We start from the raw sequence: 56608 nt of genomic DNA on the forward strand, positions 1-56608 counted from the left end.
GGCCCTGGCCCTGGCCGGGTTCGTGCCGAGTGCCTCCGGCACGGCGACCGTGCGGAACGACGACATGACCACCGTCGCGGCCACGGCGAAGTGCAAGAGCCTCACGGCGCTTTCGAACGTCAATGTGCGCAAGTCGGCCAGCACCAAGTCGACCATCCTGCGCCTCTGGTACAAGGGCACCAAGGGCTGTGACATCAAGGGTGTCGACGGCGGCTCGTACAAGAACGCCTGCGGCATCAAGAGCTACCACTACTGGCGCAAGGTCAACTACCGCGGCACCGTGGGCTACGTGCCCAACGTGTGCGTGAAGTACTCCTGACCGACCCAGCGGAACAACGCCTCCTCCGCCGACGCCCGGTCGGCGGGGGACAGGTTCGCGATCTCGATGTTGTGATTGCCTCCCGGGACCCAGAGGACCCGGGAGTCGTGGCCGCCGGGGTCGAAGTACTCGGCCACGGAAGGGTCCTGGGTGCCGTTGACGACCAGCATCCGGCTGCCGCGCCGGCGGGCCCAGCGGTCGATGCCCGGCATGGCCGCCGCGTCGAAGGCCATGGGGATGTCCCGGGGGACGAAGGTGCGCGCCTCGATGCCGCCCGAGTGGCGCAGCAGGTCCGCCAGATGGTCGGTGGGCACATCGCCGTACCCCAGCTGCGTGCCGATCTGGTACCAGTACGGGACGTACCGCCGCCCCGCCGTGTCGGCGTAGAAATGAAGCCCCGCCGTGTCGTCGAGCCAGGTGTACAGCTCGTCGGCCGTCGCCTCCGGGCCGGGGATCGTGGCGACATCGGCCGCGCTGCCCCGCTGCCAGAACATGAACAGCACGCGCAGCACGGCGATCTCGAAGGCCTGGTCGGCGCTGCCGATGATGCGGAAGGTGTCGTTGTTGGCGGCCGCCCAGGCCTCGTAACGGGCGACCATCCCGGCCCGGTCGAGCAACAGCCGCCGCTGCGCGGACTTGACGGCCTCGCGGCCTGCGGGGGTGCCGACCGCCTCGAGGAAGCGCAGGTACGCGGAGTCGTCACGGTCGTCGACGTCGTTCGGGGCCGAGTAGACCACCGTGCCGTCCACGTCCTGGGGGTGGAAGCGGCGGTGGTAGACCGTCGCCGTGCCGCCCTTGCTGCTGCCGGTGGAGACCCACGCGCCGGGGTAGAGCCGGCGGAAGAGGGCGGACGACGCGGTGGTGGTCGTCGGCGGCCTGGCGGATCGTGAGGTGGGCGTAGCCGGTCCCCGCCGGGCGTGACGTGCCGAAGTAGCGGTGTTCCACCTGGAGTTGGTTGGCACCGAGCAGGATCGTCGGTTCGCTCCGCCAGGGCGAGACGACCGCGTGGTAGCCCGTGGTGGCGAGGACCATGGGACGATCGGCGGCGGTGTGCAGCAGGGTGAGGCGCTGCTCGAAGGTGCCGGCCGCGGGGTTCCTGTGGTCGACCGGCCGGCGCAGGCCCAGGACGAAGTGCCGGTAGCCCGGTTCGGCGTCCTGCCGCTCCTCGATCAGCCGCAGACCGGGCAGTGCCCGCAGCGCGTCCGCGATGTCGCCGGTGCCGGGACGGGCCGCTCCGGCCGCCGCCCGGGCGGGCAGGCCGTCGTCGCGGCGAGACCCGCCGCCGAGACGGCCGTCGCCGCCGAAGTGAGCAGTCGTCGTCTCGTCCACACGCGCATGGGGAGTCCTCCCGGGTGTCCGTCGGTCGCGGTGTCACGACCGCGTTCAGTACATCCGCCGGACATCCCGGGAGGATCCCGCGCGCGAGGGGACGGCCTCCCCCGGGCGGGGGAGGCTCACGACGACGCGTCGGTCGTACGGCCCTCCTGTCGTTCCTGCTGCTGCCGCTTCTCCTGGAGCTTGCGCAGCAGCTCCCGTTTCTGGGCCTGCGGGTCGAGGCCGCCGCCGATCCGGCCGCCCCGGCCGCCGCCGCGCAGCGCCTTGCGGCCGAGCTTCTGGCGCGATCCGCCGACACCCAGCAGGTTTCCGGCTCCACCTCGGGTCATGTCGGGCTCCTTCTCTGATCGACCCCCGCGACGAGACGGTTCGTCTCGCGCATGTTCCTCCACTGTCCGCGAGACGTTCCGTCTTGTCAACCTGATAAATTCGACCCATGGCCGCACAGAAGTCCGCCCCGCCCGCCCCCGGCAAGCCCGCCCCCGACGCATCCCGGCGCAGCGAGAAGTCCCGCCGCGCCATCTATGACGCCGCCCTCGCGCTCGTCGTGGAGGCCGGCTATCCGAAGACCACCATCGAGGGCATCGCCGCCCGCGCCGGTGTCGGGAAGCAGACGATCTACCGCTGGTGGTCGTCGAAGGCGGACGTGCTGATGGAGGCGTTCCTCGACCTGAGTGAGCAGTCCCTGCGGGAAGCGGGGCCGGAGCCGTACGCCTTCCCCGACACCGGCGACGTCGCCGCCGACGTCAAGGCCGTCCTGCGCGCCACCGTCGACCAGCTGCGCGACCCGAGGTTCGAGGCGCCGTCCCGCGCGCTGGCCGCCGAGGGCGTCGTCAACGAGCAGCTCGGTCGCGAGCTCGTGGCCAAGCTCATGCAGCCCTCACTCGACCTCTACATCGGCCGGCTGCGCGCCGCACAGGACGCCGGGCAGGTGCGGCCCGACATCGACCCGCGCATCGCCCTGGAATTCTTCATCTCCCCGCTCGCCCAGCGCTGGCTCCAGCACACCGGCCCGATCTCCTACGAGTACACCGACACCCTCGTCGACTACGCCCTTCACGGCCTCGCGCCCCGCTGAGCGGCCCGCGCGAGGCGCCCCGGCGCGTCCGTGATCACCCCGTCGCAGCCCAGCGCCAGCACCCGGTCCCGCTGCGCGTCCGTCACCACGGTGTGCGCCCACACCCGCCGGATCCCCGAGTTCACCGCCCGCACGAGATCCGCGTCACGCGCCTCGTGGTCCACGTCCAGCAGGTCCACGTACGACCGCCAGCGCTCCGGGCGGTCCGTGCGCAGTTGCCACGCCGAGCGCCACAACTGGGCGAGCAGACCCAGGCGATGGGCGCGCCGGGCGACCTCCGGGTCGTTGGAGTTCACGAACACCGAGCGGGTCAGTCCGCGGGCCCGGATCAGGGCCGCCAGCCGGTCGAGACTGCGCGGGTCCTTCGCCTCCAGCATCAGCACGATCCGCCCGCCGAAACGATCCAGCACCTCCGCGACCGTCGGCGGCCGCTCCGACCGCCAGCTGCCGGGCAGCGCGTCCTTCGGGCGCAGCCGGACGCCCTGCCACTCCCGGGCGTCCAGGCCTCGCACCTCGCCGCCCAGGTATGTGGTGCGGTTCAGGGTCTCGTCGTGGAACACGACCGGCGTGCCGTCGCGCAGCAGCCGCGTGTCGAAGTCCAGCACCTGCGCCGTACCGCGCTCGTAGGCGGCCATCAGCCCCGTCATGCTGTTCTCGGGGACCTCGTGGGCGCCGCCGCGGTGGGCGACGTAGGTGATCCGGGGGAGCGCCGCCACGGTCAGGGGGCCGGTGCCCCACTCCAGCGGGCCGGTGCGCCGCTCCAGCGACAGGGCCGGGGCGGCACCGACCGGTCCCGTGAGGGTCAGCGAGACCACGGAAACCGCGGAGGCGAGGCCCGTCAGCGCGATCCTTGTGACCATGGCGACCACGGTAGGACGCCATGTCATGGCAAAGCGTGCAATGACACCCGATCACGGTGCGGAGTGCGCCTCGCCCCACGGGCATATGGCTCGCCCCACCGGTACGTGTCTCGGCCCTCCTGCCCCGGATGTGGGCACTGGCCCCCCGGCGCGCTGGAAGATGGGACCATAGGGCATGCTGTTCCGCACGACAGCGAGGCGAGGGGATAGATGAGCGCGGAGTACGGCGGCCGGACCGGCCTGCAGGGCAAGCTCACCCAGTGGCTGCGCGCCGGGCGCCGGCCGAAGGAGACCGCCGGTGACGGCGGCCGTGAGGCCCTGCTGCTCGCCGCCGCCGGCGCGGGACTACCGCTCGCGCCCGCCGCCCACCCGGTCGGCTATCGCTGCTCCTGCGACCGCGTCGGCTGTCCCACCCCGGCCCGGCATCCGGTGTCCTTCGCCTGGCAGACGCAGTCGACCACCGACCGCGCCCAGATCGAACGCTGGGCCCGCCATCAGCCGCAGGCCAACTTCATCACCGCGACCGGCATGGTGCACGACGTCCTCGACGTGCCCCTCGATGCCGGTCGCAGTGCGTTGGAGCGGCTGCTCGCCGACGGTGTCGAGGTCGGGCCCGTCGCCGAGAGCGACGACGGCCGCATGCTGTTGTTCACCCTCACCCGCGGGACGCCGGAGGACGAGGACGAGTGGTGGCCGTGCGAACTGGACTGCCACCCCGAGACGATGGACGAGCACCCCGGGCTGCGGTGGCACTGCCGTGGCTCCTACGTCCTCATGCCGCCGGCGCGGCTGCCCGGGGAGGACCAGACGGTGCACTGGGTGCGCGGGCCCGAGCATCCGCTGCCGGATCCGCTGACTCTGCTGGAGACCCTGACCGAGGCCTGCGCCCGGTACGTCGGTGAGGACGCCGACCACGCCGGGGCGGCCTGGCCGCTGCGGCACTGAGCCGACCCGGCTCTGTCCTGACCTGACCTGTCCTGGCCTGTCCTGTCCTGGCCTGTCCTTTTCTGCCTCTGTCTACGAGCCTTCCGCCGACGTCATTCCCTGGATCCGGCCGAGGATCGTCACCTGCTGGTTTCCGCTGCCCTTCGGCGGGTCCAGCGCCACCTCGTTGGAGACGAACTCCATCATGAGGGACTGCTTGATCTCGCCGGTCGTCAGCGCGAGAACGTCCTTGTTGGGGACGGGGAACGACGTGCCCGCGTAGGCCGTCTGCTTCTCGTAGTGCCGTGTGGTGAAGAACACCAGTGCGCCGCCGTCCGCCGTGCGCAGGGCGAGGGGCTGGTAGTCGCCGTTCGTCAGCGGTTCGTCGATGTACTGGGTGACCAGGCCCGGCTTCTTGGAGTTCTTCACGCGCAGGGCGCGCCACTGGCTGGTGTGGGAGCCGTCCGCGAAGGTGTCTCCGCCGTTCTTGAGGTAGGCCGTGTAGTCCTGGCTCAGGTCGCCGGGGCCGGCGGCCAGGCCGGTCGAGTTCACGGGGACGGACTCGGCCCAGCCGTCCGCGTCCTTCTTGAACTCCGGGACCTTTCCCGGCGCGACGAGGGTGAGGTACGCGACCTGGAAGGGGTCGTCCAGGCTGCTGCGGGTGAACACGAGCAGCCAGCGGGCCTTGCCGCCCTTGTTGCCCGCCGCGTCGACGAGGAACCAGCGGGGCCAGCCGGCCTTCTTGGGGATCGTGTACTTCGCGTCCGTCAGCTCCAGGGGAGTGTGGCTCGGGTTGCCCTCCGGGCTGTTCGCCTTCCCGGCCTTCAGGCGTGCCGAGTCGATGTCGGCCAGGGCACCGGTGGTGTGGTCGGCGTCCAGGGAGGCGTCGTAGGCCTTGTCGGCCTCGTTGTACGCGGTCGTGAACTCCTGGAGGGCCTTGGCGGCTTCGGCGCGGGTGGTGGACGGGAGGATCTCCCGTTCGCCGTGCACCACGACGCATCCGCTCGCCGTCAACGACAAAGCGGTCACCGAGGCCGCTATGAGGGCGCTCCGGGCGGACCTGCGGAGCGTTCGAGGGTCGCGATCCCTGCTCATCGGGTTCCTTCACCTTCCCCTTTCCGGAGGCGAACCCTACCGGGTGCCTCCGGCGGTCGGGCGGGGGTGGGTGTACCTGGGGAGGTCGGGCTGTCGGGCCTACGCGGTGGTGGTGGTCGGGGCCGCGCCGGGGGTGCCCGTCCCGGAGAAGCGGCACCCCGCCACACCGGGCCGCGGACCCACCCCGCGCCGGCAGCGACGTCGAGTGCCCGTCACGCCCTGTCGCGCACCGGCGTTGTCGTGGTCCGGCCCCGTCCGAAACCCGCCGGTGACAGGAACAGCGCCAGGGTCGGGATCAGGTACAGCAGCCACACCGTGACCTGGAGGACGGTCGGGTCGGGCTGGAAGTTGAAGATGCCCTTCAGGAGGGTGCCGTACCAGCTGGACGGATCGACGGTGTCGCTGATGTCGAAGGCCAGGTCCTTCTCGCCCGGCAGGAAGCGGGCCTCCTGCAAGTCGTGGAAGCCGTACGCCAGTACGCCCGCGGCCACGACGACCAGCATGCCGCCGGTCCAGGTGAAGAACCGGGCGAGGTTGATGCGCAGGGCGCCCCGGTAGAACAGCCAGCCCAGGAGGACCGCCGTCAACAGGCCCAGGGCGACACCGAGAAGGGGACGCGGACTGCCGTCGCTCGCCGCGTGGACCGAGGCCCAGACGAACAGGGCCGTTTCCAGACCCTCCCGGCCCACCGCCAGGAACGCCGTGGCGACCAGCGCGCCCGTGCCCATGGCGAGGGCCGCGTCCAGCTTGCCGTGCAGTTCGGACTTCAGGTGCCGGGCGGTGCGCCGCATCCAGAACACCATCCACGTCACCAGCCCCACCGCGACGATCGACAGGGAGCCGCCGAGCGCCTCCTGCGCCTCGAACGTCAGCTCCTGCGAGCCGAATTCGAGAACGCAGCCGAAGCCGAGCGCGAGGGCGACCGCGATGCCGATGCCGATCCAGATCGGCCGCAGCGCGTCCCTGCGGTCCGTCTTCACCAGGTAGGCGATGAGGATGCAGACGACGAGGCTCGCTTCCAGTCCCTCGCGCAGGCCGATCAGGTAGTTGGAGAACAACGGGCTCAGACCTCCTTGGAGAACAGCGTCCGGCCCCACCAGTCGTCCTTGTCACGGACGCCCGGCGGGATGGCGAAGAGCGCCGAACCCACGTGCTGGATGTACTCGTTGAGCGCGTCCGTGGCCAGGTTGCGCTGGATCGGGATGAAGCCCTCGCGGACGTCCCGCTGGTAGGCCAGGAAGAACAGGCCCGCGTCCAGGCGGCCCAGTCCGTCCGTGCCGTCGGTGAAGGAGTAGCCGCGGCGCAGGATCGTCGACCCGTGGTTGGCGTCGGGGTGCGCGAGCCGGACGTGCGCGTCGGGCTTCATGGCCTTCAGGAACGGCTCGTCGCGCTCCTTCGCCTTGCCGACCGGGGCGCCCTCGCCCTTGTCACGGCCGAAGATGTCCTCCTGCTCCTGGAGCGAGGTGCGGTCCCAGGTCTCGATGTGCATGCGGATGCGGCGGGCGACGAGGTAGGAGCCGTTCGTCATCCAGGACGGGCCGTCCTTCTCGGCCACCCACACGAACTTCTTCAGCCGGTCCGTCTCCGTGCCCGCGATGTTGCGGGTGCCGTCCTTGAAGCCCATCAGGTTGCGTGGCGTCTGTGCCTCGGGCGTCGTCGACGACGTCTTGCCGAAGCCGAGCTGCGACCAGCGGATGACGACCTTGCCGAAGCCGATGCGGGCCAGGTTGCGGATGGCGTGCACGGCGACCTGCGGGTCGTCCGCGCAGGCCTGGACGCACAGGTCGCCTCCGCTGCGGTTCTTGTCCAGGTTGTCGCCCGCGAACTTCGGCAGATCCACCAGGGCGGCCGGTCGTTGTTCCGCCAGGCCGAACTTCTCGAACAGACTCGGGCCGAAGCCGATCGTGAGGGTCAGGCGGGAGGGCTTGAGGTCCAGGGCCTCGCCGGTGTCGTCCGGGGGTGCCTCGGGCAGGCCGCCATAGCCGCCTTCGCCGACAGGGTGCCCGGCCGCCATGCGGCGGGCGGCCTGCGTCCAGTCCTTCAGCAACTGGACGAACTCCGCGCGGTCGTCGGTCGTCACGTCGAACGCGGCGAAGTGCAGCCGGTCCTGGACGGGGGTGGCGATGCCCGCCTGGTGCGGGCCGTGGAAGGCGATCGCGGTTCCGGCCCCCGGCGCGGAGTCGTCGTCGGTGCGGGCCATGGCCACCGCTCCGCCCGCCGCGGCGGCGCCGAGTGCCAGACCCGCGCCGCCCCAGCCGAGCAGGGAGCGCCGGGAGGGAGACGGCGTGCCGATGTCGTTGTCCGTCATGGGCGCGGCCTCTACTTCGCGACTGCGGCAGCGAGCTTCGACAGGGGCTCCGCCAGCGCGTTGACCGCGTCGGAGAGCTCCTTCCGGTCGGCCTTGCCGACCTTGTCGTACGAGGTGAAGTCGTACGACGTCGTGTCCGGGCGGTACTTGTCGAGCAGCGTGTCCAGGGCGGCGAACTGCCTGTCCAGTTCCGTGGTGAGGGCCTTGTCGTTCTCCTGCGCGACCGGCTTGAGCAGCTCGTACGCCTTCTGCGCGCCCTCGACGTTGGCCTTGAAGTCGACCAGGTCGGTGTGCGAGTAGCGCTCCTCCTCGCCGGTGACCTTGCCGGTGGCGACCTCGTCGAGGAGTTCCTTGGCGCCGTTGGCCATCGAGGTCGGGGTGATGTCGGCCTTGCCGACCCGCTCCTGCCAGTCCTTCAGGTCGGTGATGAGCTGGTCGGCGAGCTTCTTCTCCCGGTCGCCGATCTTCTTGTCCTGCCAGAGGGCCTTCTCCAGGCGGTGCCAGCCGGTCCAGTCCGTGGCGGGGTCCTGGCCGTCCTCCAGGCCGTCCTCGCGGACATCGACCTTGGGGTCGATGTCGCCGAAGGACTCGGCGACCGGCTCGGTGCGTTCCCAGCCGATGCGGGAGGGGGCGTACGCCTTCTTCGCGGCTTCCAGGTCGCCGTCCTTGACGGCCCGGGCGAAGGCTTCGGCCTTGGGCAGGGTCTCGTCGGCCTGCTCTTGCGTGTAGGCGCGGTAGGCCGCCACGGCCTCGTCCAGGCGCGGGTCGCGCTTGACCGCCTTGCCGCCGGTGGCCTTGACGGCCTGGCGGATGCCCTTGCCCTTCATGCCGGGCTTGCAGGCGATCTGGTAGTCGCCGGCCTTCACCTCCGCGGTGACCCGCTGCTTGGTTCCGGGGCCTATGTTCTCGCGCTCGGTGACCACGCGGTCGTCGGGGAAGAGCACGTAGACCTCGGTGACCTTGGAACCCTTGTTCTCCACGGCCAGTTCGACGTGCCCGGCAGGGAACTCCTTCTTGGACACCTCGCACTTGTCGTCCGTGGCCGTCACCTGGACCACGTGGTCACCGTCCTTCGCGCTGCTCTTCTCCGTGCAGCCGGTGACGACGGTCAGAACCGCCGCGGCGGCGATCGCGACGGAAACGGGGCTGGCGGGTCGCATGCGGGCTCCAGGAGGACGGGGAAGGTGAGGCTCACCTAAGGTATAGAGGGATTGCCTAAGTGGCTCAAAATCGCCCCCATAAAGCGGTCAAGGGAAGGTCAAAGGTCGCGTCTCGGGGTGATGGGGAGCGCTTCCGTACGCGGGTTTCGGAAGAACCTCCACCGACCGGTCGTAGACCTCGGGGCCTCCGTGACCGCCCGGTCGTCGTCGGCCACTTGGGACGACCTGGCCGCCCGGACGATGTTTGAATGCCCCCGTGACTGACTACGACGTGCTCCGCGTCTTCTGCGGGCCGAACGGCGGATACGGCAACGAACTCGGTGTCGTGCGCGAGGGTTCGGTGCTGCCCGAGCGGAGTGACCGGCAGGCGTTCGCCGCGAAACTCGGGTTCAGTGAGACCGTGTTCGTCGACGACCCCGAGCGCGGTGTGATCGACATCTACACGCCCACCCTGCGCCTGCCCTTCGCCGGGCACCCGTGCGTCGGGACGGCCTGGCTGCTCGACGTGCCAGAGCTGGTCACGCCCGCCGGGGTGGTCGGTGCCCGGCAGGACGGGGAGTTCTGCTGGATCGAGGCGCGGGCGGAGTGGGTGCCGGAGCGCACCCTGCGGCAGTACGGCAGCGCCGCCGAGGTCGACGACCTGGCCGTGCCGCCACCGGGGGAGTGGGTGTACGCCTGGGCGTGGGAGGACGAGCCCGCCGGACGGGTGCGGGCCCGGGCCTTCCCCGGACGCGGCGACGGGATCGACGAGGACGAGGCGACCGGGGCGGCGGCCCTGCTGCTCACCGACCGGCTCGGCCGGGCCCTCAACATCACCCAGGGCGCGGGCTCCCAGATCCTGACCGCGCCCCAGCCGGGCGGATGGACCGAGGTCGGCGGCCGGGTCCGTCTCGAACGCTGACCCGAGCGGTGCGCGTCCCTACGGGTGGACCAGCGCATGTGCGGTACCGAACGGGGACCTCTGGGCGTGACCCCTCACCCTTCGCGAGAGGAGCCCCGGTGCGCATCCGGTCCGCTCTGGCCGCAGCCGCCCCGACCGCCGCCGTCACTGTGTCTCCGGGGCCGCTCACGCCGACAGCGGGAACTCCTCGCCCAGCGCCTGGAACACCGCGTTGTTCAGCGCGTACGCCCGCTTGCACTCGGACACGATCCGCTGCCGCTCCAGTTCGTCACCGGGTACCGCGTCCAGCAGCTCCCAGTAACCCCGCTTGAAGGCGGCCGGGTTGGGGATCTGCTCGAACACGTAGAAACGGACCCCGTCGCCCTTCTTCGGGAAGCCCCACGTCCTCTCGGCCGTATCGCGGATGATCTGCCCGCCGGAGAGGTCGCCGAGGTAGCGGGTGTAGTGGTGGGCGACGTAGCCGGCAGGCCAGGTACGGGCGCAGTCGGAGATCCGCCGCGCGTACTCCTGGGTGGCGGGCAGCGCGCTGACGCCCGATCGCCAGTCGGGGCCGCGCAGGTACTCCAGGTCCTGTTCCAGCGAGGCCATCCGGAACAGTTCCGGGCGGACGAAGGGACCGGCCACCGGGTCCCCGGCCAGGCGCTCGGCGCCGGACTCCAGTGCCCCGTACACGAACCACAGCTGCTCCGTGTAGCGGGCGAACGCGTCGACCCCCAGTTTGTGCCCCAGCAGGTCGCTCATGAACGTCGAGCCCCTGACCTCCTCGTGCTGCTCGCGGGAAGCGGTCCGGATGACGGTCGAGAAGGATTCCATGGGCCCACTTTCTGTTCCCGACGTCGTGTCGGTAAAAACCGTACTCCGGAACCATGGAAAAAGCCCGCCCTCCGAGGAGAGCGGGCCATCAGGGGCGGGGGCGGCGTGCTACGGCAGCGTGAGGACCTCCGCGCCCGACTCCGTCACCACCAGCGTGTGCTCGAACTGGGCCGTCCGCTTCCGGTCCTTTGTCACGACCGTCCAGCCGTCGTCCCACATGTCGTACTCGTGCGTCCCGAGCGTCAGCATCGGCTCGATCGTGAACGTCATCCCGGGCTGGATGACCGTCGTCGCGTGCGGGCTGTCGTAGTGCGGGATGATCAGACCCGAGTGGAACGAGCTGTTGATGCCGTGGCCGGTGAAGTCCCGGACCACCCCGTAGCCGAAGCGCTTGGCATACGACTCGATGACCCGGCCGATGATGTTGATCTGCCGGCCCGGCTTGACCGCCTTGATCGCCCGGTCGAGGGACTCCCGGGTCCGCTCCACCAGCAGCCGCGACTCCTCGTCGACGTCACCGACCAGGTAGGTCGCGTTGTTGTCGCCGTGCACGCCGCCGATGTACGCCGTCACGTCGAGGTTGACGATGTCGCCGTCGCGCAGGACCGTCGAGTCCGGGATGCCGTGGCAGATGACCTCGTTGACCGAGGTGCACAGCGACTTCGGGAAGCCCCGGTAGCCGAGCGTCGAAGGGTAGGCGCCGTGGTCGCACATGTACTCGTGCGCCACCCTGTCCAGTTCGTCCGTGGTCACCCCGGGGGCGATCAGCTTCGCGGCCTCCGCCATCGCCCGGGCGGCGATCCGGCCGGCGATCCGCATCGCCTCGATCGTCTCGGGCGTCTGCACCTCCGGTCCGGTGTACGGCGTCGGCGCGGGTTTGCCGACGTACTCGGGGCGGCGGATGTTTCCGGGCACGGGACGGGTGGGGGACAGCTCCCCCGGTACGAGCAGCGACTGGCCAGACATGCCAGCGAGTCTAACCAGCGGCCATGGGGGAACATGTCGATGGCGAGAGGAGCTGGTCATGGCCCTGTTCAAGAAGCGCACGGTCGGCAAGCCGGGTGAGTGGTACTACTGCCTGGAGCACAAGAAGGTCGAGGAGGGGCCGGAGTGCCCCAACAAGGACCGGTTCGGGCCGTACGTCTCCCGTCCGGAAGCCGAACACGCGATGGAGACCGCCCGCGCACGCAACCTCCAGTGGGAGAACGACCCCAAGTGGCACGACGCCCCGGCGGGCGGCCGGAACGACGAGTAGGCGCACCCTCGCGGCTGCGCGCCGGTCGCGCAGCCGCACCACCGGCGAAGCCGGCCCTACCAGCGCGCCGGCGGAGGGGCCGTCAGGTGTTCCGCCAGTCTCGCCACCCTGTCCCGGAAGCGGCGGCGGCCACGTGGCGCCGGTAGGGCGTTCTCCCCGGCCGCCGCGCTGACCAGGTGCTGGACCGTGTCCAGGTCCAGCTCCGAGCCGTCGGGGACGGCCAGGGTCTCATGGGCCATCGCCGGCAGCTCGCCCTCACCGGGGCCGAGGGACAGCACCGTCGCCCCGGCGCGCCGGGCGTCGGACACCCGTTCAAGGAGGGGTGCGGCAGGCGCCTCGGGGGACACCACCAGCAGCGTCTCGCCCCGCCGGGCCGCCTCCAGCCGCCCGAGGCCGACCGCCAGATGCGCCGGGTCCGAGAGACGCGCGTCATGCCGTACCAGCGTCGGGGCCAGCTCCGGTGTGCCCGACCACGCCGCCTCGTCCACCAGATGCGCCGCCAGGTGCCACGGCTCGTACTCCGGCGTGCCCACGAGCAGCAGCCCGCCGCCGTGCGACACCACCGACCCCCGCAGCGCACCGGCGAACCGCCGCGTGGCGCCCAGCCACTCCGTCCCGGAGAGCACTTCCCGCAGCAGCGCGACCCGTACGGCATCCATACGACCGCAGCCTGCCCCAACCGGTCACTCGTGATGTGGAATTCACCACGAATTCGCCCGGCTCGGGCAGGTGGACCGGTCATCCGTTCCGTCGTCGAACATCCGGAGCGCGACGACGGCGGTCTCACCTGGTCCGCGCCGAAGGACACCACCCAGGACGCCAGGAAGCCGCACCGGCACGGGCCCCCGCGCCTCCACCGGCGGCGGCACCACCCTCGGTGCCCACGAGACCAGCACCTTCCGCCGGGTGCCCGTGACGGAGCTGACCTGAGCCGATGACGGCGGCGGACGTAAAGTCGGGGCCATGACCTCTACCGACAGTGCTGTCACCGACAACGCCCAGAAGGCCCCCGCCAAGGACCCCTGGGACCTGCCCGACGTCTCCGGACTCGTCGTCGGGGTGCTCGGCGGGACCGGGCCGCAGGGCAAGGGCCTCGCCTACCGGCTCGCCCGGGCCGGACAGAAGGTGATCATCGGCTCGCGGGCGGCCGAGCGCGCCCAGGCCGCCGCTGAGGAACTCGGACACGGCGTCGAGGGCGCCGACAACGCCGAGACCGCGCGCCGCAGCGACATCGTGATCGTCGCCGTGCCGTGGGACGGCCACGGCAAGACCCTCGAATCCCTGCGCGAGGAACTGGCCGGCAAGCTCGTCGTCGACTGCGTCAACCCGCTCGGCTTCGACAAGAAGGGCGCCTTCGCGCTCAAGCCCGAGGAGGGCAGCGCCGCCGAGCAGGCCGCCGCCCTGCTGCCGGACTCCCGGGTCACGGCCGCCTTCCACCACCTGTCGGCCGTGCTGCTCCAGGACCCGGAGATCGACGAGATCGACACCGACGTGATGGTGCTCGGCGAGGTCCGCGCCGACGTCGAGATCGTGCAGGCCCTCGCCGGGCGCATCCCCGGTATGCGCGGTATCTTCGCCGGGCGGCTGCGCAACGCCCACCAGGTGGAGTCGCTGGTGGCGAACCTGATCTCCGTGAACCGCCGGTACAAGGCGCACGCGGGGCTCCGCGTCACGGACGTATGACGGCATGGGGGACACTGGACGGCACCAGCAGTGCCCGCAGTGTCCCCCGACAGGAGTCGACCCGATGCCCCGCCTCGCCCTCTACGCCCTGATCGTCTGCGTCCTCGCCGTGGCCGCGGCCGTGGTCTCCTTCACGCGGGGCAGCTTCCTGGGGATCGTCTGGGTGCTGCTGGCGGGCCTGTCGTCCAACATGTGCTGGTACTACGTGAAGCGCGGCAAGCAGGAGAAGTCCGTCACGGGCTGACCCGTCAGGGAGCGGCCGAGCAGAACTCGTTCGAGCCCTGCCAGAAGCGGTACAGCTCCTGACCGCAGTACGTCTCGAAGTCACTGATCCCGAAAGACTTCAGGACCGAGTCGACCACGTCGAAGAACACGCCGTTGACCGCGGGCAGCCACAGCAGGGCGAACACGAACAGCAGGCCGAACGGCGCGAACGGCTCCACCTGCCGCCGGATGTTGTACGACAGCCAGGGCTCGATGACGCCGTAGCCGTCCAGGCCCGGCACCGGCAGGAAGTTCAGCAGCGCGGCCGTCACCTGGAGCAGCGCGAGGAAGGCCAGGGCGAACCGGAAGTCGCTCGGCACGCCGTCCAGCGCGTCCAGCCAGAACGGGGCCGTGCAGACCACCGCGAACAGCACGTTCGTCAGCGGGCCCGCCGCGGAGATCAGACTGTGCCGCCAGCGCCCCTGGATCCGGCCCCGCTCGATGAACACGGCCCCGCCGGGCAGCCCGATCCCGCCCATGATCACGAAGATCACCGGGAGGACGATGCTGAGCAGCGCGTGCGTGTACTTCAGCGGGTTCAGCGTGAGGTAGCCCTTCGCACCGACCGAGATGTCGCCGCTGTGCAGGGCGGTGCGCGCGTGCGCGTACTCGTGCAGACAGAGCGAGACGATCCAGGCCGCCGTCACGAAGAGGAACACGGCGACCCCGGGCTGCTGCGCGAACCCGGTCCAGGTCGCCCACCCCGTGACCGCCGTCACGGCCATGATCCCGACGAAGACGGGACTGATCCGCCGCTCACTGCGGCGGCTGGTGGCGGTGGTCATGGGACTCCCTGCACTCTCGAACACGCGATGGGACGCCCGACGGTACCGGGCGCAGGGGGAAAACGTCTCGCGCGGGGCGGTCGGTTCCGGGGGGCAGGGGCAAGAGTTCCGGGGCCGCAGGGGCATGAGGCTTCTCCCCGTGCCCATCGGCCGGCCCCGTGCGGCCCGCCGCCCCGCCGAACTCCGTGACCGGCTCTCGGCGTACCGGGGACAATGGTCCCCGTGCGCTACCGCATCCTCGGCACCACGCAGGCGCTCCGCACCGACGGCACGGTCGTTCCGGTGGGCGGGGCGCGGCTGCGTGCGCTGCTGACCGTGCTGGCCCTGCGGGCCGGCCACACCCTCCCCGTGGGGCTGCTCGTCGACGAGGTGTGGGGCGGTGATCCGCCCGCCGACGCCCCGGGGGCGCTACAGGCGCTGGTAGGGCGGTTACGGCGGGCGCTCGGGCCGGACGCGGTCACCTCGGCCGAGGGCGGGTACCGGCTCACGGCCACGCCCGACGATGTCGACCTGCACCGGTTCGAGCGGCTGGCCGGTGAGGGGCTGCGGGCCCTGACCGACGGCGACCCCGCCAAGGCGGCCGGGATCCTGGACGACGCCCTCGCCCTGTGGCGCGGGCCGGCCCTCGCCGACCTCCCCGACCGCGCCGCCGAGGCGGCCCGCCTGGACACCCGCCGCCTGGACGTGCTGCGCGCCCGTCACAGCGCCGCCCTCGCCCTCGGCCTGGCCGAGCACTCCCTGCCCGAACTGACCGCCCTGTGCGACAGCCACCCCCTGGACGAGCCCCTCCAGACCCTGCGCCTGCGCGCTCTGCGCGACGCCGGCCGCACGGCGGAGGCGCTGGACTCCTACGAGAACGTGCGACGGCTGCTCGCCGACCGGCTCGGGGTCGACCCGGGAACCGAACTGCGCGCCCTGCACACGGAGTTGCTGACCCTGGACGACGGCCCCGGAGACGCGCCCCAGCCCGCCGGCAATCTGCGCGCCCGCCTCACCTCCTTCATCGGCCGGGAAACCGACATCGAGACCATCCGGGGCGACCTCACCACAGCCCGGCTGGTGACGCTGCTCGGACCCGGCGGGGCCGGAAAGACACGGCTGTCGCAGGAGGCCGCCGAGACCGTACGGCACGCCATGCCGGGCGGTGTGTGGCTGGCCGAGCTCGCCCCGGTCGACGACCCCGCCGCCCTGCCGGAGGCCGTGCTCACCGCCGTCGGCGCCCGCGAGACCGTGCTGTACGGCGCCGGCGCCGAGGGCATCCGGGCCGCCGTCGCCGACCGGCTCGACGACCCTGTCGAGCGGCTCGCCGAGCACTGCTCCAGACCCCGCATGCTGCTGATCCTCGACAACTGCGAGCACGTCGCCGACGCCGCCGCCCGGCTCACCGAGGAACTCCTGGAGCGCTGCCCCGGCCTGACCGTCCTCGCCACCAGCCGTGAACCCCTCGGCGTGCCAGGGGAGTTGCTGCGCCCCGTGGAGCCGCTGCCCGAACCGGTCGCGCTGCGGCTGCTCGCCGACCGGGGCGCGGCGGCCCGGCCCGGCTTCCGCGTCGAGGACGACCCCGAGGCCTGCGCCGAGATCTGCCGGCGCCTCGACGGCCTGCCCCTGGCCATCGAACTCGCCGCCGCCCGGCTGCGGATGCTCACGCCGCGCCAGATCGCCGACCGGCTCGACGACCGCTTCCGCCTCCTCACCTCGGGCAGCCGCACCGTACTGCCCCGCCAGCAGACCCTCAGAGCCGTCGTCGACTGGTCCTGGGACCTCCTCGACGAGGGCGAACGGGACGTCCTGCGGCGGCTGTCGGTGTTCGCGGGCGGCTGCGACCTCCCCGCCGCCGAGGCGGTGTGCGGGCCGCTCGCCCTGGAGGCCCTCGGCTCGCTCGTCGACCGCTCCCTGGTGGTGGCCGTCCCGCCCGGCGAGTCGGCCGACGGCGAGATGCGTTACCGGCTGCTGGAGACCGTCGCCGAGTACGCCGCCGAGCGGCTGGACGAGGCCGGGCAGCGCGCCGAGGCCGAGCGCGCCCATCTGACGTACTTCCGCGAACTCGCCCGCGTCACCGACCCGCTGCTGCGCGGCTCGGGCCAGCTCACCGCCATCCATCGGCTGGAGCGGGAGTACGAGAACGTGCGCACCGCCCTGCGCCACGCCGTCGCCCTGCGCGACGAGCAGGAGGCACTGTGCCTGGCGCTGTCCCTCGTCTGGTACTGGCAGATGCGCGACCTGCGCATCGAGGCCCGCAACTGGTGCCGCGAGGTCATGGCCCTCGGCCCCGACCCCTTCACCGAGCCCGTCCGCAGCGCCGCCCCGGTCTGGCAGCGCTGCACCGACGCCCCGCCCCCCATGACCGGCGAGGTCCTGTGGGAGGCCCGGCGCGGCATCCACCTGGCCCATCTCGCCTGTATGGACACCGAACTGGACGCCTGGCAGAACCCCCGGTCCCAGCAGAAGCTGCGGACCATCGCCCGGACCTACGAACCCGGCCTCCCGCAGAACTGCCGGCTCCCCGGCCTGCTCTGGTTCTTCGCCGTGATGCTGACCGGCGACATGGACCGGCTGCGCGTCATCATCGACGCCTCCATCCGCACCTGCCGGGAGACCCCCGGCTTTGAATGGGAGCTGGCCTCCTGCCTCCAGATGCGGGCCAACTTCCTCGCCAACCGCACCGACTGGGCGGGCGACGCCGCCCGTGACGCCGACGAGTCGCTGGAGATCTACCGGCGCCTCGGCGACGCCTGGGGCACCGCCGAGGCCCTCTCCGCGCGCGCCGAGGCCCGCGAGCGCAAGGGCGACTACGCGAGGGCCGCCGCCGACTACGAGGCGGCCATCGGGCACGCCGAACACCTCGGCGCCCGCGCCCAGGCGGCCGTCCTCGGTGCCCGGCTGGGCAGCGCGCTGCTGGAGGCGGGCGAGGGCGAACGCGGCGAGCGGCTGCTGCGTGAGGTGATCGCCCAGCACGAGGACTCGCACAGTGAGGCCATGCCCGCCGCCCGCCTCTTCCTGGCCGGCCGGCTCGGCACGACGGGCCGCGTCCCGGAGGCGCGCGAGCATCTGCGGCGGCTGCGCCAGGACTTCCGGATCGCCCACTTCATCGTCTTCGACGCCTACATCCTCGGCGTGGAGGCGTGGCTGGACGCAACGGAGGGACGGTACGAGGAGTGCCTGGACCGGATCCGTAAGGCGCTGGAGCGGGCCGCCGACCCGCTGTCCGAGGCCATCACGCCCCATATGCGCTCGGGGTACCTGATCATCGGTGCCTGGGCCCTGGCCGCTCTCGACGGCGGGCGGCGCGCCGTGGACGCGGCCCGTTGCCTGGGCGCCTTCGACGCCCGGCTGCCACCCGACCACGTCGCCCAGCGCCAGGAGCGCGAGGCCCGCGAACAGGCGGAACGGCGCGCGCGTGCGGCCCTCGGCGACACGGCGTACGACGCCGCGTACGCGGAAGGCGGCGGCCTCTCCATCGAGGAGGCCACCGCCCTCGTCTGACGCGGACCGGCCGCGACCGGTCAGCTCTTCGTGCGGAACTTGTGGATCGCGACGGGCGCCATCAGCGCCGTGATCGCCACCGACCAGCCGAGCGTCACCCACAGGTCGTGCGCGACCGGCCCGCCGACCATCAGACCGCGCGCGGCGTCCGCCAGCGTGGACAGCGGGTTGTAGTCGGTGAAGGCCTGCAGCCAGCCCGGCATCGACGTCGTCGGCGCGAAGATCGACGAGCCGAACTGGAGCGGGAACAGCACCAGGAAGCCCATCGCCTGCACGGACTGCGCGTTCTTCAGGATCACGCCCAGGGTGAGGAACACCCACATGATCGACGAGGCGAACGCGGTGGACAGCGCCACGGTCGCGAGCAGCCCCGGCCAGCTGGTGATCTCGAACCCGACCGCGACGGCGACGATCATCAGCACGGCGGTCGCGAACAGCATCCGCAGCAGCTCCACCGAGATCTTCGCGAAGAGCACCGAGCCGCGCCCGATCGGCAGGGACCGGAAACGGTCCATGACACCGGAGTTGAAGTCCTGGCTGAAGCCGGTGCCGACGCCCTGGGACAGCGTCATGCTCATCATCGCGATCATGCCGGGGATCACGTACTGCACGTACCGGTCCTGCCCGCCGCCCAGTGCCTGCCCGATCGATCCGCCGAAGACGAACACGAACAGCAGGGTGAAGACGACCGGCATGAACAGCGCGTCGGCCATCGACTCCGGGTCCTTGCGGATCCACAGCAGGTTGCGGCGGATCAGGGCCCCGGTGTGGCGCAGGTGGCCGCGCAGCGAGATACGGGCGTCCGCCTCGACGTGGTCGAGGGGAACGGTGGCGGCGCTCATACGGCGACCTCCTGACGGTCTTCGGCGGGCACGGCGTCCTGCGGGGCACTGGCGCGGTGGCCGGTGAGGGACAGGAACACCTCGTCCAGGCTGGGGAGTTCGGTGGTGACGGAGGAGAGGGTGATGCCGCGCGCGGTGACCGCGCCGACCACGGCGGTCAGCTGCTCGTCGCTGAGGATCGGCACGAGGACGTCACCCCGGTCGGTGTCCACGGTCGTGGTGGCGAGCCCGGTGATCCCCAGCTCGTCAAGCGTGGCGGCGAGGGGCCGCAGGTGCACCGGATCGGCCGGGCGGATCCGCAGTGCCCGGCCGCCGACCTTCGCCTTCAGCTCCTCGATGGCGCCGTTCGCGATGACCTGACCACGGTCGACGACCGTCAGCTCGGAGGCGAGCTGCTCGGCCTCCTCCATGTACTGGGTGGTGAGCAGCACGGTGACCCCGTCGCCGACCATGCGCTTCACCTCGTCCCACACCTCGTTGCGGGTGCGCGGGTCGAGCCCGGTGGTCGGCTCGTCCAGGAAGAGCACGGCCGGCTGCCCGATCATGGACGCGGCCAGGTCCAGCCGCCGCCGCATACCTCCGGAGTACGTCGCCGCCGGCCGCTTGGCCGCCTCGGTCAGCGAGAAGCGCTCCAGCATCTCGTCGGCCCGGCTGCGGGCGTCCTTGCGGGGCAGGTCGAGCAGCCGCCCGATCATGTACAGGTTCTCCCAGCCCGAGAGCTTCTCGTCCACGGAGGCGTACTGTCCCGTGAGCCCGATCACCCGCCGCAGGTGCCGGGGCTGCCGTACGACGTCGTATCCGGCGACGGTGGCCTGACCCGTGTCGGGGGCGAGCAGGGTGGACAGGATCCGTACGAGGGTCGTCTTCCCGGCTCCGTTCGGCCCGAGGACGCCCATCACGGTGCCCTCCCGCACATCCAGGTCGACCCCGTCCAGTGCCTTGGTCTCGCCGTAGTGCTTCACCAGCCCCCGCACGGTCACAGCGGCGCCGCCGGTGTTCTTGTCGATTCGCGTCATGCCCCTGACGGTGTCAGCTCCCACCGACAAATCACCGACAGACCGCTGACAGCCCTTGTCGGTGGTCCCGGCCGCGGTCCCGGCAAGGGGACAGCCCGTCGACGGGGGAAGATCGACGGGCTGTCCGTGGTACCGCTATGGCTCTGGTGGACGGAGTGTTCCTAGTGGACGGAGTGCTCCTGCAGCGGGAACGTTCCGCCCACCACGTCCTCGGCGAACGCCTTCGCCGCGTTGCCCATGACCGCACGCAGATCGGCGTACTGCTTCACGAACTTGGGCACGCGCCCACCGGTCAGACCCAGCATGTCGGTCCACACCAGCACCTGGGCGTCCGTCTCGGCCCCCGCCCCGATCCCGACGGTCGGAATGTGCAGCACTCGCGTCACCTCGGCCGCCAGCTCCGCCGGAACCAGCTCCAGCACCACGGCGAACGCACCCGCGTCCTGCACGGCCTTCGCGTCCCGCAGCAGCTGCTGGGCCGCCTCCTCGCCCCGCCCCTGCACGCGATAGCCCATCGAGTTGACGGACTGCGGGGTCAGGCCGATGTGTGCCATGACCGGGATGCCGGACTCGACGAGCAGCCGGATCTGCTCGTGCGACCGCTCGCCCCCCTCCAGCTTCACGGCCTGCACGCCCGCCTCCTTCACCAGCCGGGTCGCCGAGCGCAGTGCCTGCACCGGACCCTCCTGGTAGGAGCCGAAGGGCAGGTCGCCGACGATCAGGGCGCGCGAGGTGCCCCGTACGACCGCCGCCGACAGCATGGTCATCTCGTCGAGGGTGACGGGCACGGTCGTCTCGTACCCGAGGTGGCAGTTGCCCGCCGAGTCGCCGACGAGCATGACCGGGATCCCGGCCTCGTCGAAGACGGACGCGGTCATGGCGTCGTACGCGGTGAGCATGGGCCACTTCTCGCCGCGCTCCTTGGCGGCGGCGATGTCCCGCACGGTGATGCGGCGGGTGCCCTTGCCTCCGTACAGCGTCTTGCCGCCGTCGGAGGCCTTCTTCCGATCAGTCTGGGCAGCCGGAAGCTGCGTCATTGCACGGCTCCTAACACGTCATCTCGAGGCGCCCTGACGGCGTCCCCGGACCACGTCCATGGTGGCACCTCGTGTCATCCAGGGCTAGGGGAGCCCCTGTGAGTTCCGCTCCCGGCATCCTGGAGCACAGTGCACGTAAGGGCTCGGTAAAAGTATTTCAATACGAGACGGTCTCGTATTGAAATGGTCCTAGGGTCGATGGCATGACCACTCCTGCCGACCGTGCCGCCCCCACCGGCCCTCGCATACCGGAAGCGGTGCACCGGCGCCGATGGGCGATCCTCGGCGTGCTGATGCTCAGCCTGCTGATCGTCGTACTGGACAACTCGATCCTGAACGTCGCCATCAAGACGATCTCCACCCCCGCCCCGACCGGCCTGGGGGCCACGCAGAGCGAGCTGGAGTGGGCGATCAACGCCTACACCCTCGTCTTCGCGGGCCTGCTGTTCACCGCCGGGCTGCTGGGGGACCGGCTGGGACGCAAGAAGGTGCTGCTCGGCGGACTCGCCGTGTTCGGCATCGGCTCGGCGCTCGCCGCCTTCTCCGGCTCCCCGGGCGAGCTCATCGCCTTCCGGGCCGTCATGGGCCTCGGCGCCGCGTTCGTCATGCCGGCCACCCTCGCCGTCCTCATGCACGTCTTCGAGCGCGAGGAGCAGCCGAAGGCCATCGGCATCTGGGCCGGCGGCGTGGGCCTCGCCATCGCCATCGGCCCGATCACCGGCGGCGTGCTCCTCGACCACTTCTGGTGGGGCTCGGTCTTCCTCGTCAACGTGCCGATCGTGCTGCTCGCGCTCGCGCTGATGCTGTGGCTGGTGCCCGACTCCCGCGACCCGAAGCCCGGCCGCATCGACCCGGTCGGCGTCGTGCTGTCCGTCGTCGGCCTGGTGCTGCTCGTCTACGGCATCATCAAGGGCGGCCAGCTCGCCGACTTCACCGACGCCACGGTGCTGTCGACGATCGGCGCCGGTCTCGCCGTGCTCGTCGCCTTCGTGGTGTTCGAGAAGCGCACCGACCACCCGTCCATCGACGTCACGTACTTCAAGAACAAGGTCTTCTCGGCCGCCATCGCCGCCATAGCGCTGGTCTTCTTCGCGCTGATGGGTGTGACCTTCTTCTCGGTCTTCTACACGCAGAGCGTGCGCGGCTACTCGCCGCTCCAGACCGGTCTGCTGATGCTGCCGCTGGCCGCCGCCCAGATGATCTTCGCACCGCGCGCCCGGCTGCTGGTCGACCGCTTCGGCAACAAGGCCACCACGACCGCCGGCATGCTGGTCATCGCCGCGATGCTGGCCGCCTTCGCCACGCTGGACGCCGACACGCCCATCTGGATCCTGGAAGTGATCTTCTTCCTGATGGGTACCGGCATGGCGCACATCATGACGCCGGTCAGCGTCGTCATCATGCAGGCACTGCCCCGCGAGAAGGCCGGCTCGGCCTCCGCCCTCAGCAACACCTTCCGGCAGGTCGGCGGCGCCCTCGGCATCGCCGTCCTCGGCTCGGTGCTGTCCACGGCGTACCGCACGGGCATCGAGGACGAGCTCGGCCGGCTTCCGTCGGCCGTCCGGCACACCGCGGGGGAGTCCATCGAGGCCACCCTCGGCGTCGCCGCGAAGCTGGGCCCGCAGGGCAAGGCCCTGGTCACCCCGGCCTACGACGCGTTCCTGCACGCGATGCACGTCACCGCCCTGTGGGGAGCGGGCGTCGCACTGATCGGCGCGGTCGTCGTGGCGCTGTTCCTGCCCGGCAGGCAGCCGGAGCCCCGGGAGGGGGAGAGGGAGTTGTCGGACGCGCCGTCGTAGACCTGCGAGAGTCATTCCCATCCTGCCCCGGAAAGGACAGAGCGACGTGAACCTCGCCGAACGGCACTCCCGGCCGGACGGCCCCTCGAGGGGCCGCCCCAGAAGCGAGGCCGTCGAGCGCGCCATCATCGAGGGCGTGATGAGGCTTCTGGAGGAGGGCGTGCCCCTCGCGGAGCTGTCCATCGAGCGCGTCGCCCGCACCGCCGGCGTCGGCAAGGCCACCATCTACCGCCGCTGGAGCGGCAAGGAGGAACTCTTCGCCGACGTCCTGCGCGCCGCCGAACCCCCCGGCCCCCCGCTCCCCGGCACCTCCATGCGCGACGACCTCGTCGTCCTGCTGGAACAGGCGCGCCGGCGCGGCCTGGCCAACCGCTCGTCGGCGATCCTTACCAACGTGCACGCCCAGATGAAGAGCAGCCCGAAGATCTGGGCGGCGTACGAGGCCACCGTCCTCGCACCGCGACGCCGGCTCGGCCTGGAGATCCTGCGCCGGGGGCAGGAGAACGGCGAACTGCGCACGGACGTCGACATCGAACTGCTGAGCGACATGTTCATCGGTCCCGTGCTCGTGCGCTCCGTCCTGCGCCCGGACGCCGACCTCCCCGACGACCTCGCCGCCCAGGTCGTCGACGCACTCCTCGAAGGCCTACGACCCGTCAGTTCCGCTGCTCAGCGGCCCTAGTGTGCGCGTTTCGTCACAGACGGCGCTTACTCCGGGCCGGATCGGAACTTCCCCCACGGGCTCGATCGTCCTCGCCCCCGTACGGCCGTCGAGGGACGGCAGGAACGGGACGGATCATCCCCTAGGGTCGTAGACACGGGGGCGATGGTGTGCACGGCAGGCAGTGAGGCGACGGTATGGCGCAGCAGGCGTACATGACGGAGACGGACAACGGCGGCTCGGGGCACGAGCCCCGGGGAAACCGGCTTCGGCGCCTGTTCGACCGGCTGCTCGGCGGCCGGCGCGGCGACCGGCGGATCTGGCGGCGTGGCGTTCTCGTGGCCACGTGCGCGGTGCTGCTGGCCGTGGTCATGCTGCTGCACTCACGCATCCCGAACACGATCGGCAACCTGGGCAGCCTCGTCGAGACGTTCCTGCCCTGGCTCGGCCTCTTCGTCCCGGTGCTGCTCATCCTCGCCGTGGTCCGCAAGTCCGCGACCGCCCTGATCGCGGTGCTGCTGCCGGCGATGGTCTGGCTGAACCTCTTCGGCGGCCAGCTCACCGACAAGACCGCCACCGGCGGCGACCTCACCGTGGCCACGCACAACGTCAACGCGGACAACCCGGACCCGGCCGGTACCGCCCGTGACGTGGCCGCCTCCGGCGCGGACGTGGTGGCCCTGGAGGAGCTGACGCCGGACGATGTCCCGACGTACGAGCAGTCGCTGGACTCGACGTACCCGTACCACTCGGTGCAGGGCACGGTCGGGGTGTGGAGCAAGTACCCGCTGACCGGCGTGCGGGCCGTCGACATCGACTTGGGCTGGACGCGGGCGATGCGCGCCACCGTGACCGCCCCGGCCGGGCAGGTCGCGGTCTACGTCGCCCACCTGCCCTCGGTGCGCGTGAAGATGGAGGCCGGGTTCACGGCCCGGCAGCGCGACCGGAGCGCCGACTTCCTGGGCGAGGCCATCGCCCACGAACCGCTGAAGAACGTCGTACTGCTCGGCGACCTGAACGGCACGATGAACGACCGCGCGCTCAACGCCGTCACCTCCCAGATGCGTTCCGCGCAGGGCGCCGCCGGCAACGGCTTCGGGTTCAGCTGGCCGGCGTCGTTCCCGATGGCGCGCATCGACCAGATCATGGTCAGGGGCCTGAAGCCGGAGAGCTCGTGGACCCTCCCGCAGACGGGCAGTGACCATCTTCCCATCGCGGCCCGTGTGAGTGTCACCACAGGCGGCTGAGGAAAACCGCAGCTCAGGTCCTGTTCGGCTGGGTCCGGCAACCGAGGGTTCACCTCTCGGCGACCTCGCGGAATAGTCGGCCTGCGAGACTTTGTTCCGTACTTGAACATACGAAGTCGCAAGTACGAATCCCCGTAAGTCTCGAAAGGCTCCCTCATGCCCCTGGCCCTGCTCGCCCTCGCCGTGGGCGCCTTCGGCATCGGTACCACCGAGTTCGTGATGATGGGGCTGCTGCCCGACGTCGCGGACGACCTGAACATCTCGATACCCAGCGCCGGCCATCTGGTGTCGGCGTACGCGCTGGGCGTCGTCATCGGCGCCCCGCTGCTGGCGGCGGTCACCGCCAAGATGTCCCGCCGCACGGTCCTCATCGGCCTGATGGGGCTGTTCGTCGCGGGCAACGCGCTGTCGGCCCTCGCTCCCGACAACGGCTGGCTGCTGGCGGCCCGCTTCCTGAGCGGTCTGCCGCACGGCGCCTTCTTCGGCGTCGGCGCCGTCGTCGCGACGAACATGGTCGCGCCCGAGCGCAAGGCGCGCTCGGTCTCCCTGATGTTCCTCGGCCTGACGGTCGCGAACGTCGCGGGCGTGCCCGTCGCCACCCTCATGGGGCAGCACTTCGGCTGGCGAGCGACCTTCCTCGGCGTCAGCGCCATCGGTCTGGCGGCGATCGCCGCGCTCGCGTACCTGATCCCGCACGACCACGAGCACACCACCGCGAAGGGCCTGCGCGGCGAACTGGCCGCCCTGCGCTCCGTCCCGGTCTGGCTGTCGCTCGGCACGACGGTCGCGGGCTTCGGCGCCCTCTTCGCGGCCTACAGCTACATCACGCCCATGCTCACGGACGCCGCCGGTTACGCCGGCGCCAGCGTGACCCTGCTGCTGGCCCTGTTCGGCGTCGGCGCGACCGCCGGCAACCTGCTGGGCGGCCGCCTGGCCGACCACTCCCTGCGGGGCACGCTGTTCGGCGGCCTGGGCGCTCTGGTGGCGGTGCTGGCGCTGTTCCCGCTCCTGATGCGCACGGAACTCACCGCAGCCGTCGCCGTGATCCTGCTCGGCATGGCGGCCTTCGCCACCGGCTCCCCGCTCCAGCTGATGGTCATGGACAAGGCCGCGTCGGCTCCGTCCCTGGCCTCCTCCGCCAACCAGGCCGCCTTCAACCTGGCCAACGCCGGCGGCGCCTGGATCGGCGGCCTCGCCCTGGCCGCGGGTTTCGGGGTCACCTCCCCGGCCCTGGCCGGTGCGGCCCTGGCCGTGCTCGGCCTCGGCGTGGCGTCGCTGGCGTACGCGGTGGACCGGCGCAGTGCGCCGGCCGGCGGGCGCGAGCGGGTCGTGGCCGGCCATGTCCCGCAGGAGGCGGAAGCGGTGCACCACTGAACGAGGCCGGTGTGCCGGCGCTGTGACTCGGGCGGCGGTCCGCGGGTGTGTACCTGCGGACTGCCGCTCTGTGCGTACGGGGCCGCCGCGTCTGCTTCTGCGCAGGGGCCGCCGCGCACGGCGACCGAGAGGGCCCGGCAGGTTGGTCTCCCGCTTCGGCGCACGGGGAAGGCAACGCCACAGAACCTCTCGTGGTCAGGCGCGACGTGCCGCCACAACCGCCGAACTGGAGGGCGTGGTGAGGACTTCGGTGGCGTCCAGGCTCGGGTGGGTGAGGTAGAAGAGGCGGAGCTCGTCCACCTCGCCCTCGAACCGGGGCGGCCAGTCGGCCGACGGGGTGAAGTCGTCCAGGACGAGAAGGCCGCCGGGTGCCAGCAGTTCGACGACCCGTTCGGGGGCGTCCCGCTTGCCTCCGCCGTCACAGAAGAAGACATCGAACGGGGCGTGCCGCTCAAGCAGCCGCCAGTCCCCGGTCAGCACACTGACGCGGTCGTCGTCCGAGAAGACACCGGCCGCCCGCCGGGCCAGCTCCTCGTCACGCTCCACGGTGACGAGACGCGCACCGGCCCCGAGACCACTGTGCAGCCAGGCGGTGCCCACGCCCGAGCCGGTGCCGCTCTCGGCGACGACCCCGCCGGGCTTGGCGGCGGCGGCCAGCCTGAGCAGCCTGCCCACTTCAGGAATGCAGCTCTTGGTGAACCCCGCCTCGGCGGCGATCCGCTCCGCGGCCACCACACGGTCCGGAACCACACGCTCTGCCATGATCAGCCCCCTGTCAGTGTCAGCCGACGCTACCTGACCACTCCTCAGCGAGCTGACCAGCTGGCCGAGTTCGTCGAACCGCCAGTCGAAGGCATCGGCGCTCGTCGGCGGGTCCCCGACCGGCCGGTCAACATAGGCGGTCCGCATGCCGACCGCCTGCGCTCCACGGAGGTCCCAGGCGTGGGCGGCCACCATGAGTACGCGTTCCGGCGGACAGCCGGCGGCGTCGACGGCGAGCCGGTAGACCTCCGGCGCCGGCTTGTACGCCTGGACGGCTTCGGCGGACAGGGCCTGGTGCCAGCGCAGCCCGGCGTGTGCGTTGAGGTGCAGCAGCGCCGTGCGACCGGCGTTGGAGAGCCCGATCACAGGGAACCACCGTGCCAGCCGCCCGATACCGGCGACGGAGTCGGGCCAGGGCGGCAGCCGCTGACCCGCTGTGGCCAACCGGGCGATGGTCGCGGGGTCGGAGAGTCCGACCCGGCCGGCCACGCGCCGCGCGGCTTCCGCGTCGATGGTCTCGGTGCCGACGTACGCGCGGAGTCCTTGCCGGATGCGTCGCTGTTCGAGCTCGCTGTGCTGTTGCCACAACGTGAGCAGGCCGTCGGCAGCCGCCTCGTCCGACGCGGGTACGGCTTCGCGAATCGCCGCTCGAAGTCCCCTGGGCTCGTCGACGAGTGTGCCGAGGACATCGAAGACGACGACCTCGATGTCGCGGATCTCGGTCACGCGTCCTCCCGGCTTCGAGCTGTCGAAGTCACCACTCAAGGGAGTGACGATGTTGTCACCGTCCATGTCACCGGTCAAGACGGTGACGCAGACCTCACGTTCGTGAGCGGCAACGCGGCCCTCGACCTCGCCGGCACCGTCCTGTCGCGCCGAGACGACTCCGTGGACCTCCTGGGGTGACGGCAGACGAGCCAACCTTCGAGACCGCACTGTCACTGCGAGAGGCGGTCTGCCGACTGGCTCTCGACCGCCGCTTCGACCCGGGCAGCCTCGCCGTCGTCGACGACACGGCCGCCGGGCCGGTGTGCGGTTTCAATGAGTGCGGCAACCGGGTCGAGGCGGCGGCCTGTCGGGCACGGAGACGGGGCTCTGCCCGCCCTGCGCGGCGGCGCGAGAGGACGTCAGAGCGACTCCCGCCACCCGTTCGTGATCGGCAGTCGCCGGTCCTTGCCGAAGCCCTTCGCCGAGATCTTCGTCCCCGGCGGGTACTGCCGCCGCTTGTACTCCGCCGTGTCGACCATGCGCAGGGTCTTCGTGACCAGCGCCCGGTCATAACCGGCCGCGACGATCTCGTCGGCGCCCCGGTCCTGGTCGACGTACAGCTCCAGGATCGCGTCCAGCACCGGGTAGTCGGGGAGCGAGTCCGTGTCCACCTGGCCCGGGCGGAGTTCCGCGCTCGGGGGCTTGGTGATGGAGTTCTCGGGGATCGGCGGGGTCTGGCCGCGTTCCCGGGCGGCCCGGTTGCGCCACTCGGAGAGGCGGAAGATCGACGTCTTGTAGACGTCCTTGATGGGGCCGTAGGCGCCGACCGAGTCGCCGTAGAGCGTGGAGTAGCCGACCGCCAGTTCCGACTTGTTGCCGGGGGCCAGGACGATGTGGCCCTCCTGGTTGGAGATGGCCATGAGCAGCGTGCCGCGCAGGCGCGACTGGAGGTTCTCCTCCGCCAGGCCCGACAGGCCCAGCGCGCCCATGTACGCGTCGAACATCGGCTCGATGGCGACCGTGCGGTAGTTCAGACCGGTGCGGCGGGCCAGTTCCGCCGCGTCGTCCTTGGAGTGGTCCGAGGAGTACTTCGACGGCATCGACACGCCGTACACGTTCTGCGCGCCCACCGCGTCGCACGCGATCGCCGCGACCAGCGACGAGTCGATGCCGCCCGACAGGCCGATCAGGACCGACTTGAAGCCGTTCTTCGCGACGTACGCCCGCAGGCCCACGACCAGCGCCGAGTAGACCTCCTCGTCGTCGTCCAGGCGGTCCGCGTAGCCACCGGTGAGCTCGGGCTCGTACGGCGCCAGAGGCTTCTCCGACAGGACCACCCGGTCGATGCGCAGGCCGTCGTCCACACGCTGTCCATTGGCGACTCCGTCGCGGGCCGCCGGCAGGTCCAGGTCCAGGACGACGCAGCCCTCGGCGAACTGCGGTGCCCGTGCCACGACCTCGCCGTCCTTGTCCACGACGATCGAGTCACCATCGAACACCAGCTCGTCCTGGCCGCCGATCATGGCGAGGTACGCCGTGGTGCAGCCGGCCTCCTGGGCCCGCTTGCGGACCAGCTCCAGGCGCGTGTCGTCCTTGTTGCGCTCGTAGGGCGAGGCGTTGATCGAGACCAGCAGGCCCGCCTGCGCCGAGCACGCCGCGGGGACACGGCCGCCGTCCTGCCAGAGGTCCTCACAGATGGCCAGGGCGACATCCACGCCGTGGACGCGCAGGACCGGCATGCTGTCGCCGGGCACGAAGTAGCGGAACTCGTCGAAGACGCCGTAGTTCGGCAGGTGGTGCTTGGCGAAGTTCAGGACCACCTCGCCGCCGTACAGCACCGCCCCCGCGTTCTGTGGCGCGCCGGCCGGCTGGCCGTACTTCGGCTGGGCGGTCGCGCAGCGGTCGAGGTAGCCGACGATCACCGGCAGGTCACCGAAACCCTCGTCGGCCAGGCGGGCGGCAAGGCTCCGCAGCGCCGCCCGGGAGGCCTCCACGAAGGACGACCTGAGGGCCAGGTCCTCGACGGGATACCCGGTCAGCGCCATCTCGGGGAACGCCACGAGATGCGCTCCCTGCTCGGCGGAGTGCCGGGTCCAGCGGACGATCGACTCGGTGTTCCCGGCGAGGTCGCCGACGCTCGAGTCGATCTGGTTCAGGGCGAGACGTAGTTGAGGCACGGGCCCAGTGTAATCGTCAGAGCGACGCAATGGGGTGGTGTGGGTCACCCCACACCACCCCTCTCCCCTTGCGGAGGTCAACGTGCGGTAATCAGCGGCGCCGGTACGACTCCACGTAACTGCTCGCGGGCGTGCCCACGCCGGTGACGTCGTCGTAGCCCCTCACGGCGGACAGCGAGCTGTCCTTGCCCAGGCTGCGCACGGACGTGGCCAGGCCGCCCGTGGCGTCGTAGCCGTTCACGAAGTCGACGCGGGCCACGGCCAGGCCGGAGCCCGTCGGGTTGTCGGTGACGTCGTGGTAGGACTTCGAGCCGGCCTTCGCGTAGATCGCCGGGTTGGCGAAGCCGATCGGCTTGCCGCCGCGGGCCTCCTGGGCCAGGGCCTGGATGGCCGCGATGGTCGGCGCGGCGAGCGAGGTGCCGCCGATCCGGTACTCGCTGTACGCCTGCGTCCTGCCGTCGGGCAGGGTCTGGGTCTGGCCGACCAGGAAGCCGGTGTTCGGGTCGGCGATCGCCGCGATGTCCGGGACGACGCGGTTGCCGTCCGAGCTGTTGGCCTTCGCCAGTGCGCCCGGTACGACGCCCTTCTGGTACGAGGGCTCGGCGACGGTCCTGCTGGTGCCGCCGCCCGCGCCGGAGGTGAACGCGCCCGGGAAGTCCGTCCAGCTCTTGCCGTCGGACGACAGGGTCGCCTTCTCGGTGCCCCAGCCGGTCTCCCACAGGTACGTGTCGTTCTTGCCGACGGCCAGCGAGGTGCCGCCGACGGCGGTCACCCACGCCGAGTTGGCCGGGGAGTCGACCTGCTTCGTCCCGGAACTGGCGACCTCGTCGCCGTCGTCGCCGGAGGAGAAGTAGAAGCCGATGCCCTCGACCGCGCCCAGCTGGAAGACCTGGTCGTAGGCCGCCGCGAGATCGGGAGTCTGCGCGGCCTCGACCTCGCCCCAGGAGTTGGAGACGATGTCGGCCAGGTGGTGGTCGACGACCTTGCCGAGCGCGTCGAGCAGGTCGCTGTCGTTGCAGGACGCGGCGCCCACGTAGGTGACGTCCGAGGCCGGCGCGACCGCGTGCACGGCCTCGACGTCCAGGGTCTCCTCGCCGTACCAGCCGGAGGCCGAGCAGTTCTTGGTGTCGGTGTACTTCTTGGGCAGCACCTGGTGCAGCTGGCCGGTCTTCCAGGCCGCGTCGCCGTGCTTGCCGGCGTAGGTCGCCGAGTCGTAGGCGATCGTCGGCGAGGCGTACGCGTCCGTGATGGCGACCCGGACGCCCTTGCCGGTGCGCGTGCCCGCGCCGTAGGCGGCCCGCAGCTGCTTGCCGGTGTAGCCCTTGACCACGTACGGGATCTTCGTGCCGTACGCGTCCGGCAGCGTGCTCGCGGTCTTCGAGCCGTAGTACGAGGAGAACGGCCCGGCGTTGCGGAACACGGTGTCCGGCGGCGGCAGCTGGTCGTCGTGCGTGACCATGTGCGGGGCGTTGTCCAGGCCGGTGACGGTCAGCACGGCGTCGGCCAGGCTCGCCGGCACGGAGGCGGTGCTCGCCGGGGCGCGGTAGGTCTTCGAGCCCTTGGCGAAGTTGTGCAGCTGGGCGCCGAACGCCTTCTCCGCGGCGGCCACGTCACCGGTGACGGAGACGTAGTGCGCCGTGACGCCGGTGACCTTCAGGCCGGCGGCCGTCAGCCAGGCCTTCACCGCCGCCACCTGGGCCTTGGTCGCGCCGAAGCGTGCCTGCGCCTGCTTGGCGGTCAGGTACTTGCCGTACGAGGCCGACGCCGGGTCGGAGACGGCCTTGGCGTACGCGGCGAGGCCGGCCGCGTCGCGACCCCGGAGATAGACCCGGGCCGACATCCCGGCGCCGTCGGAGGCGGCACCCTTGTCGGCCCTGGCCGTGGCCCACGCGGGCTTGGTCCCGGCGAGCAGGTCGCGGAGCGGGTGGTCGGCGGCGTGCGCCGCGGGTATGCCGAGCGCCAGCGCACCGGCGAGCATCGGCAGTGTCGCTGCCATGCTCAGCCCGGCGCGCACCTTGGCGCGGTTGGATCTCATGGAACCCCCTGTGCGGTTCGTCGCGAGTGGATCACTCGACGGTCGCCACTCTCGCGACGAACCGTTCATGCCAGGGGAATGCGCACCCCAAGAAGCGCTCTACGGAGGCCAAGAAGAGCCCAAGAAGCCGCAACGCAAGGCGATTTGTGGCTTACGCCCCAGGAGTTGAGGTTTTTCACCCTACGAGCGCGGCGCGGCGCCCCGCTCCTTCAGCATGTCCGCCATCAGGCCGATCTCCGACTGCTGTGCGTCCACCATGCCCTGCGCGAGCCGCTTCTCCACGCCCACCGTGCACGTGTCGACGCAGCCCTCGGCCATGTGGACGCCGCCCTTGTGATGGTCCGTCATCAGCTGGAGGTAGAAGACCTCCGCCTGCTTCCCGCTGAGTTCGCCGAGCTTCTTCAGCTCCGTGTTGGTCGCCATGCCCGGCATCAGCGCGCCGTCCTTGCCGGAGGCCGTGTCACCCATGTCCATCCAGGTCATCGGCGGCTCCGAGGACACCTTGGGCAGCCCCCACAGGTCGAGCCAGCCGAGCATCATGCCGCGCTGGTTGGCCTGCGTCTGCGCGATGTCGTACGCGAGGCGCCGCACCTCCTCGTTCTTCGTGCGGTCGCGCACGATGTACGACATCTCCACGGCCTGCTGGTGGTGCACCGCCATGTCGCGCGCGAACCCGGCGTCCGCGGACTCGGCGGAGGGGGTCCGGCCGCTGCCGTCGTCCCCGGCGACGGCGTAGGTGATGGCACCGGCCGCGACGAGCGCCGTCACCGCGGCCCCCGCGATCAGACCGGCCTGCCTCACTGCGACAGCCCGTTCGTGCAGGCTGCGCCCGGCTCGGGCGTCTGCTTGCCCTGGACGAACCTCTCGAAGAAGGTGTCGACGTTCGGGTCGCTCGCGCCCGTCACCGTGCGCTGGTGACCCCACGCCGAGAGCATGATCGGGTCCTTCTGGTCGTCCATCGGGCTCATCAGCGTGTACGGCGTCTTCTTCACCTTCGCCGCGAGCGCGTCGACGTCGGCCTTCTTCGCGTCGGCGTTGTACGTCACCCACACCGCGCCGTGCTCCAGCGAGTGCACGGCGTTGGTGTTGTCGATCTCCTTGGTGTAGACGTCGCCGTTGCAGTTCATCCAGGCCTGGTTGTGGTCACCGCCGACCGGCGGCACGGAGGCGTACTTCACCGCCTTGGTGACGTGGTTGCGGGCCAGCTTGCCTTCCCAGGTCTTCACGCCGTCCTTGTCCGTGACGAACTTCCCCTTGGCCGAGGAGTCGCTCGCCGCGGTGTCGCTGCCGCCGTCGTCGGACTGGGACCGCACGAGCACGACACCGCCGGCGACGAGACCGCAGACGATCACGACACTGGCCGCGATGGTGAGGATCCGGTTGCGGCGCTCACGGGCCTGCTCGGCGCGCCGCATCTCCTCTATCCGCGCCTTGCGGTCCGTGTTGCTCTTCTTGGCGGAGCCCATGAGGTGTCCTTCGTGGGGAAAGTGGGACGGTCGGGTGAGCTGATCGTAATGGGGGAGACCGGGCCCCCCGTAGAGCGGCCGCAGGAAATGGGCTGAATCGATACGGCACCGACAGGTGCCCGACAGCTTCCCCGGCCTGTTCGAACCTGAGACCGGATTATTTGAACCTGAGATTCCGATTACTTACGCTTCGGGCATGCGGCTGCTGCGCTCCACCGACCTGGCCCTGCGGGTCCTGATGCGGCTCGCCGTCGCCGGCGAGTCGAGTCCGACGACCCGGGACGTCGCCGCCGGCATGGACGTGCCGTACACGCACCTGGCGAAGGTCGTCGCCGAGCTCCAGCACATGGGCCTGCTGGCCGCCCGTCGCGGCCGCGGCGGCGGCCTCACGCTCACCGAGCAGGGCCGCACGGCGTCGGTGGGCGCCGTGGTGCGCGCCTTCGAGGGCGACGGCGACGTCGTCGACTGCGAGGGCCCCACCCCCTGCCCCCTGAACTCCGCCTGCCGCCTGCGCGGCGCCCTGCGCCGGGCCCAGGAGGCGTTCTTCGCCTCCCTGGACCCGATCACGGTGGCGGACATCGTGGCGGAACCGACAGGGGCGCTGCTGCTGGGGATCTCGCGGGGACCCTCCGGGCCTGTCTGACGGATCCCCGCTACGCCTGCCCCGCCAGCCACAGGTCCGGCCCGAACACCTCGTAGTGGACGTCGGCCGGTGCCACGCCCTTGTCGATCAGCTGGGCCCGTACCGCCCGCATGAAGGGCAGCGGCCCGCACAGGTACGCGCGCGTGCCCGGCTCGACCGGGACGTCGGCGAGGTCGACCAGGCCGGACCGGGTGCCCGCCGGGGCGTCCTGCTCGTACCAGAGGTGGACGGCCGCGTCGGGCAGTTTGGCGGCGCAGGCCTCGTGGTCGGCGCGCAGGGCGTGGGTGGCGGGTGAGCGGTCGCCGTGTACGACGGTGACGGGGGCGCGGTGCCCCGAGCCGGCGAGGTGGGCCAGCATCGCGGTCATGGGGGTCACGCCGATGCCCGCCGAGGCCAGCAGCAGCGGAGCGTCGGGTCCGGCGTCCAGGACGAGGTCGCCGTAGGGCTCGGACAGCTCCAGGACGTCACCCACCGCCACATGCGCGTGGAGATGGTTCGAGACCTCGCCGTCGGGGGTGCCGTCGCCGTGCACGCGCTTCACGCTGATCTGCCGGAGGTCCGGGGCGGGCGCCCCGGAGAGGCTGTACTGCCGTATCTGCCGGGCGCCGTCCGGGAGGACGACGCGGACGGAGACGTACTGGCCCGCGAGGAAGGCCCGCACCGGACCGCCGTCGGCGGGCCGCAACCGGAACGTGGCGACATCGGCGGTCTCGGCGACGCGCTCGACGACCTCCCAGGCCCGCCAGGCGTGCCCGCCCCGCTCCTCCCGGAGCCGCTTCTCGACGGCGATGAGGGCGTTCGCCATCAGCCAGTAGACCTCGTCCCAGGCGGCGGCGACCTCGGGCGTGACGGCGTCCCCGAGCACGTCGGCGATGGCGGCGAACAGGTGCTCGTGGACGATGTCGTACTGCTCGGCCGTGATGCCGAGGGAGGCGTGCTTGTGGGCGATGCGGTGCAGCATCGCGTCCGGCCGCTGCTCCGGGTGGTCCAGCAGATGCGTCGCGAAGGCGGCGACGGAACCGGCGAGCGCCTGCCGCTGGGTGCCGGCGGCCTGGTTGCCCCGGTTGAACAGGTCGTTCAGCAGCTCGGGGTGGGCCGCGAACAGCCCGGCGTAGAAGCGCTCGGTGATCGTGTCGAGGGCCGCGCCGACGGCGGGGAGGGTGGCGCGGACGGTGACGGCGGACTGCTCGGACAGCATCGGGACTCCTCAGGACTCGACTGCCGCGCACGGTATTTAAAGTTGCATCTGAAATGCAAATTAAGTGTGTGGGGCAGCGGACCGGACCGGCCGTTACGGATGTCGATGCGAGCAGGCACTATGGGCGGAAGAGCAGTACACCTGCCGTACGCGAGGCGTTCTGCCCCGGGCAGCCCGGGCGATCATGGTCCGCAACGCGTACGAAATGCTCGTGTGGTGGGATGCTCAGGTGCCCGACCGCCTCCCGTGGTACGGAAGACAGGCGGCCTGACCAGCAAGGATGGGGAAGCGGAAGATGGACAAGCAGCAGGAGTTCGTGCTCCGGACGTTGGAGGAGCGTGACATCCGGTTCGTACGCCTGTGGTTCACGGACGTGCTGGGCTTCCTCAAGTCCGTCGCCGTGGCCCCGGCCGAACTGGAACAGGCCTTCGACGAGGGCATCGGCTTCGACGGCTCCGCCATCGAGGGCTTCGCCCGCGTCTACGAGTCCGACATGATCGCCAAGCCGGACCCGTCGACCTTCCAGATCCTGCCCTGGCGCGCGGAGGCCCCGGGCACGGCCCGGATGTTCTGCGACATCCTCATGCCGGACGGCTCCCCGTCCTTCGCCGACCCGCGCTACGTGCTCAAGCGCGCCCTGGCCCGCACCTCCGACCTGGGCTTCACCTTCTACACCCACCCGGAGATCGAGTTCTTCCTGCTGAAGGACCGGCCGCTGGACGGCAGCCGTCCGACGCCCGCCGACAACTCCGGCTACTTCGACCACACCCCGACCAACGTCGGCATGGACTTCCGCCGCCAGGCGATCACCATGCTGGAGTCGATGGGCATCTCGGTCGAGTTCTCCCACCACGAGGGCGCGCCCGGCCAGCAGGAGATCGACCTGCGGTACGCAGACGCGCTCTCCACGGCCGACAACGTCATGACGTTCCGCCTGGTCATGAAGCAGGTGGCGCTTGAGCAGGGCGTCCAGGCGACGTTCATGCCGAAGCCGTTCTCCGAGCACCCCGGCAGCGGCATGCACACGCACCTGTCGCTCTTCGAGGGCGACCGCAACGCCTTTTACGAGTCGGGCTCGGAGTACCAGCTGTCGAAGGTGGGCCGCTCCTTCATCGCGGGCCTGCTGCGGCACGCGGCGGAGATCTCCGCCGTCACCAACCAGTGGGTCAACTCCTACAAGCGCATCTGGGGCGGCGCGGAGCGCACGGCGGGCGCGGGCGGCGAGGCCCCGTCGTACATCTGCTGGGGCCACAACAACCGCTCGGCGCTGGTCCGCGTCCCGATGTACAAGCCCGGCAAGACGGGCTCGGCCCGGGTCGAGGTCCGCTCCCTGGACTCCGGCGCGAACCCCTACCTGTCCTACGCCGTCCTCCTCGCCGCCGGCCTGAAGGGCATCGAGGAGGGCTACGAGCTCCCGCCGGGCGCCGAGGACGACGTCTGGGCCCTCTCCGACGCGGAGCGCCGCGCGATGGGCATCGAGCCGCTCCCGCAGAACCTCGGCGAGGCCCTGACCCTGATGGAACGCAGCGACCTGGTCGCCGAGACCCTCGGCGAGCACGTCTTCGACTTCTTCCTGCGCAACAAGCGGCAGGAGTGGGAGGAGTACCGCAGCGAGGTCACGGCGTTCGAGCTGCGGAAGAACCTTCCGGCGCTGTAAGGGCACGGGGGTTTCCGCCGGAGCGACACGCAGGGCCGACGGGGAGGACGCCGTCGGCCCCGTCCCGGGCGAAGCCCGGCGGGGTCACCCCCTCTGCCGCTTCAGGTCCGCCAGCAACTGGTGCAGCGGCTCCGTAGCCCGGCGGCGGTACTCCTGGATCGCCCAGCCGTTGCCGTCCGGGTCCTGGAAGTGCATGAACGTCGCGCCGTCGTCGGGGGCGTACTGGACCGGCTCGGAGACGTCGAGACCGCGTTCGACTAGTTCCGCGTGGGCCGCCTTGATGTCGGCGACGCACAGTTGCAGGCCCTGGTAGGAGCCGGGGGCCGGGGTGGGGCCGGGGGTCATCTCCCAGATCGAATCGCCGAGGGCGATCGAGCAGCCGGAGCCGGGAGGCGTCAGCTGGACGATCCGCATCCCGGGCATGACCTCCTGGTCGATGTCCACGTGGAAGCCGACCTTGTCCCGGTAGAAGTCCCGGGCACGGTCGATGTCGGTCACCGGCAGCGGAATGACTTCGAGTGTGAAGTCCATGGCGTGACTCCTTTGTCAGGCATCGGTGAACCGCCACCTCGTCTGGCTGAACGGATCCACCTTACCGGCGATCTTGCGTGAGAGCCCGGCGTTGACGCCGGGGGACGAAACGCATCTCGGGACTGCTCTGACGGGCACCTTGGAACGGACGTTTTGCTGCTCGATGTAGTGGCGGACGATTGCCGGCGGTGCTCCGCCGCAGGATGCGGAGAAGTACGAGGGCGACCACAGGTGTCCGTGCATGATGGCGGGGTTGATCCGGCGGGCGGAGACGCCTTTGAGGCTGTTGACCAGTTTCGAGACGGCGAGCTTCGGTGGGTCGTGTACCAACAGGTGAACATGATTGTGTTCGCCGCTGAACTCCTTCAGTCCACCGAAGTCCTCGAACGCAGTTGCTTACATCGTGAGCAATTCCGGTTGGATGTGATCTTTCGCAGCGAGCGGCCACGGAGCGTCCATACGGTGCCCGTGTGGTGTGGAACGACTGTCTGCGCGACCGGAAGGAAGCGCACGCGGCGGGGCTGCCGTATGTGAAGTCGGCTGAGTTGTCCCGGCTGGGCATCACCCAGGCCAAGCGCACCGAGGAGCGCGCCTGGCTCGCCGATGTGTCAGCAGTCGTCCTGCAGCAGTCCCTGCGGGACCTGGACACCGCCTACAAGAACTTCTTCGACTCAGCCAAGGGCAAGCGGCAGGGCCGGAAAGTGGGGCCGCCCCGGTACAAGTCGAAGAAGGACACCCGGCAGTCGATCCGCCTCACCACCAACGCCTTCGCCCTCCAGAACAATGGCACGGTGTCCGTGGCCAGGGTCGGCAACCTCAACGTCAAGTGGTCCCGTCGGCTGCCGGCGTCCGACGGCCGGAAGATCGACAGCCCCCGCTTCCTGCGCCGGGCGGAGAAGAAACTCAAGCGCCTTCAGCGGGAGCTGTCCCGTAAGGCCAAGGGATCGAAGAACCGGGCCAAGGCCCGCCCCAAGGTCGCACGCCAGCACGCCAAGGTGGCCGACCGGCGCCGGGACTTCCACCACAAGGCATCCACACAGATCATTCGCGACAACCAAGCGGTGTACGTGGAAGACCTCGCGGTGTCCGGCCTCGGCCGCACACGGCTCGCCAAGTCCGTGCACGACGCGGGCTGGTCCTCGTTCGTCGGCATGCTGGAGTACAAGGCGGCTCTGCACGGTCGTACCTTCGCCAAGGTGGACCGCGCTTTCCCGTCCACGCAGGTCTGCTCGGCCTGCGGATTCCGGGACGGCCCCAAGCCCCTGCACGTCCGGCAGTGGACGTGCGACGGATGCGGCACCGTGCACGACCGCGACCACAACGCAGCCCGCAACGTCCTCTTCGAAGGACGCCGTATCGTCGCCGCCGGACGGGCGGAGACACTAAACGCCTCGTGGAGCGCAGGTAAGACCAGGACGAAAGTCCCGGCACAGCGCGGTGAAGCAGGAAGCCTTCGGAAGGGTCAGACGACCCAGACCGGAATCCCAGGACTTCATGCCAGGGAGCACGTCAACGAAGCCGAAAACGTGTGCGGCGTCACCGCGTAGACGGCGGTGTGTCCACGCAACCGCACCGCCTGCCGATCCCGGACTCCACGGCACGGATCATCATCAAGCAGACGGGCATGGCGGTCCCCCCTTGTGCCCTTGAAGCAATGGGGGAGTGCTGGCCCCCGCCCGGCCGCACCGTCGTGATCCAAAACAGCTCCGGCTGCCGTGAACCGCACTCCGCCGTCGGCAGCCGCGACGGAGCACCCCACAGGGGAGACCGACCCCGTCCGCCTGACGAACTCATCGGGGCCTCCACCGACGTCTGCGGCTACGCTCAAAGACGTACGACCTTGATCCGAAGAACATCCGAGGCAAGTCCGAGGGAGGCCGGAATGACGGCGGCGCCGGGGCGCAGGAGCAGTACCTTCACGCGGCTGCTGCGGCACGGCTTCACCGACGCCTCCGCCGCCGAGCGGCTCCTGGACAGCGCCGAGCTCGTGCCACTGCGCGACGACCCGGTGCTGCTGGACGCGCTGGGCGCGACCGCCGACCCCGACCTCGCGCTGCTCGGGCTGGTCCGGCTGCTGGAGGCCCAGCCCGAGCACGGCGCCCGCCGGGAGCTGCTCGACACGCTGATCTCGTCCAAGCCGCTGCGCGACCGGCTGCTCGGTGTGCTCGGTGCCTCCACCGCCCTCGCCGACCACCTCACCCGGCACCCGGACGACTGGCAGGCGCTCGTCATGTACGAGGCGTACGACCTGCACCCGGGGGTGGAGGAGTTCGAGGCCGGTCTCGCGGAGGCCACCGACGCCGTCTCCCTGCGCGTCGCCTACCGGCGCTGCCTGCTGTCCATCGCCGCCCGGGACGTGTGCGGCACCACCGGTGTCGCCGAGTCCGCCGCCGAGCTCGCCGACCTGGCCACCGCCACCCTGCGTGCCGCCCTCCGCATCGCCGGGGCTGCCGCGCCGGAGGACGTCGCCCTGTGCCGGCTCGCGGTCATCGCGATGGGCAAGTGCGGCGGCCACGAGCTGAACTACGTCTCCGACGTGGACGTCATCTTCGTCGGGGAGGCCGTCGAGGGCGCCGACGAGACCAAGGCCGTCCGGGCCGCGACCCGGCTCGCCTCGCACATGATGCGGATCTGTTCGGAGACGACAGTCGAGGGGTCCATCTGGCCGGTGGACGCCAACCTCCGGCCCGAGGGCAGAAACGGTCCGCTCGTGCGGACCCTCTCCAGCCACCTCGCCTACTACCAGCGCTGGGCCAAGACCTGGGAGTTCCAGGCGCTGCTCAAGGCCCGCCCCGTGGCCGGCGACCTCGGCCTCGGCGAGGAGTACGTCGCCGCCGTCCAGCCGCTGGTGTGGAAGGCCGCCGAGCGCGAGAACTTCGTCCCCGACGTGCAGAAGATGCGCCGCCGGGTCGTGGAGAACATCCCCGTCGCCGAGGTCGACCGCCAGCTGAAGCTGGGCCCGGGCGGCCTCAGGGACGTCGAGTTCGCCGTGCAGCTGCTCCAGCTGGTGCACGGCCGGACCGACACCTCGCTGCGCAGCGGCACCACCCTCGACGCGCTGAAGGCCCTCGCCGCCGGCGGGTACGTCGGCCGGGCCGACGCCGCCCAGCTCGACGAGGCCTATCGCTTCCTGCGCTCCATGGAGCACCGGATCCAGCTGTTCCGGCTGCGGCGCACCCACCTCGTGCCCGAGGACGAGGCCGAGCTGCGCCGCATCGGCCGCTCCCTCGGGCTGCGCACCGACCCGGTCGCCGACCTGCACCGCGAGTGGAAACGGCACGCCACCGTCGTACGGCGTCTGCACGAGAAGCTGTTCTACCGGCCGCTGCTCGACGCGGTCGCCCAACTCGCCACCGGCGAAGCCCGGTTGAGTGCCGAGGCGGCCCGGGAGCGGATGGTCGCCCTCGGATACGCCGACCCGGCCTCCGCCCTGCGCCACCTGGAGGCACTGGCGTCCGGCGTCACCCGCAAGGCCGCCATCCAACGCACCCTGCTGCCCGTGCTGCTGGGCTGGTTCGCCGACTCGGCCGACCCGGACGCGGGTCTGCTCAACTTCCGCAAGGTGTCGGACGCGCTCGGCAAGACCCCCTGGTACCTGCGGCTGCTGCGGGACGAGGGCGCCGCCGCGCAGAACCTCGCCCGTGTGCTGTCCGCCGGCCGGCTCGCCCCCGACCTGCTGATGCGCGCCCCGGAGGCGGTGGCGCTGCTCGGCGACGGGGACGGCGGCGGTCTGGAACCGCGCTCCCACGCCCATCTGGAGCAGGAGATACTCGCCGCGGTGAAACGGGCCGATGGTGCCGCCCAGGCGGTCACGGCCGCCCGCGGTGTGCGCCGCCGCGAGCTCTTCCGCACGGCCGCCGCCGACATCGTCGGCTCCTACGGCACCGAGGAACAGGCCGCCGAGGCCGACCAGGGCGCCCTGGTGGACCGGGTCGGCGGCGCGGTGTCGGACCTGACGGCCGCGACGCTCGCAGGCACGCTCCGGGCCGTGGTGCGGGAGGGCTGGGGGGACAGCCTGCCCACCAGGTTCGCGATCATCGGCATGGGCCGCTTCGGCGGCCACGAACTGGGCTACGGCTCCGACGCCGACGTGCTGTTCGTGCACGAGCCGCGCGACGGCGTCGACGAGCGGGAGGCCGGGCAGGCCGCCAGCAAGGTCGTCTCCGAGATGCGCCGGCTGCTCCAGATCCCCAGCGCCGACCCGCCCCTCCTCATCGACGCCGACCTGCGTCCGGAGGGCAAGTCCGGCCCGCTCGTGCGGACCCTCACGTCGTACGCGGCCTACTACCGCCGGTGGTCCCTGACATGGGAGTCGCACGCGCTGCTGCGGGCCGAACACGTCGCTGGGGACGAGGACCTGGGCCGCCGGTTCATCGAGCTGATCGACCCGCTGCGCTACCCGGCGGACGGGCTCGCCGACGAGGCCGTGCGCGAGATCCGGCGGCTGAAGGCCCGTATGGAGTCCGAGCGGCTGCCGCGGGGGGCCGACCCCAAACTGCACGCCAAGCTGGGCCCGGGCGGTCTGTCCGACGTGGAGTGGACGGTGCAGCTGATGCAACTGCGGCACGGCGCGGCCGAGCCGGGCCTGCGCACGACCCGGACGCGAGAGGCCCTGGCCGCCGCCCGTACGGCCGGTCTCATCACGGAAGAGGACGCGGCCATACTGGACGAGGCCTGGGTACTCGCGACCCGCGTCCGCAACGCGGTCATGCTGGTACGCGGCCGGGCCGGCGACACGTTCCCCACGGAGCCGCGTGAACTCGCCGCCGTGGGCCGCTACCTGGGCTACGGACCCGGCCATGCCGGCGACATGCTCGACGCGTACCGGCGGACGGCACGCCGGGCCCGGGCCGTGGTGGACGAGCTGTTCTACGGAGTGGCGGAGCGCTAGGGCCTGTCCGACGGGTCAGGCCCTGGTGCCTGTCCAACAGGGCTTCGGGCTTGCGCTTTCCGTTGCGGCAACTTCTACCGTCATGTGTGTGGCCGGAGAGACCGGCCCGGCGAGGGAGGCACCGGCAATGGCCTGGTCGATCGCGGAGGTGGCGCGGATGTCCAAGGTGACATCGCGGACGCTGCGGCATTACGACGAGATCGGCCTGCTGCCGCCCGCATGGATCGGGAGCAACGGGCACCGCTACTACGAGGAGGCCGATCTGCTGCGGTTGCAGCAGATCCTGCTGATGCGGGAGCTGGGCCTGGGGCTGCGCGAGATCCAGGCGGTCCTGGACAGCCAGCTCGACCAGGTGGCCGTGCTCCGTGAGCACCACCAACGGCTGCTCGCGGAACGGGACCGGCTGGAGACGCTGGCCCGTACGGTCGGCCGCACCATCGCCGAACTGGAAGAAGGTGAGGGCAAGGGCCATATGACGAAGATCAACAAGCCGGAGAACCTGTTCGAGGGGTTCCAGGCTCCCCCCGAGGCCGAGGCCGAGGTACGGGAGCGGTGGCCGCAGGCGTGGGAGCAGTCCCAGCAGGCCGTCGAGGCGATGACCTCCGAGGACATGGAGCGCTGGCAGCGTGAGGTGACGGCGCAGATGATCCGTATGGCGGAGTTCATGGTGGCCGGCACGCCGGTGTCCGACCCTGCGGTACAGGCCGAGGTGGACGCCAACTACCAGGGCATCTGCCGGTTCTGGACCCCGTCCGCGGCCGCGTACAAGGGAGTGGGCCAGACCTATGTCGACGACCCACAGATGCGGGCCAACTTCGACAAGATCGCCGACGGTCTCGCCGTCTACCAGCGCGATGCGATGATTGTGTACGCCGATGCCCGGCTGAGCTGACCGCACGCGCCCAAGGGCTGTTCGGCGGGTCATGAGCGCAGCCAGAGGCGAATGGCTGCGACGGTCACGGTGCCGTGGAAGATGTATGCCCCCTTGTCGAATCGGGTGGCGACGGCACGGAAGCCCTTGAGGGCGTTCCTCGGTTCGGGGATGGTGTGCTTGATCCGGCGCCGGCGCAGATACCGGCGGTTACGACGGGATGAGTACGCCTTATCGTCGCTGAGGTGATCAGGCCGGGTGCGCGGGTGACCGCCACCCGGCCGTCGTACGCGAACGCGCTCGAGGACCGGGATCGACTGAGGTGCGTCGCCCCACTGCCCTGGCGTGATCAGCACCGCCAGGGCCGACAGCCGCCGTCTCCGGCGAGATGAAGTTTCGTGGTCAGACCTCCCCTGGCCCTACGGACTGGCGAGGTGACGGAGGCACCGGTGCGACTGACGGTGACCGGGGGGTACGTGGTGTATCGGGGGCAGTGAGGCACGGGCGGCTTCAGCCGGTTGGGCACCGCCGCGGCCGGAGGGGGTCAGGCCTTGGTGGAGGCCACCGGTACGCGCGGGCTCCGCGACGCGCCGGCGTCCCGCCTCGGCACGCCCTGCGGCAGTGCGTACGGCTGCCTCCCGTACCACACCCCGGCCACAGCGAACCCGAAGGCCAGGCAGAGCACACCACCGACGGCATCCAGCCAGAAGTGGTTCGCCGTGGCGACGATGACCACCAGCGTCAGCGCCGGGTACAGCAGGCCCAGCACCCGTGCCCAGGGGATCTTCGCCAGGGCGAAGATCGTCAGGCCGCACCACACGGACCAGCCGATGTGCATCGAGGGCATCGCGGCGTACTGGTTGGACATGTGTTTCAGGTCGCCGGACGCCATCGATCCCCAGGTCTGGTGGACCATGACGGTGTCGACGAAATCGCCGCCGTTCATCAGCCGCGGGGGCGCCAGCGGATACAGGTAATAACCGGCCAGAGCGACGGCGGTCGTCGCGAACAGCGCCAGGCGGGTCGCCGCGTACCGGCCGGGATGGCGACGGTACAGCCACACGAGCACACCCAGAGTCACCACGAAGTGCAGCGTCGCGTAGTAGTAGTTCATGCCGATGATCAGCCAAGTCACCGAGTTCACGGCGTGGTTCACCGACTCCTCGACGGCGATGCCCAGCTGGTGCTCGGCCTGCCAGATCCAGTCGGCGTTGCGCAGTGCCTCGGCCTTCTGCTCGGGCACGGCGTTCCGGACGAGTGAGTACGTCCAGTAACTCACCGCGATCAGCAGGATCTCGAACCAGAACCGGGGCCGGCGGGGGGTGCGCAGCCGGGGGAGGAGACTCTTCCCCGGATCGGCCGCGACGAGGTCCGGAACGGCCGCTTCCCGGTCGTCCAGCGTCGTCACGGTCGTGTCACCCATAGGCACAAAGTCTGCCAGAAAAGTCCTGTCCCCCCGATCATCCTCCGCTCTGGTGCGGACCGCATGTTCTGCGGCGAAATCCAGCCGCGGAACTCAGGGGCGAGCGCGGTCCTCGGGTGCCGAAGCGGTCGAGCCGCGCACCACCAGTTCCGGCATGAACACGAACTCGCTGTGGGGTGCGGGCGTCCCGCCGATCTCCTCCAGCAGCGTGCGGACCGCCGCCTGGCCCATCGCCGGGACCGGCTTGCGGATCGTGGTCAGCGGCGGGTCGGTGAAGGCGATCAGCGGAGAGTCGTCGAAGCCGACCACGGAGACGTCCGTCGGAACCTCCAGGCCGCGCTGCCGCGCCGCCCTGATCGCGCCCAGCGCCATCATGTCGCTGGCGCAGACCACGGCCGTGCAGTTCCGCTCGATCAGCGCCGCGGCCGCGGCCTGCCCGCCCTCCAGGGTGTAGAGGGAGTGCTGGACCAGCTCCGTCTCGACGGTCTCGGCGGCCAGGCCCAACTGGTCCTGCACGGTGCGCACGAACCCCTCGATCTTGCGCTGCACGGGCACGAACCGCTTGGGCCCCAGGGCCAGGCCGATCCGCGTGTGCCCCAGGGACACCAGGTGCGTCACCGCCAGGTTCATCGCGGCGCGGTCGTCGGGTGAGATGAACGGCGCCTGCACCTTCGGAGAGAAGCCGTCGACCAGCACGTACGGCACGCCCTGCGCGCGCAGCCGGTCGTAGCGTTGCATGTCGGCGGTGGTGTCCGCGTGCAGCCCGGAGACGTAGATGATGCCGGCGACCCCGCGGTCCACGAGCATCTCCGTGAGCTCGTCCTCGGTGGAGCCGCCCGGGGTCTGGGTGGCCAGCACCGGCGTGTAGCCCTGCCGGGTCAGCGCCTGGCCGATGACCTGGGTCAGGGCCGGGAAGATCGGGTTCTCCAGCTCCGGGGTGATCAGGCCCACCAGGCCCTCGCTGCGCTGCCGCAGCCGCACCGGGCGTTCGTAGCCCAGCACGTCGAGTGCGGCCAGCACGGACTGGCGGGTGGTGGCGGCGACGCCCGGCTTCCCGTTGAGGACGCGGCTGACGGTCGCTTCGCTCACCCCCGCCTGAGCAGCGATGTCGGCAAGCCGTGTGGTCACAGCACTGGACTGTAGCGGTCGGGGTTCTGCCTGCACACCGACGGGACGCCTGGTGCGGGTCGGCGCACGGCCCGCTGCGGGTTGCTTGGTCATCGCGGTCCCTCGAAGTCGTGGTCGGCGTCCGATCCGCAAGGGATGATTCCTCCGGCGGCAACGGATGGCAAGTGCTTGCAGAGTCTTGCACAGCTGTCCGACTCCCTGCCGAACCCGGAAATCCCGGGTCCACAACGGTCAGGGGAGGTCACGGCGGGATAACCATCCGCACCTCTTGCATCTTTTTGCTGCAAGGTCTTTCGCGACTCCTTCAAGCGCGGCTAATCTCACCGACGCCCGGCGGCCAACGGCGCAGTCGGCAGCACGAAACGGGCTTTCACCCTCAAGGAGAACTCATGCGGCGTGGCATAGCGGCCACAGCGCTGGTGGCGTCCCTCGCCCTGGCGGCGACGGCGTGCGGCGGAAGCGACAGCGGCGGCGAAGCCGACGGTCCGGTCACCATCACCTGGTGGGACACCTCCAACGCCACCAACGAGGCGCCGACGTACCGGGCCCTGGTCAAGGAGTTCGAGGGGGCCAACAAGGACATCAAGGTCAACTACGTCAACGTCCCGTTCGACCAGGCGCAGAACAAGTTCGACACCGCCGCCGGCTCCAAGGGCGCCCCCGACGTGCTGCGTTCCGAGGTCGGCTGGACCCCGGCCTTCGCCAAGAAGGGCTTCTTCCTGCCGCTGGACGGCACCGAGGCCCTCGCCGAGCAGGACAAGTTCCAGCCCAGCCTGATCGAGCAGGCCACGTACGACGGCAAGACCTACGGCGTCCCCTTCATCACGGACACCCTCGCCCTCGTCTACAACAAGGAACTGTTCAAGAAGGCCGGCGTCGAGGCCCCCAAGACCTGGGACGACCTGAAGAAGGCCGCCGCCACCATCAAGGACAAGACCGGCGTCGACGGCTACTGGGGCTCCACCCAGGCCTACTACGCGCAGAGCTTCCTCTACGGCGAGGGCACCGACACCGTCGACGTCGACGCCAAGAAGATCACCGTCACCTCGCCCGAGGCGAAGAAGGCCTACGGCACCTGGCAGAGTCTCTTCGGCGGTAAGGGCCTGCACAAGGCCGACACCACCGCCGACGCCTACGCCCACATCCAGGAGGCGTTCGTCAGCGGCAAGGTCGCCTCGATCGTCCAGGGCCCGTGGGAGATCACCAACTTCTACAAGGGCTCGGCGTTCAAGAACAAGGACAACCTCGGCATCGCCACCGTCCCGGCCGGCTCCACCGGCAAGGCGGGCGCCCCGACCGGCGGCCACAACCTCTCCGTCTACGCCGGCTCCGACCCGGCGCATCAGAAGGCCTCGCTGAAGTTCCTCAACTTCATGACCTCGGCGAAGGCCCAGGAGACCATCGCGCTGAAGAACTCCACGCTCCCCACGCGCGAGGACGCCTACACCGCCGAGGTCAAGGCCGACCCCGGCATCGCCGGCTACCAGGGCGTGCTGTCCTCCGCCCAGCCGCGCCCGGCGCTGCCCGAGTACAGCTCGCTGTGGGGCCCGCTCGACGACGAGCTGATCGAGATCGCGGGCGGCAAGGAGTCCCTGGACGAGGGCCTCGGCGACGCCGAGACCGCCATCACCAAGCTGGTGCCGGACTTCTCCAAGTGACCGCCGCGTGGCCGCCGGATCCCCCGGTCATGGGGGACGGGACCCGGCGGCCACCGGCCTGCGCGTGCGCCCGGGCCTGGGCAGCTCCCCTTGAACTCCTTGGACCTCCAGAAGGTGTCGAACCATGACAGTCGTCATCGACCGAGCGACCGGCAAGCGGCGCGGTGAGCGGGAACCGCGGCCCGGGCCGGCCCAGCGGCTGAAGAACGGCTTCCACAAGCACTGGTACGCCTACGCGATGATCGCGCCGGTGGCGATCGTGCTCGGCGTCCTCGTGCTGTATCCGCTGGCGTACGGCCTGTACCTCACCCTCACCGACGCCACCAGCCTCAACACCGCCCGTACGATCGGCGTCAATCACATCGACGCCACCTACCGGTTCATCGGCCTGGACAACTACGCCGACATCCTGTGGGGCCCGACGGCGTACGACCGCTTCTGGTCGCACGTCCTCTGGACGGTCTTCTGGACGGCGGCCTGTGTCGCCCTGCACTACTGCATCGGTCTCGGCCTCGCCCTGCTGCTCAACCAGAAGCTGCGCGGCCGCACCCTCTACCGGCTGATCCTGGTGCTGCCCTGGGCCGTGCCGACCTTCGTCACCGTGTTCGGCTGGCGGTTCATGCTCGCCGACGGCGGCATCATCAACTCCGGCCTGGACTTCCTGCACCTGCCGACGCCGCTGTGGCTGGAGGACACCTTCTGGCAGCGGTTCGCCGCGATCATGGTCAACACCTGGTGCGGTGTGCCGTTCATGATGGTCTCGCTGCTCGGAGGGCTCCAGTCCATCGACGCGAGCCTGTACGAGGCGTCCGAGATGGACGGGGCGGGCGCCTGGCAGCGGTTCTGGTACGTCACCCTGCCCGGCCTTAGGTCCGTCAGCACCACGGTCGTGCTCCTGGGCGTGATCTGGACCTTCAACCAGTTCGCCATCATCTTCCTGCTGTTCGGCAACACCGCCCCGGACGCCCAGATCCTCGTGACGTGGGCCTACCATCTGGGCTTCGGACAGCAGCCGCGCGACTACGCCCAGTCCGCCGCCTACGGAATCCTCCTCCTGTCCATCCTGATCGTCTTCACCTCCTTCTACCGCCGCTGGCTGAACCGCAACGAGCAGCAGCTCGCGATCTGAGGCAGGAGTTCGAAATGAGTACGACCACCGTCGAGACCTCCGCCGCGGACACCGAGCGGCGACCCGCCGACGTGCCCCGCAAGGGCCGCCGCCGCGGCGAGCACAGCCGCGCGGCCTCCCTCGTCTCGCACGCCATCCTGATCGGCGCGAGCCTGACCGCGCTCTTCCCGATCGCCTGGCTGCTCTTCCTGTCCCTCGGCCCGGACAAGGACGACTACCTCCACCCCGGACGTATCTGGGGCAAGATGACGCTCGACAACTACGCGTTCGTCCTGCAGGACACCAGCTTCTTCGACTGGCTGAAGAGCACGCTGGTCGTGGTGCTGGGCACGACGCTGATCGGCGTCGTCGTCGCCGCGTCCACCGGCTACGCGGTCTCCCGCATGCGGTTCCCCGGCTACCGGAAGCTGATGTGGGTGCTGCTGGTCACCCAGATGTTCCCGATCGCGGTACTGATCGTGCCGATGTACCAGATCCTCTCGGATCTCCAGCTCATCGACAGCTACCTTGGTCTCATCCTTGTCAACTGCACCACGATCGTGCCGTACTGCGCCTGGCTGATGAAGGGCTATTTCGACACCATCCCGTTCGAGATCGACGAGGCCGGGCGCGTCGACGGGCTGACCCCCTTCGGCACCTTCGCGCGGCTGATCCTTCCGCTGGCCAAGCCGGGCCTCGCGGTCGCCGCGTTCTACAGCTTCCTCACGGCCTTCGGTGAGGTGGCGTTCGCTTCCACGTTCCTGCTGAGCGACGACAAGTACACGTTCGCCGTCGGTCTCCAGACGTTCGTGAGCGAGCATGACGCGCAGCGCAATCTCATGGCCGCGACCGCGGTTCTGATCGCCATACCGGCCGCCGCGTTCTTCTATCTCGTGCAGAAGAACCTGGTGACCGGGTTGACCGCCGGCGGCACGAAGGGGTGACCTCCGCGACTCGACCGGCTGCGGCTCTCGTCGTGGCTGGTCGCGCAGTTCCCCGCGCCCCCAGAGGGCGCGGACGTGGCGGCCGCGGTGCCCTCCCCCCAAGCTCTTCGAGCAGGGGGGGACCCCCAGACCCCGCTGTGCCGCGGCCGCCTCTCACCCACCCACCTCACGCTCACATGACCACACCTCTGTTACGCATCAAGGACGACATGAGCCAGCAGCACCCAGCCGCCCCCAACCCCACTTCCCCATCGGCGGTCGCCACCGTCGCCAAGCGTCGCGACTGGTGGCGGGACGCGGTGATCTACCAGGTGTACCCGCGCAGCTTCGCCGACAGCAACGGCGACGGCATGGGCGACCTGGAAGGTGTCCGCACCCGTCTGCCGTATCTGCGCGACCTCGGCGTGGACGCCGTGTGGCTCAGCCCCTTCTACGCCTCGCCGCAGGCCGACGCCGGCTACGACGTCGCCGACTACCGGGCCGTCGATACGATGTTCGGCAATCTCCTGGACGCCGACGCGCTGATCCGCGACGCCCATGAGCTGGGCCTGCGGATCATCGTCGACCTCGTGCCCAACCACTCCTCCGACCAGCACGAGTGGTTCAAGCGGGCCGTCGCCGAGGGCCCGGGCTCCCCGCTGCGGGACCGCTACCACTTCCGCCCCGGCAAGGGGGCATACGGCGAACTGCCGCCCAACGACTGGGAGTCGATCTTCGGCGGCCCGGCCTGGACCCGGGTCACCGAACCCGACGGCACGCCCGGCGAGTGGTACCTGCACCTGTTCGCCCCCGAGCAGCCCGACTTCAACTGGGAGCACCCGGCGGTCGGCGACGAGTTCCGTTCCATCCTGCGCTTCTGGCTGGACATGGGCGTCGACGGCTTCCGGATCGATGTCGCGCACGGTCTGGTGAAGGCGGAGGGGCTGCCCGACCTTGGATCCCATGACCAGGTGAGGCTGCTGGGCAACGATGTCATGCCGTTCTTCGACCAGGAGGGCGTGCACGACATCTACCGGCAGTGGCGGCTGATCCTCGACGAATACTCGGGGGAGCGTATCTTCGTCGCCGAGGCCTGGACACCGACCATCGAGCGCACCGCCCACTACGTCCGCCCGGACGAACTGCACCAGGCGTTCAACTTCCAGTACCTCAGCACCCACTGGGACGCCGCGGAGATGCGCGAGGTCATCGACCGCACGCTGGAGGCCATGCGCCCGGTCGGTGCCCCCGCCACCTGGGTGCTGTCCAACCACGACGTCACCCGGCACGCCACCCGGTTCGCCAACCCGCCCGGCCTCGGCACCCAGATCCGCCTGGCCGGTGACCGGGAACTGGGCCTGCGCAGGGCCCGGGCCGCGACCCTGCTGATGCTCGCGCTGCCCGGCTCGGCCTACCTCTACCAGGGCGAGGAGCTGGGCCTTCCGGACGTCGTGGACCTGCCGGACGAGGTGCGCCAGGACCCGGCGTACTTCCGGGGCGCGGGCCAGGACGGCTTCCGCGACGGGTGCCGGGTGCCGATCCCGTGGACCCGGGCCGGGTCGTCGTACGGCTTCGGCGACGGGGGCAGCTGGCTGCCGCAGCCGGACGGCTGGGGCGAGCTGAGCGTCGAGGCGCAGACCGGCGAGCCGGGCTCGACCCTGGAGCTGTACCGGGCCGCGCTCGCCGTGCGGCGCGAGCAGCCCGACCTCGGCGCCGGCTCCTCCGTGGAGTGGCTGCGGGCGCCCGAGGGCGTGCTCGCCTTCCGGCGCGGGGAGTTCGTGTGCGTCGCGAACACCACCGGCGAGTCGGTGGCGATGCCGGCGTACGGCCGGGTGCTGGTGGCGAGCGGGGAGATCATCGAGGTCGACGACGAGGCGAAGGTGCCCGCCGACACCACGGTGTGGTGGACCACCGTCTGATTTTCCGTTGAATTTCGCACGGCCCGCTGCCCTTTCGGGTGGCGGGCCTTTAACATCTGCGTCACCGCAAGGTTTCTGAACCTTGCAGCAAGAACCTTCAACGAAGAAGGAAGCCCCGCATGGCACGCAGACACCTCTCCGCCGCCGTCGCGCTCGCCGCAACTGCGGTTGTCATGAACCCGACCGGTGCGCAGGCCTCCCCACCTGGCACCAAGGACGTCACCGCCGTCCTCTTCGAGTGGAAGTACGCCTCCGTCGCCCGCGAGTGCGGCACCACCCTCGGGCCCGCCGGATACGGCTACGTCCAGGTCTCCCCGCCCGCCGAGCACATACAGGGCCCGCAGTGGTGGACGTCGTACCAGCCGGTCAGTTACAAGATCGCCGGTCGGCTCGGTGACCGCGCGGCCTTCCAGAGCATGGTGAACACCTGCCACGCGGCCGGTGTGAAGGTCGTCGTCGACACGGTCGTCAACCACATGTCGGCGGGCAGCGGCACCGGTACCGGCGGCTCGTCGTACACGAAGTACGACTACCCCGGCCTGTACTCCTCGTACGACTTCGACGACTGCACCTCCCGGATCAGCGACTACCAGGACCGCTGGAACGTCCAGCGCTGCGAACTGGTGGGCCTCGCCGACCTCGACACCGGAGAGAACTACGTCCGCGGCGCCATCGCCGGGTACATGAACGACCTGCTCTCCCTCGGTGTCGACGGCTTCCGCATCGACGCGGCCAAGCACATGGACGCCGCCGACCTCGCGAACATCAAGTCCCGGCTGAGCAATCCGTCGGTGTACTGGAAGCAGGAGGTCATCTTCGGCGCCGGCGAGGCCGTCCAGCCCACCGAGTACACCGGCAACGGCGACGTCCAGGAGTTCCGCTACGCCTACGACCTCAAGCGGGTCTTCAACAACGAGAACCTCGCCTATCTGAAGAACTATGGCGAGGGCTGGGGCTACATGGGCAGCGGCGTCTCAGGTGTCTTCGTCGACAATCACGACACCGAGCGCAACGGCTCCACCCTGAACTACAAGGACGGTGCCACCTACACGCTGGCCAACGTCTTCATGCTCGCCTGGCGCTACGGCGCGCCCGACATCAACTCCGGCTACGAGTTCACCGACCACGACGCCGGCCCGCCGAACGGCGGTCAGGTGAACGCCTGCTGGCAGGACGGCTGGAAGTGCCAGCACAACTGGCCGGAGATCAGGTCGATGGTCGGCTTCCGCAACGCCACCCGCGGTGAGCCGGTCACCAACTGGTGGGACAACGGCGGCGACGCCATCGCCTTCGGCCGGGGCGGCAAGGGCTTCGTGGCGATCAACCACGAGTCGGGCTCCCTGACCCGGACCTACCAGACCTCGCTGCCGGAGGGGACGTACTGCAACGTGCAGAACAACACCCCGGTGGCGGTGAACTCCGGCGGACAGTTCACTGCCACCCTCGGCGCGAACACGGCCCTCGCCCTGCACGCGGGCAGACCGAACTGCTGAGCGCGAGCGCCCCGATGCGGCGCGTGAGGGATTGACGCTTCCGGAACGCCGCCCTACGTTCCCTCCCCAGTGGCAACTCCCTGAACGCTGTTCAACATCTCGAACACTCGCCCCTCGGAAACCCCGAGGGGCGATCGCCTACCACTGGGAGCGCTCCCATGACGGGACGGATCACGCTGCGCGGGCTCAGAAGGTGGACGGTGACGTCCCTGGCGGTGCTGATGACCACCGCCGGTGTCACCGCGGGGGCATCGCCGGCGGACAGCCGGGCGGACGCCTCGGCGACCGTCAACGGGTCCACCCGGCACCAGCCGATCGACGGCTTCGGCATCTCCGAGCACTTCGGCCGGGCCGAGATCATGCGAGGCTCGCAGGGCCTGCCCGCCCAGCGCCAACGCGAGATCCTCGACTTGCTCTTCAGCAGGACCACCGGCGTCGGGCTGAGCATCCTGCGCCTCGGCATCGACTCGGGCATCCAGCCGACCGACCCCGGCGGGCCCGACGCGACTCCCAAGTACGTCTGGGACCGCAACGACAAGGGCCAGGTGTGGCTCGCCCAGCAGGCCAAGGCGTACGGCGTGAACCGCTTCTACGCCGACGCCTGGAGCGCCCCCGGGTACATGAAGACCAATGGGACCGACGCCAACGGCGGCACCCTGTGCGGGCTGTCCGGTGCGAGCTGCGCGAGCGGCGACTGGCGCCGGGCGTACGCCGACTACCTCGTGCAGTACGCCAAGTTCTACGCCCAGGAGGGCATCCGCGTCACCGATCTCGGGTTCGTCAACGAGCCCGACTACACCGCGACGTACGACTCCATGCGGCTCACGCCCGCCCAGGCGGCCGAGTTCACCAAGGTCTTCGGCCCGGTCGCGAGGGCCGGTGGGTACAAGGTCGTCTGCTGCGACTCCTTCGGCTGGAACCAGCAGAAGAACTACACCAGGGCGATCGAGGCCGACGCGACGGCCCGCGGCTTCGTCGACACCCACGCCGGCCACACCTACGCCAGTCCGGTCGACGGTCCCCTGCCCACCCGGAAGCGGACCTGGATGTCGGAGTGGTCGCCCAACGGCACCACCTGGAACGAGGCCTGGGACGACGGCAGCGGCTACGACGGGTTCACGGTCGCCTCCGCCGTCCACGACGCCCTCACCAAGGGCAACACCAGCGGCTACGTGTACTGGTACGGCGCCTCGACCGGCGCCACCCGCGGGCTGATCCAGATGGACGGCGCGAACTACCACGTCTCCAAGCGCCTGTGGGCCCTGGCCAACTACAGCCGCTTCATCCGGCCCGGGGCCACCCGCATCGGCGCCACCACGTCCGACGGCAACCTCAGGCTGTCGGCGTTCCGCAACACCGACGGTTCCGTGACGGTCGTGGCGCTCAACGCGGCCGGCAGTGCCACCCCGGTGTCGTTCAGCCTTCAGAACATCGGGTTCACCAGCGGGACGGCGACCCCGTATCTGACCAACGGCTCCCACAGCACCGCCCGGCAGCCGGCCGTGCCGGTCAGCGGGGGATCGCTGAAGGCCACGGTTCCGGCCCGCTCGCTCGTCACCTACACCATCCAGCGATAGGAGACACGATGCGCCTGACGCGACGTCTGGGAGTCCTGGTCGGCGGGCTGGCCCTGCTGCTCGGTGCCCTGGTCTCGCCGACCTCGGCGTCGCCGGACGCGGCGGCCGCCCTGCCGAGCAGCTTCACGTGGAACTCCAGCGGGTCGCTCATCTCCCCGAAGTCGGACGCCACGCACCAGCTCAGCGCGATCAAGGGCCCGTCTGTCGTGTACCACAACGGCCGCTGGCACGTGTTCGCCAGCACCACGACCACCAACGGCACGTACAGGTTGGTGTATGTCAACTACCCGTCGTTAACACCCCACCACACGTTCGCCACCGCTCACCCCATCGAGTGATGCGCGCACTCTGGCCGCATCCGCCCGAGTGATACCCGGCCGCTACGCGGCCGGGCGGACACAGCGATACCGCGGCGCTCCGCGCCGCGAGCCCGAAGACGCGATTCCTCCCGGGGGCGAAGCCCCGGGGTTCCTCGCAAGAACAGGCTGAACTTCGCCGGCTGGCAGCAGGCCGCCTCCGCGCAGCACCGCTACCTGGACCGGACGGCCATCGGCTCTGGGTGCAAGGCCGCGCCGCAGGTGTTCTACGTCGCGCCGCGGAAGCTCTGGTACCTCGTCTACCAGACCGGCGACAACGCGGCGTACTCGACCACGACGGACATCAGCAACCCCAGGTCGTGGACCGCGCCGAAGAAGTTCTACGCGAACGGCATGCCGCAGATCATCCGGGACAACATCGGCAGCGGCCACTGGGTCGACTTCTGGGTCGTCTGCGACAGCGCCAAGTGCTACCTGTTCTCCTCCGACGACAACGGCCACCTGTACCGGTCGGAGACCTCGCTGGCCACCTACCCGAACGGCTTCACCAACACCGTCATCGCGTTGCAGGACTCCAGCAAGTACCGCCTGTGGGAGGCCGCCAACGTCTACAAGATCACGGACTCGAACACCTATCTGCTGCTCAACGAGGCGATCGGCGGCGACGGCGAGAGGTACTTCCGGTCCTGGACGTCGAACAGCATCGCCGGCCGCTGGAGTCCGCCGGCCGACACCGAGTCCAATCCGTTCGCGCGCTCGAACAACGTCACCTTCAGCGGCACCCCCTGGACCCGGGACATCAGCCACGGCGAGATGGTCCGCCACACCAACGACCAGACACTGACCGTCAATCCGTGCCGGCTCCAGTACCTCTACCAGGGTATGGACCCCGCGGCGAGCGGCCCCTATAGCACGCTCCCGTGGCGGCTGGGTCTGCTGACGCAGACCAACTCGACCTGCTGAGAGCGCCGCTGAAAAATCTTTCCAACAGTTTCAGGACTCTTGCTGTAAGCGTTTCGGCGGCGATACGGTCGCGCGGGGTCGGACCCGAGAGAGCCGCAACCGCAAGGAGTCCACGTCAGTGATACCGAGATGGCGTGCGCCCTCATGGCGCCGAACCTCCCCTGCCGGACGGGTCGCTGCGGTCACCGCCACCGCGCTGGCCGCAGCACTCGTCCAGCCTCTCGCCGCCGGGGCGGCCACCCCGCCGGCGCCCCCGCCCGACGCGAAGCTCGCCGCCGAGCCCGCCCGCCACGACGCCACCCGTGAGCAGTTCTACTTCGTCCTGCCGGACCGGTTCGCGGGCGGCGACCCGCGCAACGACAAGGGCGGGCTGACCGGTTCGCGCCTGTCCACCGGCTACGACCCCACCGACAAGGGCTTTTACCAGGGCGGCGACCTCAAGGGCCTGGCCAAGAGGCTCGACTACATCAAGGGTCTCGGCACCACCGCCCTCTGGATGGCCCCGATCTTCAAGAACCAGCCCGTGCAGGGCACGGGGGCGAACGCCTCGGCCGGCTACCACGGCTACTGGATCACCGACTTCACCCAGGTCGACCCGCACTTCGGCACCAACGAGGACCTCGAGACCCTCATCGACAAGGCGCACGCCAAGGGCATGAAGGTCTTCTTCGACGTCATCACCAACCACACGGCGGATGTCGTCGACTATGAGGAGAAGTCGTACGACTACCTCTCCAAGGGCGCCTTCCCGTACCTGACCAAGGACGGCGTGCCCTTCGACGACGCCGACTACGCGGACGGGCGGCGGGACTTCCCCGGGATCGGCAGCGGGTCCTTTCCGCGCACGCCCAGGGTGACCAGGAACAACAAGGTCCCGTCCTGGCTCAACGACCCGACGATGTACCACAACCGCGGCGACTC

Annotated in this window: 48 protein-coding genes and 5 pseudogenes (2 of these 53 cut by a window edge); 26 read left to right on the plus strand and 27 right to left on the minus strand. The window is 70.4% G+C overall.

All coding sequences use genetic code 11. The features are described 5' to 3' along the window. Positions 1-319: the 3' portion of a hypothetical protein gene (locus ACZ6TU_RS08390; RefSeq protein ID WP_467680915.1), read on the plus strand. 35 nt of this gene lie to the left of the window's left edge; the window shows 319 of its 354 coding nt (coding positions 36-354); its start codon lies beyond the left edge, outside the window; it ends in the stop codon at positions 317-319. Here ACZ6TU_RS08390 and ACZ6TU_RS08395 read toward each other — a convergent pair. From ACZ6TU_RS08395 to ACZ6TU_RS08405, 3 genes and pseudogenes are all read right to left on the minus strand, one after another. Continuing rightward, complete coding sequence (locus ACZ6TU_RS08395; RefSeq protein ID WP_469547473.1) at positions 286-1281, minus strand: hypothetical protein; 996 nt, start codon at positions 1279-1281, stop codon at positions 286-288. The two genes, ACZ6TU_RS08390 and ACZ6TU_RS08395, sit on opposite strands and share 34 nt — an antisense overlap. After that, positions 1211-1648 (minus strand): annotated as a pseudogene (locus tag ACZ6TU_RS08400) (hypothetical protein); the annotation flags it as partial. The pseudogene ACZ6TU_RS08400 and the gene ACZ6TU_RS08395, both read right to left, overlap by 71 nt. Before the next feature lie 125 nt (positions 1649-1773). Beyond that, positions 1774-1983 carry a DUF6243 family protein gene (locus ACZ6TU_RS08405; RefSeq protein WP_467680759.1) on the minus strand — a complete coding sequence of 70 codons (210 nt, stop codon included), beginning with the start codon at positions 1981-1983 and terminating at the stop codon, positions 1774-1776. 107 nt (positions 1984-2090) lie between these two features. Here ACZ6TU_RS08405 and ACZ6TU_RS08410 point away from each other — a divergent pair, with 107 nt between their 5' ends. After that, positions 2091-2732, plus strand: coding sequence for a TetR/AcrR family transcriptional regulator (locus tag ACZ6TU_RS08410; RefSeq protein WP_467680761.1), 642 nt, complete (start codon positions 2091-2093; stop codon positions 2730-2732). On the opposite strand, the gene ACZ6TU_RS08415 is transcribed toward ACZ6TU_RS08410, so the two are convergent. Continuing rightward, positions 2711-3592: a glycerophosphodiester phosphodiesterase gene (locus tag ACZ6TU_RS08415; protein WP_469547475.1), complete on the minus strand. Its 882-nt coding sequence runs from the start codon at positions 3590-3592 to the stop codon at positions 2711-2713. The two genes, ACZ6TU_RS08410 and ACZ6TU_RS08415, sit on opposite strands and share 22 nt — an antisense overlap. Before the next feature lie 210 nt (positions 3593-3802). On the opposite strand from ACZ6TU_RS08415, the gene ACZ6TU_RS08420 reads away from it, so the two are divergent. Beyond that, complete coding sequence (locus tag ACZ6TU_RS08420) at positions 3803-4537, plus strand: bifunctional DNA primase/polymerase (protein ID WP_467680765.1); 735 nt, start codon at positions 3803-3805, stop codon at positions 4535-4537. 72 nt (positions 4538-4609) lie between these two features. On the opposite strand, the gene ACZ6TU_RS08425 is transcribed toward ACZ6TU_RS08420, so the two are convergent. The 4 genes from ACZ6TU_RS08425 to efeO all read right to left on the minus strand — a co-directional run bounded on the left by ACZ6TU_RS08425 (position 4610) and on the right by efeO (position 9079). Continuing rightward, on the minus strand, positions 4610-5611 hold the full coding sequence (locus ACZ6TU_RS08425) for an SCO2278 family lipoprotein (RefSeq protein ID WP_467680767.1): 1002 nt from the start codon (positions 5609-5611) through the stop codon (positions 4610-4612). A gap of 212 nt (positions 5612-5823) precedes the next feature. After that, positions 5824-6669, minus strand: a complete 846-nt coding sequence (efeU, locus tag ACZ6TU_RS08430; protein WP_467680769.1) for an iron uptake transporter permease EfeU — start codon at positions 6667-6669, stop codon at positions 5824-5826. A 5-nt stretch (positions 6670-6674) separates the two neighbouring features. Further along, positions 6675-7919 carry an iron uptake transporter deferrochelatase/peroxidase subunit gene (efeB, locus tag ACZ6TU_RS08435; protein ID WP_467680771.1) on the minus strand — a complete coding sequence of 415 codons (1245 nt, stop codon included), beginning with the start codon at positions 7917-7919 and terminating at the stop codon, positions 6675-6677. An 11-nt stretch (positions 7920-7930) separates the two neighbouring features. After that, complete coding sequence (efeO, locus tag ACZ6TU_RS08440) at positions 7931-9079, minus strand: iron uptake system protein EfeO (RefSeq protein WP_469547479.1); 1149 nt, start codon at positions 9077-9079, stop codon at positions 7931-7933. 256 nt (positions 9080-9335) lie between these two features. On the opposite strand from efeO, the gene ACZ6TU_RS08445 reads away from it, so the two are divergent. Then, a complete protein-coding gene (locus tag ACZ6TU_RS08445) occupies positions 9336-9980 on the plus strand; it encodes a PhzF family phenazine biosynthesis protein (protein WP_467680775.1) in 645 nt (214 codons plus the stop codon). 165 nt (positions 9981-10145) lie between these two features. Here ACZ6TU_RS08445 and ACZ6TU_RS08450 read toward each other — a convergent pair whose 3' ends face one another. Both ACZ6TU_RS08450 and map read right to left on the minus strand, forming a co-directional pair. Continuing rightward, positions 10146-10793, minus strand: a complete 648-nt coding sequence (locus ACZ6TU_RS08450) for a biliverdin-producing heme oxygenase (protein WP_467680777.1) — start codon at positions 10791-10793, stop codon at positions 10146-10148. Positions 10794-10901: 108 nt separating this feature from the next. Next, positions 10902-11759 (minus strand): type I methionyl aminopeptidase, encoded by an 858-nt coding sequence (gene map / locus ACZ6TU_RS08455; RefSeq protein WP_467680779.1) that lies wholly within the window; start codon positions 11757-11759, stop codon positions 10902-10904. A gap of 58 nt (positions 11760-11817) precedes the next feature. On the opposite strand from map, the gene ACZ6TU_RS08460 reads away from it, so the two are divergent. Further along, positions 11818-12048, plus strand: coding sequence for a hypothetical protein (locus ACZ6TU_RS08460; protein WP_469547481.1), 231 nt, complete (start codon positions 11818-11820; stop codon positions 12046-12048). 56 nt (positions 12049-12104) lie between these two features. On the opposite strand, the gene ACZ6TU_RS08465 is transcribed toward ACZ6TU_RS08460, so the two are convergent. Then, on the minus strand, positions 12105-12707 hold the full coding sequence (locus ACZ6TU_RS08465; protein ID WP_469547482.1) for a hypothetical protein: 603 nt from the start codon (positions 12705-12707) through the stop codon (positions 12105-12107). A gap of 304 nt (positions 12708-13011) precedes the next feature. Between ACZ6TU_RS08465 and npdG the strand changes: the two genes are divergently transcribed. Together npdG and ACZ6TU_RS08475 are read left to right on the plus strand one after the other, a co-directional pair. Continuing rightward, a complete protein-coding gene (npdG, locus tag ACZ6TU_RS08470; protein WP_469547484.1) occupies positions 13012-13731 on the plus strand; it encodes an NADPH-dependent F420 reductase in 720 nt (239 codons plus the stop codon). Between the two features lie 4 nt (positions 13732-13735). Beyond that, positions 13736-13975 carry a hypothetical protein gene (locus ACZ6TU_RS08475; RefSeq protein ID WP_467680785.1) on the plus strand — a complete coding sequence of 80 codons (240 nt, stop codon included), beginning with the start codon at positions 13736-13738 and terminating at the stop codon, positions 13973-13975. Between the two features lie 4 nt (positions 13976-13979). Here ACZ6TU_RS08475 and ACZ6TU_RS08480 read toward each other — a convergent pair whose 3' ends face one another. After that, positions 13980-14780 (minus strand): site-2 protease family protein, encoded by an 801-nt coding sequence (locus ACZ6TU_RS08480; RefSeq protein WP_467680787.1) that lies wholly within the window; start codon positions 14778-14780, stop codon positions 13980-13982. A 213-nt stretch (positions 14781-14993) separates the two neighbouring features. Here ACZ6TU_RS08480 and ACZ6TU_RS08485 point away from each other — a divergent pair, with 213 nt between their 5' ends. Next, entirely contained in the window at positions 14994-18263 is a 3270-nt protein-coding gene (locus ACZ6TU_RS08485; RefSeq protein ID WP_469547487.1) for a BTAD domain-containing putative transcriptional regulator, read from the plus strand. A 20-nt stretch (positions 18264-18283) separates the two neighbouring features. Here ACZ6TU_RS08485 and ACZ6TU_RS08490 read toward each other — a convergent pair whose 3' ends face one another. From ACZ6TU_RS08490 to panB, 3 genes are all read right to left on the minus strand, one after another. Beyond that, positions 18284-19105: an ABC transporter permease gene (locus ACZ6TU_RS08490; protein ID WP_467680791.1), complete on the minus strand. Its 822-nt coding sequence runs from the start codon at positions 19103-19105 to the stop codon at positions 18284-18286. Then, the gene (locus tag ACZ6TU_RS08495) at positions 19102-20121 is read right to left on the minus strand and encodes an ATP-binding cassette domain-containing protein (protein WP_467680793.1); all 1020 of its coding nucleotides are present in this window, start codon (positions 20119-20121) and stop codon (positions 19102-19104) included. The genes ACZ6TU_RS08490 and ACZ6TU_RS08495 overlap by 4 nt, the downstream gene beginning before the upstream one ends. 161 nt (positions 20122-20282) lie before the next feature. Continuing rightward, positions 20283-21158: a 3-methyl-2-oxobutanoate hydroxymethyltransferase gene (gene panB, locus ACZ6TU_RS08500; protein WP_467680795.1), complete on the minus strand. Its 876-nt coding sequence runs from the start codon at positions 21156-21158 to the stop codon at positions 20283-20285. A 203-nt stretch (positions 21159-21361) separates the two neighbouring features. Here panB and ACZ6TU_RS08505 point away from each other — a divergent pair, with 203 nt between their 5' ends. From ACZ6TU_RS08505 to ACZ6TU_RS08520, 4 genes are all read left to right on the plus strand, one after another. After that, a complete protein-coding gene (locus ACZ6TU_RS08505; protein WP_467680797.1) occupies positions 21362-22957 on the plus strand; it encodes an MFS transporter in 1596 nt (531 codons plus the stop codon). 46 nt (positions 22958-23003) lie between these two features. After that, positions 23004-23639 (plus strand): TetR/AcrR family transcriptional regulator, encoded by a 636-nt coding sequence (locus ACZ6TU_RS08510; protein WP_467680799.1) that lies wholly within the window; start codon positions 23004-23006, stop codon positions 23637-23639. 176 nt (positions 23640-23815) lie between these two features. Continuing rightward, positions 23816-24865, plus strand: a complete 1050-nt coding sequence (locus ACZ6TU_RS08515) for an endonuclease/exonuclease/phosphatase family protein (protein ID WP_469547490.1) — start codon at positions 23816-23818, stop codon at positions 24863-24865. A 156-nt stretch (positions 24866-25021) separates the two neighbouring features. Next, positions 25022-26239: an MFS transporter gene (locus ACZ6TU_RS08520; RefSeq protein ID WP_467680803.1), complete on the plus strand. Its 1218-nt coding sequence runs from the start codon at positions 25022-25024 to the stop codon at positions 26237-26239. Between the two features lie 195 nt (positions 26240-26434). On the opposite strand, the gene ACZ6TU_RS08525 is transcribed toward ACZ6TU_RS08520, so the two are convergent. The 6 genes and pseudogenes from ACZ6TU_RS08525 to ACZ6TU_RS08550 all read right to left on the minus strand — a co-directional run bounded on the left by ACZ6TU_RS08525 (position 26435) and on the right by ACZ6TU_RS08550 (position 33387). Beyond that, positions 26435-27001, minus strand: a complete 567-nt coding sequence (locus ACZ6TU_RS08525) for an O-methyltransferase (protein WP_467680804.1) — start codon at positions 26999-27001, stop codon at positions 26435-26437. A 36-nt stretch (positions 27002-27037) separates the two neighbouring features. Next, positions 27038-27727 (minus strand): annotated as a pseudogene (locus ACZ6TU_RS08530) (haloacid dehalogenase type II); the annotation flags it as partial. Between the two features lie 401 nt (positions 27728-28128). Further along, positions 28129-29886 (minus strand): NAD+ synthase, encoded by a 1758-nt coding sequence (locus ACZ6TU_RS08535; RefSeq protein ID WP_467680808.1) that lies wholly within the window; start codon positions 29884-29886, stop codon positions 28129-28131. A gap of 91 nt (positions 29887-29977) precedes the next feature. Further along, the gene (locus tag ACZ6TU_RS08540; RefSeq protein ID WP_469547493.1) at positions 29978-31921 is read right to left on the minus strand and encodes a S53 family peptidase; all 1944 of its coding nucleotides are present in this window, start codon (positions 31919-31921) and stop codon (positions 29978-29980) included. A 180-nt stretch (positions 31922-32101) separates the two neighbouring features. Beyond that, positions 32102-32722, minus strand: coding sequence for a DUF305 domain-containing protein (locus ACZ6TU_RS08545; RefSeq protein ID WP_467680812.1), 621 nt, complete (start codon positions 32720-32722; stop codon positions 32102-32104). Continuing rightward, complete coding sequence (locus tag ACZ6TU_RS08550) at positions 32719-33387, minus strand: DUF3105 domain-containing protein (RefSeq protein ID WP_467680814.1); 669 nt, start codon at positions 33385-33387, stop codon at positions 32719-32721. Before ACZ6TU_RS08550 ends, ACZ6TU_RS08545 begins: the two co-directional genes overlap by 4 nt. A gap of 196 nt (positions 33388-33583) precedes the next feature. Here ACZ6TU_RS08550 and ACZ6TU_RS08555 point away from each other — a divergent pair, with 196 nt between their 5' ends. After that, positions 33584-34030 (plus strand): RrF2 family transcriptional regulator, encoded by a 447-nt coding sequence (locus ACZ6TU_RS08555; RefSeq protein ID WP_467680816.1) that lies wholly within the window; start codon positions 33584-33586, stop codon positions 34028-34030. A 10-nt stretch (positions 34031-34040) separates the two neighbouring features. Here ACZ6TU_RS08555 and ACZ6TU_RS08560 read toward each other — a convergent pair whose 3' ends face one another. Continuing rightward, positions 34041-35228, minus strand: coding sequence for a globin domain-containing protein (locus tag ACZ6TU_RS08560; RefSeq protein WP_469547496.1), 1188 nt, complete (start codon positions 35226-35228; stop codon positions 34041-34043). Positions 35229-35523: 295 nt separating this feature from the next. On the opposite strand from ACZ6TU_RS08560, the gene glnA reads away from it, so the two are divergent. Continuing rightward, positions 35524-36885, plus strand: coding sequence for a type I glutamate--ammonia ligase (glnA, locus tag ACZ6TU_RS08565; protein WP_466204223.1), 1362 nt, complete (start codon positions 35524-35526; stop codon positions 36883-36885). 84 nt (positions 36886-36969) lie between these two features. Here glnA and ACZ6TU_RS08570 read toward each other — a convergent pair whose 3' ends face one another. Beyond that, positions 36970-37416 (minus strand): VOC family protein, encoded by a 447-nt coding sequence (locus ACZ6TU_RS08570; protein WP_467680819.1) that lies wholly within the window; start codon positions 37414-37416, stop codon positions 36970-36972. Positions 37417-37569: 153 nt separating this feature from the next. After that, positions 37570-37785 (minus strand): annotated as a pseudogene (gene tnpA / locus ACZ6TU_RS08575) (IS200/IS605 family transposase); the annotation flags it as partial. Between the two features lie 101 nt (positions 37786-37886). Here tnpA and ACZ6TU_RS08580 point away from each other — a divergent pair. The 3 genes from ACZ6TU_RS08580 (at position 37887) to ACZ6TU_RS08590 (ending at position 43199) form a co-directional block, all read left to right on the plus strand. After that, positions 37887-38963: an RNA-guided endonuclease InsQ/TnpB family protein gene (locus ACZ6TU_RS08580; protein ID WP_467680821.1), complete on the plus strand. Its 1077-nt coding sequence runs from the start codon at positions 37887-37889 to the stop codon at positions 38961-38963. 335 nt (positions 38964-39298) lie between these two features. Continuing rightward, positions 39299-42307, plus strand: coding sequence for a bifunctional [glutamine synthetase] adenylyltransferase/[glutamine synthetase]-adenylyl-L-tyrosine phosphorylase (locus ACZ6TU_RS08585; RefSeq protein WP_467680823.1), 3009 nt, complete (start codon positions 39299-39301; stop codon positions 42305-42307). Between the two features lie 127 nt (positions 42308-42434). Further along, positions 42435-43199, plus strand: coding sequence for a MerR family transcriptional regulator (locus tag ACZ6TU_RS08590; RefSeq protein WP_469547849.1), 765 nt, complete (start codon positions 42435-42437; stop codon positions 43197-43199). Positions 43200-43228: 29 nt separating this feature from the next. Here ACZ6TU_RS08590 and ACZ6TU_RS08595 read toward each other — a convergent pair. From ACZ6TU_RS08595 to ACZ6TU_RS08605, 3 genes and pseudogenes are all read right to left on the minus strand, one after another. Beyond that, positions 43229-43599: pseudogene (locus ACZ6TU_RS08595) on the minus strand (transposase); the annotation flags it as partial. Positions 43600-43722: 123 nt separating this feature from the next. Continuing rightward, positions 43723-44601: a phosphatase PAP2 family protein gene (locus ACZ6TU_RS08600; protein WP_469547500.1), complete on the minus strand. Its 879-nt coding sequence runs from the start codon at positions 44599-44601 to the stop codon at positions 43723-43725. A 93-nt stretch (positions 44602-44694) separates the two neighbouring features. Beyond that, positions 44695-45729 (minus strand): LacI family DNA-binding transcriptional regulator, encoded by a 1035-nt coding sequence (locus tag ACZ6TU_RS08605; protein ID WP_469547502.1) that lies wholly within the window; start codon positions 45727-45729, stop codon positions 44695-44697. 389 nt (positions 45730-46118) lie between these two features. Here ACZ6TU_RS08605 and ACZ6TU_RS08610 point away from each other — a divergent pair, with 389 nt between their 5' ends. From ACZ6TU_RS08610 to pulA, 9 genes and pseudogenes are all read left to right on the plus strand, one after another. Then, positions 46119-47387, plus strand: a complete 1269-nt coding sequence (locus ACZ6TU_RS08610; protein WP_469547504.1) for an extracellular solute-binding protein — start codon at positions 46119-46121, stop codon at positions 47385-47387. 124 nt (positions 47388-47511) lie between these two features. After that, a complete protein-coding gene (locus ACZ6TU_RS08615) occupies positions 47512-48516 on the plus strand; it encodes a carbohydrate ABC transporter permease (RefSeq protein ID WP_467680831.1) in 1005 nt (334 codons plus the stop codon). 14 nt (positions 48517-48530) lie between these two features. Then, on the plus strand, positions 48531-49439 hold the full coding sequence (locus tag ACZ6TU_RS08620) for a sugar ABC transporter permease (protein WP_469547506.1): 909 nt from the start codon (positions 48531-48533) through the stop codon (positions 49437-49439). A 209-nt stretch (positions 49440-49648) separates the two neighbouring features. After that, positions 49649-51337, plus strand: a complete 1689-nt coding sequence (locus tag ACZ6TU_RS08625; RefSeq protein WP_467680913.1) for a glycoside hydrolase family 13 protein — start codon at positions 49649-49651, stop codon at positions 51335-51337. 119 nt (positions 51338-51456) lie between these two features. Continuing rightward, a complete protein-coding gene (locus tag ACZ6TU_RS08630; protein WP_469547508.1) occupies positions 51457-52830 on the plus strand; it encodes an alpha-amylase in 1374 nt (457 codons plus the stop codon). A gap of 158 nt (positions 52831-52988) precedes the next feature. Next, the gene (locus tag ACZ6TU_RS08635; RefSeq protein ID WP_469547510.1) at positions 52989-54407 is read left to right on the plus strand and encodes a glycoside hydrolase family 30 protein; all 1419 of its coding nucleotides are present in this window, start codon (positions 52989-52991) and stop codon (positions 54405-54407) included. Positions 54408-54415: 8 nt separating this feature from the next. Then, the gene (locus ACZ6TU_RS08640; RefSeq protein ID WP_467680839.1) at positions 54416-54745 is read left to right on the plus strand and encodes a non-reducing end alpha-L-arabinofuranosidase family hydrolase; all 330 of its coding nucleotides are present in this window, start codon (positions 54416-54418) and stop codon (positions 54743-54745) included. A 147-nt stretch (positions 54746-54892) separates the two neighbouring features. Beyond that, a pseudogene (locus tag ACZ6TU_RS08645) lies at positions 54893-55687 on the plus strand (non-reducing end alpha-L-arabinofuranosidase family hydrolase); the annotation flags it as partial. Between the two features lie 118 nt (positions 55688-55805). Further along, positions 55806-56608, plus strand: partial view of a pullulanase-type alpha-1,6-glucosidase gene (gene pulA / locus ACZ6TU_RS08650; protein WP_469547512.1) — the start only. Its footprint extends 4591 nt past the window's final position; only the first 803 of its 5394 coding nucleotides appear in the window; its start codon is at positions 55806-55808; the stop codon falls past the right edge of the window.

This window comes from Streptomyces sp. NPDC052064, assembly GCF_055585925.1.

Bases quoted from the DNA above. Each gene is read 5' to 3' on its own strand.
- ACZ6TU_RS08425 (WP_467680767.1), bottom strand. From the start codon at position 5,611: ATGAGCAGGGATCGCGACCCTCGAACGCTCCGCAGGTCCGCCCGGAGC.
- ACZ6TU_RS08625 (WP_467680913.1), top strand. From the start codon at position 49,649: ATGAGCCAGCAGCACCCAGCCGCCCCCAACCCCACTTCCCCATCGGCG.
- ACZ6TU_RS08415 (WP_469547475.1), bottom strand. From the start codon at position 3,592: ATGGTCACAAGGATCGCGCTGACGGGCCTCGCCTCCGCGGTTTCCGTG.
- ACZ6TU_RS08635 (WP_469547510.1), top strand. From the start codon at position 52,989: ATGACGGGACGGATCACGCTGCGCGGGCTCAGAAGGTGGACGGTGACG.
- ACZ6TU_RS08475 (WP_467680785.1), top strand. From the start codon at position 13,736: ATGGGGGACACTGGACGGCACCAGCAGTGCCCGCAGTGTCCCCCGACA.
- ACZ6TU_RS08590 (WP_469547849.1), top strand. From the start codon at position 42,435: ATGGCCTGGTCGATCGCGGAGGTGGCGCGGATGTCCAAGGTGACATCG.
- ACZ6TU_RS08570 (WP_467680819.1), bottom strand. From the start codon at position 37,416: ATGGACTTCACACTCGAAGTCATTCCGCTGCCGGTGACCGACATCGAC.
- ACZ6TU_RS08620 (WP_469547506.1), top strand. From the start codon at position 48,531: ATGAGTACGACCACCGTCGAGACCTCCGCCGCGGACACCGAGCGGCGA.
- ACZ6TU_RS08550 (WP_467680814.1), bottom strand. From the start codon at position 33,387: ATGGGCTCCGCCAAGAAGAGCAACACGGACCGCAAGGCGCGGATAGAG.
- ACZ6TU_RS08450 (WP_467680777.1), bottom strand. From the start codon at position 10,793: ATGGAATCCTTCTCGACCGTCATCCGGACCGCTTCCCGCGAGCAGCAC.
- ACZ6TU_RS08640 (WP_467680839.1), top strand. From the start codon at position 54,416: ATGCGCCTGACGCGACGTCTGGGAGTCCTGGTCGGCGGGCTGGCCCTG.
- npdG (WP_469547484.1), top strand. From the start codon at position 13,012: ATGACCTCTACCGACAGTGCTGTCACCGACAACGCCCAGAAGGCCCCC.
- ACZ6TU_RS08465 (WP_469547482.1), bottom strand. From the start codon at position 12,707: ATGGATGCCGTACGGGTCGCGCTGCTGCGGGAAGTGCTCTCCGGGACG.
- ACZ6TU_RS08630 (WP_469547508.1), top strand. From the start codon at position 51,457: ATGGCACGCAGACACCTCTCCGCCGCCGTCGCGCTCGCCGCAACTGCG.
- ACZ6TU_RS08505 (WP_467680797.1), top strand. From the start codon at position 21,362: ATGACCACTCCTGCCGACCGTGCCGCCCCCACCGGCCCTCGCATACCG.
- ACZ6TU_RS08560 (WP_469547496.1), bottom strand. From the start codon at position 35,228: ATGCTGTCCGAGCAGTCCGCCGTCACCGTCCGCGCCACCCTCCCCGCC.
- ACZ6TU_RS08495 (WP_467680793.1), bottom strand. From the start codon at position 20,121: ATGACGCGAATCGACAAGAACACCGGCGGCGCCGCTGTGACCGTGCGG.
- ACZ6TU_RS08515 (WP_469547490.1), top strand. From the start codon at position 23,816: ATGGCGCAGCAGGCGTACATGACGGAGACGGACAACGGCGGCTCGGGG.
- map (WP_467680779.1), bottom strand. From the start codon at position 11,759: ATGTCTGGCCAGTCGCTGCTCGTACCGGGGGAGCTGTCCCCCACCCGT.
- ACZ6TU_RS08420 (WP_467680765.1), top strand. From the start codon at position 3,803: ATGAGCGCGGAGTACGGCGGCCGGACCGGCCTGCAGGGCAAGCTCACC.
- ACZ6TU_RS08460 (WP_469547481.1), top strand. From the start codon at position 11,818: ATGGCCCTGTTCAAGAAGCGCACGGTCGGCAAGCCGGGTGAGTGGTAC.
- ACZ6TU_RS08480 (WP_467680787.1), bottom strand. From the start codon at position 14,780: ATGACCACCGCCACCAGCCGCCGCAGTGAGCGGCGGATCAGTCCCGTC.
- ACZ6TU_RS08600 (WP_469547500.1), bottom strand. From the start codon at position 44,601: ATGGGTGACACGACCGTGACGACGCTGGACGACCGGGAAGCGGCCGTT.
- panB (WP_467680795.1), bottom strand. From the start codon at position 21,158: ATGACGCAGCTTCCGGCTGCCCAGACTGATCGGAAGAAGGCCTCCGAC.
- ACZ6TU_RS08405 (WP_467680759.1), bottom strand. From the start codon at position 1,983: ATGACCCGAGGTGGAGCCGGAAACCTGCTGGGTGTCGGCGGATCGCGC.
- ACZ6TU_RS08585 (WP_467680823.1), top strand. From the start codon at position 39,299: ATGACGGCGGCGCCGGGGCGCAGGAGCAGTACCTTCACGCGGCTGCTG.
- ACZ6TU_RS08555 (WP_467680816.1), top strand. From the start codon at position 33,584: ATGCGGCTGCTGCGCTCCACCGACCTGGCCCTGCGGGTCCTGATGCGG.
- ACZ6TU_RS08520 (WP_467680803.1), top strand. From the start codon at position 25,022: ATGCCCCTGGCCCTGCTCGCCCTCGCCGTGGGCGCCTTCGGCATCGGT.
- ACZ6TU_RS08610 (WP_469547504.1), top strand. From the start codon at position 46,119: ATGCGGCGTGGCATAGCGGCCACAGCGCTGGTGGCGTCCCTCGCCCTG.
- glnA (WP_466204223.1), top strand. From the start codon at position 35,524: ATGGACAAGCAGCAGGAGTTCGTGCTCCGGACGTTGGAGGAGCGTGAC.
- ACZ6TU_RS08490 (WP_467680791.1), bottom strand. From the start codon at position 19,105: ATGAGCGCCGCCACCGTTCCCCTCGACCACGTCGAGGCGGACGCCCGT.
- ACZ6TU_RS08485 (WP_469547487.1), top strand. From the start codon at position 14,994: ATGGTCCCCGTGCGCTACCGCATCCTCGGCACCACGCAGGCGCTCCGC.
- efeB (WP_467680771.1), bottom strand. From the start codon at position 7,919: ATGACGGACAACGACATCGGCACGCCGTCTCCCTCCCGGCGCTCCCTG.
- ACZ6TU_RS08615 (WP_467680831.1), top strand. From the start codon at position 47,512: ATGACAGTCGTCATCGACCGAGCGACCGGCAAGCGGCGCGGTGAGCGG.
- ACZ6TU_RS08540 (WP_469547493.1), bottom strand. From the start codon at position 31,921: ATGAGATCCAACCGCGCCAAGGTGCGCGCCGGGCTGAGCATGGCAGCG.
- ACZ6TU_RS08410 (WP_467680761.1), top strand. From the start codon at position 2,091: ATGGCCGCACAGAAGTCCGCCCCGCCCGCCCCCGGCAAGCCCGCCCCC.
- ACZ6TU_RS08525 (WP_467680804.1), bottom strand. From the start codon at position 27,001: ATGGCAGAGCGTGTGGTTCCGGACCGTGTGGTGGCCGCGGAGCGGATC.
- efeO (WP_469547479.1), bottom strand. From the start codon at position 9,079: ATGCGACCCGCCAGCCCCGTTTCCGTCGCGATCGCCGCCGCGGCGGTT.